Annotated in this window: 52 protein-coding genes and 1 riboswitch; of the genes, 38 read left to right on the top strand and 14 right to left on the bottom strand. The window is 34.2% G+C overall.

Going from position 1 to position 57671, the window contains the following annotated elements; genetic code table 11:
• The first annotated feature begins 191 nt into the window (after positions 1-191).
• The 12 genes from B5P40_RS05355 to B5P40_RS05300 all read left to right on the top strand — a co-directional run bounded on the left by B5P40_RS05355 (position 192) and on the right by B5P40_RS05300 (position 11981).
• A complete protein-coding gene (locus B5P40_RS05355) occupies positions 192-917 on the top strand; it encodes a P-type ATPase actuator domain-containing protein (protein WP_002189031.1) in 726 nt (241 codons plus the stop codon).
• A gap of 132 nt (positions 918-1049) precedes the next feature.
• Positions 1050-1916 (top strand): 5'-3' exonuclease, encoded by an 867-nt coding sequence (locus B5P40_RS05350; RefSeq protein ID WP_002135339.1) that lies wholly within the window; start codon positions 1050-1052, stop codon positions 1914-1916.
• A 188-nt stretch (positions 1917-2104) separates the two neighbouring features.
• Positions 2105-2245, top strand: coding sequence for an FbpB family small basic protein (locus B5P40_RS05345; RefSeq protein ID WP_001228050.1), 141 nt, complete (start codon positions 2105-2107; stop codon positions 2243-2245).
• A 332-nt stretch (positions 2246-2577) separates the two neighbouring features.
• Positions 2578-3738 carry an acyltransferase family protein gene (locus B5P40_RS05340; RefSeq protein ID WP_002189032.1) on the top strand — a complete coding sequence of 387 codons (1161 nt, stop codon included), beginning with the start codon at positions 2578-2580 and terminating at the stop codon, positions 3736-3738.
• A 33-nt stretch (positions 3739-3771) separates the two neighbouring features.
• Positions 3772-4515, top strand: coding sequence for a YveK family protein (locus tag B5P40_RS05335; RefSeq protein WP_002193180.1), 744 nt, complete (start codon positions 3772-3774; stop codon positions 4513-4515).
• A complete protein-coding gene (locus B5P40_RS05330; protein WP_113708953.1) occupies positions 4502-5122 on the top strand; it encodes a CpsD/CapB family tyrosine-protein kinase in 621 nt (206 codons plus the stop codon). Before B5P40_RS05335 ends, B5P40_RS05330 begins: the two co-directional genes overlap by 14 nt.
• A gap of 18 nt (positions 5123-5140) precedes the next feature.
• Complete coding sequence (locus tag B5P40_RS05325) at positions 5141-5779, top strand: sugar transferase (protein ID WP_002030867.1); 639 nt, start codon at positions 5141-5143, stop codon at positions 5777-5779.
• Between the two features lie 83 nt (positions 5780-5862).
• On the top strand, positions 5863-7299 hold the full coding sequence (locus B5P40_RS05320) for an oligosaccharide flippase family protein (protein ID WP_002141066.1): 1437 nt from the start codon (positions 5863-5865) through the stop codon (positions 7297-7299).
• A gap of 3 nt (positions 7300-7302) precedes the next feature.
• The gene (locus B5P40_RS05315) at positions 7303-8517 is read left to right on the top strand and encodes an O-antigen ligase family protein (RefSeq protein WP_002141067.1); all 1215 of its coding nucleotides are present in this window, start codon (positions 7303-7305) and stop codon (positions 8515-8517) included.
• Positions 8492-9292, top strand: a complete 801-nt coding sequence (locus tag B5P40_RS05310) for a glycosyltransferase family 2 protein (RefSeq protein WP_002141068.1) — start codon at positions 8492-8494, stop codon at positions 9290-9292. Before B5P40_RS05315 ends, B5P40_RS05310 begins: the two co-directional genes overlap by 26 nt.
• The gene (locus tag B5P40_RS05305) at positions 9289-10341 is read left to right on the top strand and encodes a glycosyltransferase family 4 protein (protein ID WP_078175661.1); all 1053 of its coding nucleotides are present in this window, start codon (positions 9289-9291) and stop codon (positions 10339-10341) included. Before B5P40_RS05310 ends, B5P40_RS05305 begins: the two co-directional genes overlap by 4 nt.
• Positions 10342-10433: 92 nt before the next feature.
• Positions 10434-11981, top strand: coding sequence for a glycoside hydrolase family protein (locus B5P40_RS05300; protein WP_113708952.1), 1548 nt, complete (start codon positions 10434-10436; stop codon positions 11979-11981).
• A 298-nt stretch (positions 11982-12279) separates the two neighbouring features.
• Here B5P40_RS05300 and B5P40_RS05295 read toward each other — a convergent pair whose 3' ends face one another.
• Positions 12280-27312: a DUF11 domain-containing protein gene (locus B5P40_RS05295; RefSeq protein ID WP_113708951.1), complete on the bottom strand. Its 15033-nt coding sequence runs from the start codon at positions 27310-27312 to the stop codon at positions 12280-12282.
• A gap of 122 nt (positions 27313-27434) precedes the next feature.
• Here B5P40_RS05295 and B5P40_RS05290 point away from each other — a divergent pair, with 122 nt between their 5' ends.
• Positions 27435-28295 carry a GNAT family N-acetyltransferase gene (locus tag B5P40_RS05290; RefSeq protein ID WP_113708950.1) on the top strand — a complete coding sequence of 287 codons (861 nt, stop codon included), beginning with the start codon at positions 27435-27437 and terminating at the stop codon, positions 28293-28295.
• 42 nt (positions 28296-28337) lie between these two features.
• Here the strand turns inward: B5P40_RS05290 and B5P40_RS05285 are convergent, their stop codons facing one another.
• On the bottom strand, positions 28338-28898 hold the full coding sequence (locus B5P40_RS05285; RefSeq protein ID WP_002193177.1) for a cysteine hydrolase family protein: 561 nt from the start codon (positions 28896-28898) through the stop codon (positions 28338-28340).
• Positions 28899-29080: 182 nt separating this feature from the next.
• Here B5P40_RS05285 and B5P40_RS05280 point away from each other — a divergent pair, with 182 nt between their 5' ends.
• Positions 29081-29341, top strand: coding sequence for a DUF6123 family protein (locus tag B5P40_RS05280; RefSeq protein ID WP_001195213.1), 261 nt, complete (start codon positions 29081-29083; stop codon positions 29339-29341).
• A gap of 2 nt (positions 29342-29343) precedes the next feature.
• On the opposite strand, the gene B5P40_RS05275 is transcribed toward B5P40_RS05280, so the two are convergent.
• From B5P40_RS05275 to B5P40_RS05265, 3 genes are all read right to left on the bottom strand, one after another.
• A complete protein-coding gene (locus B5P40_RS05275) occupies positions 29344-30249 on the bottom strand; it encodes a DMT family transporter (RefSeq protein ID WP_002189044.1) in 906 nt (301 codons plus the stop codon).
• A 13-nt stretch (positions 30250-30262) separates the two neighbouring features.
• A complete protein-coding gene (locus B5P40_RS05270; protein ID WP_002011911.1) occupies positions 30263-30649 on the bottom strand; it encodes a reverse transcriptase-like protein in 387 nt (128 codons plus the stop codon).
• Positions 30650-30719: 70 nt separating this feature from the next.
• On the bottom strand, positions 30720-31592 hold the full coding sequence (locus tag B5P40_RS05265) for an aldose 1-epimerase family protein (protein WP_113708949.1): 873 nt from the start codon (positions 31590-31592) through the stop codon (positions 30720-30722).
• A 131-nt stretch (positions 31593-31723) separates the two neighbouring features.
• A riboswitch (PreQ1 riboswitch) is annotated at positions 31724-31768 on the top strand.
• A gap of 6 nt (positions 31769-31774) precedes the next feature.
• On the opposite strand from B5P40_RS05265, the gene B5P40_RS05260 reads away from it, so the two are divergent.
• From B5P40_RS05260 to B5P40_RS05250, 3 genes are all read left to right on the top strand, one after another.
• On the top strand, positions 31775-32263 hold the full coding sequence (locus B5P40_RS05260; RefSeq protein ID WP_002011909.1) for a QueT transporter family protein: 489 nt from the start codon (positions 31775-31777) through the stop codon (positions 32261-32263).
• A 267-nt stretch (positions 32264-32530) separates the two neighbouring features.
• Positions 32531-33190: a ribonuclease H family protein gene (locus B5P40_RS05255; RefSeq protein WP_002189046.1), complete on the top strand. Its 660-nt coding sequence runs from the start codon at positions 32531-32533 to the stop codon at positions 33188-33190.
• A gap of 12 nt (positions 33191-33202) precedes the next feature.
• Entirely contained in the window at positions 33203-33379 is a 177-nt protein-coding gene (locus B5P40_RS05250; RefSeq protein ID WP_002011906.1) for a zinc-finger domain-containing protein, read from the top strand.
• Between the two features lie 33 nt (positions 33380-33412).
• Here B5P40_RS05250 and B5P40_RS05245 read toward each other — a convergent pair whose 3' ends face one another.
• Together B5P40_RS05245 and cspB are read right to left on the bottom strand one after the other, a co-directional pair.
• The gene (locus tag B5P40_RS05245; protein ID WP_002011905.1) at positions 33413-33661 is read right to left on the bottom strand and encodes a DUF2564 family protein; all 249 of its coding nucleotides are present in this window, start codon (positions 33659-33661) and stop codon (positions 33413-33415) included.
• Positions 33662-33780: 119 nt separating this feature from the next.
• Positions 33781-33978: a cold shock-like protein CspB gene (cspB, locus tag B5P40_RS05240; RefSeq protein ID WP_002011904.1), complete on the bottom strand. Its 198-nt coding sequence runs from the start codon at positions 33976-33978 to the stop codon at positions 33781-33783.
• Positions 33979-34238: 260 nt separating this feature from the next.
• Between cspB and B5P40_RS05235 the strand changes: the two genes are divergently transcribed.
• From B5P40_RS05235 to B5P40_RS05200, 8 genes are all read left to right on the top strand, one after another.
• Positions 34239-34967, top strand: a complete 729-nt coding sequence (locus B5P40_RS05235) for a YqcI/YcgG family protein (RefSeq protein WP_002193174.1) — start codon at positions 34239-34241, stop codon at positions 34965-34967.
• A 139-nt stretch (positions 34968-35106) separates the two neighbouring features.
• Entirely contained in the window at positions 35107-35739 is a 633-nt protein-coding gene (locus tag B5P40_RS05230; RefSeq protein WP_002189048.1) for a LysE family transporter, read from the top strand.
• A 19-nt stretch (positions 35740-35758) separates the two neighbouring features.
• Entirely contained in the window at positions 35759-36052 is a 294-nt protein-coding gene (locus B5P40_RS05225; protein WP_002011898.1) for a hypothetical protein, read from the top strand.
• Positions 36053-36134: 82 nt separating this feature from the next.
• Positions 36135-36764, top strand: a complete 630-nt coding sequence (locus B5P40_RS05220; protein ID WP_002126527.1) for a sterol desaturase family protein — start codon at positions 36135-36137, stop codon at positions 36762-36764.
• Positions 36765-37001: 237 nt separating this feature from the next.
• Positions 37002-37343 (top strand): DUF485 domain-containing protein, encoded by a 342-nt coding sequence (locus B5P40_RS05215; protein WP_000817375.1) that lies wholly within the window; start codon positions 37002-37004, stop codon positions 37341-37343.
• Positions 37344-37345: 2 nt separating this feature from the next.
• Positions 37346-38896: a solute symporter family protein gene (locus B5P40_RS05210; RefSeq protein ID WP_002189050.1), complete on the top strand. Its 1551-nt coding sequence runs from the start codon at positions 37346-37348 to the stop codon at positions 38894-38896.
• A gap of 189 nt (positions 38897-39085) precedes the next feature.
• Positions 39086-40435 carry an aspartate aminotransferase family protein gene (locus tag B5P40_RS05205; protein ID WP_016103047.1) on the top strand — a complete coding sequence of 450 codons (1350 nt, stop codon included), beginning with the start codon at positions 39086-39088 and terminating at the stop codon, positions 40433-40435.
• Positions 40436-40515: 80 nt separating this feature from the next.
• Positions 40516-40794: a DUF3986 family protein gene (locus B5P40_RS05200; RefSeq protein ID WP_002030895.1), complete on the top strand. Its 279-nt coding sequence runs from the start codon at positions 40516-40518 to the stop codon at positions 40792-40794.
• Positions 40795-40857: 63 nt separating this feature from the next.
• Here B5P40_RS05200 and B5P40_RS05195 read toward each other — a convergent pair whose 3' ends face one another.
• The gene (locus tag B5P40_RS05195) at positions 40858-42021 is read right to left on the bottom strand and encodes a cation:proton antiporter (protein ID WP_002011888.1); all 1164 of its coding nucleotides are present in this window, start codon (positions 42019-42021) and stop codon (positions 40858-40860) included.
• A 268-nt stretch (positions 42022-42289) separates the two neighbouring features.
• Here B5P40_RS05195 and B5P40_RS05190 point away from each other — a divergent pair, with 268 nt between their 5' ends.
• Positions 42290-43120, top strand: a complete 831-nt coding sequence (locus tag B5P40_RS05190; protein ID WP_002086530.1) for a MerR family transcriptional regulator — start codon at positions 42290-42292, stop codon at positions 43118-43120.
• 89 nt (positions 43121-43209) lie between these two features.
• Positions 43210-44565 (top strand): MATE family efflux transporter, encoded by a 1356-nt coding sequence (locus B5P40_RS05185; protein ID WP_003188403.1) that lies wholly within the window; start codon positions 43210-43212, stop codon positions 44563-44565.
• A gap of 38 nt (positions 44566-44603) precedes the next feature.
• On the opposite strand, the gene B5P40_RS05180 is transcribed toward B5P40_RS05185, so the two are convergent.
• Positions 44604-45269 (bottom strand): DUF421 domain-containing protein, encoded by a 666-nt coding sequence (locus B5P40_RS05180; RefSeq protein WP_002126540.1) that lies wholly within the window; start codon positions 45267-45269, stop codon positions 44604-44606.
• A 202-nt stretch (positions 45270-45471) separates the two neighbouring features.
• Here B5P40_RS05180 and B5P40_RS05175 point away from each other — a divergent pair, with 202 nt between their 5' ends.
• The 5 genes from B5P40_RS05175 (at position 45472) to B5P40_RS05155 (ending at position 48705) form a co-directional block, all read left to right on the top strand.
• Entirely contained in the window at positions 45472-46008 is a 537-nt protein-coding gene (locus B5P40_RS05175; RefSeq protein ID WP_306475273.1) for a YdcF family protein, read from the top strand.
• Between the two features lie 146 nt (positions 46009-46154).
• Positions 46155-46472, top strand: coding sequence for a magnetosome magnetite crystal formation protein family (locus B5P40_RS05170; RefSeq protein ID WP_002011879.1), 318 nt, complete (start codon positions 46155-46157; stop codon positions 46470-46472).
• A 165-nt stretch (positions 46473-46637) separates the two neighbouring features.
• Positions 46638-47372: an oxygen-insensitive NADPH nitroreductase gene (gene nfsA / locus B5P40_RS05165; RefSeq protein WP_078175717.1), complete on the top strand. Its 735-nt coding sequence runs from the start codon at positions 46638-46640 to the stop codon at positions 47370-47372.
• A 174-nt stretch (positions 47373-47546) separates the two neighbouring features.
• Complete coding sequence (locus B5P40_RS05160) at positions 47547-48092, top strand: sigma-70 family RNA polymerase sigma factor (RefSeq protein ID WP_113708948.1); 546 nt, start codon at positions 47547-47549, stop codon at positions 48090-48092.
• Position 48093: 1 nt separating this feature from the next.
• Positions 48094-48705, top strand: coding sequence for a PH domain-containing protein (locus B5P40_RS05155; protein WP_113708947.1), 612 nt, complete (start codon positions 48094-48096; stop codon positions 48703-48705).
• A gap of 201 nt (positions 48706-48906) precedes the next feature.
• Here the strand turns inward: B5P40_RS05155 and B5P40_RS05150 are convergent, their stop codons facing one another.
• The 4 genes from B5P40_RS05150 to B5P40_RS05135 form a co-directional block, all read right to left on the bottom strand.
• The gene (locus B5P40_RS05150) at positions 48907-49632 is read right to left on the bottom strand and encodes a sulfite exporter TauE/SafE family protein (RefSeq protein WP_078175669.1); all 726 of its coding nucleotides are present in this window, start codon (positions 49630-49632) and stop codon (positions 48907-48909) included.
• Positions 49633-49879: 247 nt separating this feature from the next.
• Positions 49880-51097 carry an MFS transporter gene (locus B5P40_RS05145; RefSeq protein WP_113708946.1) on the bottom strand — a complete coding sequence of 406 codons (1218 nt, stop codon included), beginning with the start codon at positions 51095-51097 and terminating at the stop codon, positions 49880-49882.
• 6 nt (positions 51098-51103) lie between these two features.
• A complete protein-coding gene (locus tag B5P40_RS05140) occupies positions 51104-51571 on the bottom strand; it encodes a VOC family protein (protein ID WP_078175671.1) in 468 nt (155 codons plus the stop codon).
• Positions 51572-51763: 192 nt separating this feature from the next.
• A complete protein-coding gene (locus B5P40_RS05135; protein WP_000007805.1) occupies positions 51764-51880 on the bottom strand; it encodes a YjcZ family sporulation protein in 117 nt (38 codons plus the stop codon).
• A 304-nt stretch (positions 51881-52184) separates the two neighbouring features.
• On the opposite strand from B5P40_RS05135, the gene B5P40_RS05130 reads away from it, so the two are divergent.
• Together B5P40_RS05130 and hfq are read left to right on the top strand one after the other, a co-directional pair.
• The gene (locus tag B5P40_RS05130; RefSeq protein ID WP_002189061.1) at positions 52185-52403 is read left to right on the top strand and encodes an aspartyl-phosphate phosphatase Spo0E family protein; all 219 of its coding nucleotides are present in this window, start codon (positions 52185-52187) and stop codon (positions 52401-52403) included.
• A gap of 55 nt (positions 52404-52458) precedes the next feature.
• Positions 52459-52647, top strand: a complete 189-nt coding sequence (hfq, locus tag B5P40_RS05125; RefSeq protein ID WP_002012071.1) for an RNA chaperone Hfq — start codon at positions 52459-52461, stop codon at positions 52645-52647.
• Between the two features lie 38 nt (positions 52648-52685).
• Here the strand turns inward: hfq and B5P40_RS05120 are convergent, their stop codons facing one another.
• Complete coding sequence (locus B5P40_RS05120; RefSeq protein WP_002086514.1) at positions 52686-53288, bottom strand: HD domain-containing protein; 603 nt, start codon at positions 53286-53288, stop codon at positions 52686-52688.
• Positions 53289-53459: 171 nt separating this feature from the next.
• Here B5P40_RS05120 and B5P40_RS05115 point away from each other — a divergent pair, with 171 nt between their 5' ends.
• The 4 genes from B5P40_RS05115 (at position 53460) to B5P40_RS05100 (ending at position 57627) form a co-directional block, all read left to right on the top strand.
• Positions 53460-54293 carry a MotA/TolQ/ExbB proton channel family protein gene (locus B5P40_RS05115; RefSeq protein ID WP_113708945.1) on the top strand — a complete coding sequence of 278 codons (834 nt, stop codon included), beginning with the start codon at positions 53460-53462 and terminating at the stop codon, positions 54291-54293.
• 19 nt (positions 54294-54312) lie between these two features.
• A complete protein-coding gene (locus tag B5P40_RS05110; protein ID WP_044441413.1) occupies positions 54313-54990 on the top strand; it encodes an OmpA family protein in 678 nt (225 codons plus the stop codon).
• 151 nt (positions 54991-55141) lie between these two features.
• Positions 55142-55510, top strand: a complete 369-nt coding sequence (locus B5P40_RS05105; protein ID WP_113708944.1) for a response regulator — start codon at positions 55142-55144, stop codon at positions 55508-55510.
• A gap of 128 nt (positions 55511-55638) precedes the next feature.
• Positions 55639-57627, top strand: a complete 1989-nt coding sequence (locus B5P40_RS05100; RefSeq protein ID WP_113708943.1) for a chemotaxis protein CheA — start codon at positions 55639-55641, stop codon at positions 57625-57627.
• Positions 57628-57671: the final 44 nt, after the last annotated feature.

The raw sequence follows: 57671 nt of genomic DNA, 5'->3' as shown, positions 1-57671 counted from the left end.
CTCGGTTCCGTTACCCATATACTTCAAATCAAAAATATATGATGTAGGCAGGAAACGACTTGTTCCTCCCTCTATATTTATCATAATGTAGCGTTTATTCGAGTATTTAAGCGCTAGACACTTTCACAGTAAAGTGGATAAATTGAGAAACAAAGCGTTTCTTCCTATGTTGTAAAGGAGGAGACGATAATATGTTATATGTAAATAAAAGTGTGGGTAACACTTCGTATAAATTAAGTAAAAAAGCAATGAAAGAACAAACAATGCTTCAAAAAAATAAAGATTTATTAATTGAAATCGCAACAAGAGATGTAAAATCTGTATTTGCGTATTTTAAAACAACAAGAGACGGACTATCTATGAAAGAGGCACAAAAGCGTATTCAAGTATACGGCCGAAATGAATTAACTTCAAAAAGAGCGCGTATTGCGGAAGTAATGATGAAGCTAAGTGGAATGATCCCAGGTCTTTCAAAACAAAATATGGGTGATGAATTACAATGTGAAACAGTTACTGTTTCTAGAGTAGCTGGCTGTAGCGTAACAGGGCTAAACAGTGAACTAAAAATGATGAAATTACCAGTACAAGAGCTTGTACCTGGAGATATGATTTTTCTTGCAGAGGGCGATACAGTGCCAGCAGATGTACGTATTATTTATGCAAATGATTTATTAGTAAATGAATCTATGCTGACAGGAAACGATGCTAGTATTGAGAAATTTGAAAGTTGCTATCATCTTGAACGTAAACGATTTATTCCATTAAAACGGATGAAAGACTATAATCCACTTGAACTTGAAAATGTATGTTTCAAAGGTACGTATATTGTTGACGGAAATGCAAAGGCTGTAGTTGTTTCGACAGGTAAAAATACGTATTCAGGAATACTTCATACTTGCTACGGTAGAATGTCTTAATGTGTTAATGATGCTAAATATACAAAAACAATGTATAATAGACAAAGTTGAACAAAAACGTAGAATGGTAATCTATATATAACCTTACGTGATAACGTGAGGTTATTATTTTTTGTTAGTAGGAGAGGAATTATGAAAAAAGTATTATTAGTTGATGGTATGGCACTATTATTTCGTGCTTTTTACGCAACAAGTGTATATGGACAATTTATGAAACGACAAGATGGTACCCCGACGAATGGGATTCATGGTTATATGAAGCATTTATTAACAGCAACACAAGCAATCGAACCAACGCACATTGTAACGTGCTGGGATATGGGAAGTACGACATTTAGAACGGAATCTTTCTCGAATTATAAAGCAAATCGTGCAGCACCGCCGGAAGAATTAATTCCGCAATTTGATTTAGTGCAAGAAATGACTGCGAAATTATCTATGCCTGTAATCGGTATGAAAGGTTATGAAGCGGATGATTGTATCGGTACGCTTGCAAAACAATATTGCAATGAAGCGGAAGTTTATATTTTGACAGGTGATACAGATTTACTTCAACTTGTTGATACGAATGTTACAGTTATGCTTCTTCGTAAAGGAATTGGAAATTACGAGTATTACACACCGGAAAAAATCATGGAAGAGAAAGGTGTAGAACCTTGGCAAATTGTTCATGCGAAAGCTTTCATGGGAGATACAAGTGATAATTATCCGGGTGTAAAAGGTATTGGTGAAAAAACAGCGTATAAGCTGATTCAAGAATACGGGACAGTATCGGCAGTGCTAGAAAATATAGCATCATTAACGAAAGCGCAGCGCACAAAAATTGAAAGTGATTTAGAGAATTTAAATATCTCTTTACAATTAGCGCAAATTCATTGTGAAGTTCCAATTTCATGCTTATTAGAAGAAGGGTTACACACAATGGACGAAGAAAAACTACGCTTTGTTTGTAACGAAATGAATTGGGGAAGACCTGAAATATTAATTAATATGCTTTAAAGAGCATGGAAAGGTTGATCAAATATATTTTTGATTAACCTTTCTTTTTTTTGTTCACAAAGTTGTCAGAAAATAAACGGAATTTTCATCTGAAGTTCAAATGGAATTCACAACAATCAATTATTATAAGAACACACAGATAATTCCTTATCTTTTATATAAACCATCCCCCAAGGAGGAAAATAAACATGCGAAAAAAAGTGAGAAAATCCTTTAAACAATTATTAATAGAAAATAAACAATCCCTACTAACTAATAAAGAGAATATGAAAGAAATTGAAGAACGGATTGAGAAACGACATGTAGCATATAATGGTGCTAATAATTAAATAAAATAAAAAAGATAGCCTATAAATAAAGGCTATCTTTTTTATTTTATATTGAAAAAACACTAGTCCTCTCTTTAATTTTGTAAGTATGCAACATATTTTTATAGTGTTTTTCTAACAATATTACCAATTTTTCGAGGTTGAAATTGGCATATACCAATTTTTAAGATTTACTATTCATAATATTACAAAAAATGTTACAATACACTCAAATTTATACTATAAAATCATTTTAATATGAAAAATTGGAATGAAAAGAAAGGAGAGGAATATGAATAAAGATGTCGCTTTGAAATGATTATTATCATTTCATTAGGAGTTGATGTAAAACGATGGAGAGGCATGAAGAACTGGATTCTATAAGAGGAATTTCTTCATTGGTAGTAATGATTGGTCATTATTTGATGATTTTCTCAGCATTTCAAAATTACAGTTATGAAGATAATAAACCATTTGTTGTATATCTATTAAAAGAAACGCCTGCACGTCTTATTTTTAGTAGTGGTAACGAATCTGTTATTATCTTTTTTGTTTTGAGTGGATTTGTTTTGTATGAATCTATTCAAAAAACAAATAGTAGCTATGGATCATACCTTTTAAAACGTATATGCAGAATATACATTCCATATATTGTGGCAATAGTCATAGCTATTATATGCCAGACTACAATAAGTAAATATGGTATTTCTTATTTAAGCGAATGGTTTAATCGCTCATGGACGATTGAAAGTTCTTTAAGTCTAATAGCACAGCATGTTTTATTGGTTGGGAAATATAATACAGATACATATAACAGTGTGATTTGGTCACTTGTACATGAAATGCGAATATCTATAATTTTCCCGTTAGTTTTGATGGTTTGTTTACGCAAAACAGTAAGGGGTTCATTACTATCATTGTTTAGTTTTAGTATATGTTCTGTCGTGATATTATTTTTATTTCGCTCGAGTTTAACATTAACAAGCTATGTATTAACGTTGCATTACACAGTGCTGTTTTTACTAGGAGCACTAGTTGCGAAGTATAAAAATAATTTAATAGCTTTTTATAGTAATTGTACTAAAAATACGAAAATTACATGGTTTTTATTTGCGATTTTACTTTATATGTATGAAGGGCTTATTGGAGAAATTAAAGTGCTCAATAATTTTATATTTCGAGACTACGTAGTAGCGATAAGCGCATGTCTATTTGTCATATTAAGCCTTTCAGTGTCAACATTTTCAACCTTGCTACGCAATAAATACTTGTTGTATTTGGGGAAAATTTCTTACAGTCTTTATTTGTATCATCTTATATCATTATTTTCCTTAATATACATGCTCAATGAAATATTACCGCTAACTATTATTTTGATTATGTCGCTCATTCTTTCTTTTATACTTGCAACGATTTCATATTTGTTTGTAGAGAAATTTTCATTCAGATTAGGAAAGTATATAACAAAACAAGAAGATATAGAAAAGAAAGGGTTATCTGTACAAAATGATTAACAGGATGCTATTCATAAAAAGGCGGTGGAATCATTGAAGCAAGAAATTAGTATGAAAGATTTTCAACAGTTACTGAAAAGAAGATTCGTAACGATCATTTTGACGATGTGTTGTTTAACCGTTTCTCTAGTTATTATTTCTATGTATGTGCTAAAGCCTTCGTATCAATATTCAGCGCAAATTCTTGTTGGAAATTTAGATGAGTTTAATAAGGAAAATACAGCGAATAAAACACAAGAAAATAAGCAACTTGTAACATCGTTTGTTGACATTTTAAAAAGTCCACTTATTATTTCGACAGTAAGAAACACTTTGAAATTAGAACAATCAAGTTATGAATTAGCACAAAAAATTTCGGTGTTGAATACGGACAACTCACAAATTGTTACTGTTACAGTAAAAGATTCGGATCCTAAAATCGTGAAAGAAATTGTAAAGTCATTGGCAGAACAATCTCAAAAAAGCTTTCAACAGTATACGAATGTACAGGGGGTAAAAATATTAACTGACCGAGAGTTACAGGAAGAAGCTGAAAAGCTGTTTCCGAAATTTCAACTTATCATTCCTATCTCTTTAATTGTTAGTTTTTTTGTTGGTGTAGGTTTAGCTGTATTTCGAGATTATTTTGATGAACGTATATACGTGGAACAGGATTTAGAGAAAATAACGACAGTCTCTGTTATTGGTCATATAAATATGAAACCGAAAAGAAAAAAGAAACCTACAGAGGTTGATAAGCAATCATCTATATATCGAGGTGAACATGTCGATGTTTAAGACAAAGAAAAAGCTGCCATTCGATCCGCATGATGCTCTGATGAAAGAGCAATTTTATACTATATATCATGAATTGAAAAAATCAGGAAAACGAGTATTCACAGTTAGCTCAACGAAGGATAGAGGTGTTGTTGCTTCACTTATAGTAAATATGGGATTAGTTTTTGCGGAAATGAAAAAAAAAGTATTACTTGTCGATATGAATTTTTCTGATCCTAAACTCCATCTACTATTACACAGCAACCATATGACAACAGTAAACGATATATTAAGCTCTTCCGCCTTAAATTGTGAATCTTTTTCTAGTTCTTTTTCTGAATATTTATATTGTATTCCCGCAAAAAAAAATGTACATACTGGGACGCCCTTAGTTGCTATGGATGAATTTGATAATGTAATAGACAAGTGGAAAGTAGACTTTGATTATATTTTCTTTTATTCATCCGAAGTATTTGAGCTTCCTGCTACGTATATTATTGCGGAGAAATGTGATGGAGTAATTTTGGCAGTCAAAAAACGAAAAGATTCGCTGCGTACAGTGAAAAAAGTAATAGCGGACATAAAGAGAAAAGAATGTGAATTGCTAGGTATAGTTTTATATTCTTGAATTTGGGGGTAACGATCCATGATTCGTGAAACAAATCAAGCTAAGTTGTATGCTATTCCGGCTCAAGAAAAGGATAAGGTTTTGAATCGAAGTGTAAAACGCTTGTTTGATATTATATTTTCACTCATATTGTTACTTTTTACGATACCAATTATGTTGTTTTTTTGTATTTTGATTGCTTTAGAAACATCAGGGGCTCCAATCTATTTTCAAGAGCGTTTAGGAATCAATGGAAAGAGATTTTATTTATTTAAATTAAGATCGATGGTTAGCGATGCTGAAAAGAACGGACCACAATGGGCAAATGAAAATGATCCGAGAATTACAAAGGTTGGATTGTTTATAAGAAAAACGAGAATGGATGAATTACCACAACTTATAAATATTTTAAAAGGTGATATGTCTTTTGTTGGTCCTAGGCCAGAGAGAGAGTATTTTTATGAAAAATTCGAAGTTAATATTCCAGAATTCAGGCACCGTTTATTAGTAAAACCAGGGTTAACAGGGTGGGCACAAATAAATGGAGGATATAATCTTGATCCGAAAGAAAAGTTGGAATTGGATATGGAATATATTGAAGTGAAGACGATTAGAATGGATATTCGTATTTTATGTAAGACAGTTTTTATTGTATTGAATGGGAATGGCGCAAGATAAAAAATATAGTAAATATAATTTTATGTAAATATTAAATTAATACACAACAAATATAAGTAGGTTACATGCAAAGGAGAACTGGTATGGGTAGATCCATTCTAAACAATATTGTACATCTATTTTATAGTACGATTTTAGCTAATCTTCTTCAAGCCATTAGCTTAATTGCTTTAGCCAACTTTTTTAATGCACAAAATTACGGGATGTTTAGTGTTGCGATAGCATTTACGTTTGTAATGTTATTTTTTACAGATTTAGGGCTTAGTAATACATTTCTTCGAGAAGGGGCAAAGGATGGAGTAGATTTAGGGACGATTGTATCTTCATACATAAAGATAAGGATACTTCTTCTTATTTTTATTTCTGTAATTGGTTATATAGCTATTCATTATGTGTACGAGGATAAGAATTTAATTTATATGATGTTAAACGTAATGTTCCTGATGTTAATAGGCCTTACATGTCAAAATATAGGGATTGCCTACTTTCAGCTTATGGAACGTATGAAATATATAGCACTAATTAAAGTTGTATCCGCAACAGTTGTCATTATAATTACATGCTTTTGCATTTTCGGAGAATTACCAGTGTATATAACAGCTCGCTTATATGGTTTTGGTTATATGATTGGCGGTTTATTTAGCATATACGTTATGAGAAAAAAGACGAACATTAATATGAAAGTAGCAATTCATAAAGGATTGTTTTGGAAATTAGGTCCTTTTATTGTTAGTGGGTTTTTAATAATGAGTACGCCACAATTAGCACCCATCTTACTCAATTATACATTACCATTAAGTATGGTGGGTGTTTTCGCGGTAGCTTATCGGATGCCAGCGGCTTTATATCAAGTGCCAGGGGTAATTGCAGGGGCATTTTTCCCAGTGCTCTTTAAACACTATAACCAGAATAATTTAGAAGAGCATACGAAATTAAATATGATTCAAATAAAATCAATGGCGGTCGTGGGAATATGTATGACGATAGGTTTATATAATTTAGCACCCTATTTTATTTCTATATTTTTTCATGCGGAATGGAGTAATGCAGTAGAGCCGCTCCAAATACTATCTTTTCTCATTGTATTACAAAGTTTAAATGTTGCTATTGCCGATGGTTTAACAACGAGTGGATTTCAAAATAAGAGAACTGCCGTACAGTGTGTTGCTTTAGTAATTGGAGGAATTATGCTATATAGCTTCAGTAGCATTGGTGGAGTTAGAGGAGCGGCTTACGCTATGGTTTTATTTGAAATAGTGGCTTTGATTGGATATACAGCAGTAAGTACAGTGAGGAAAAAAATTGTATTCCAAATTGTAATACCGTATACAATTTATTTTGGTGTAACTTTTATTGGAGTGCAATATGTATTAAAGACATATAATTTGATTGCACTTGTTCTTAATACGTTTATCGTAGTAGTTGGTATATTCCTATATGATTATGAGTTAAAAAAACTTATTCTTTCATTTATAAGAAAAATACGAGAAAAGGATTATATTACGAAGCAGGAGATATAGCCTATGGAAAATAATATGCAAATTTCAATGAAATGGACTTTTCTTCTAATCTTGTTTGTTATGTTAAGTAAATACAACATATATATAGGGTTTTCTTTGAAGATATATATGATTTTTCTAGTCATTTATTTTTGTTTAACAATTAAAGATTTTTATATTCGAAAGCTATATTTTCATGAAGTTGTATTTTTACTGTTTTATTTCATCTATTGTTTAAGTGGCATTCTTTCTATATATTTAAGTGCTAGTATTCGTATGATTTTCGGCGTATTACTTGTTTTAGGATGTTATTTTATTATGAGGAATTTACTGGGGAACACCGAAATAGTAGTGCTCGAGTCAGCCATTGTCTATGTAGGATTAGTATTTAATATTGTAAGTCTCATACTCTATATAGTTGGATTACAACATTTTGGATTATATGGCGGAGAAGAGAGAGAGATTTATGCTGGATTATTAGTAGATAGAGGATATCCGAGATTAATTGGATTATTAGATGATCCCAACATCTTTATTTTTTATAATACAATATTTTTTATGTATTATATGACAAATTTATATAATATCACCAACGTAATAGGATTGATTCTATGTGTTACAACGAGTTTATTAACTTTTTCAAGAGGTGGTATTTTAGCAATTGTGCTCGTCATTTTTGTATATGTATGCATGTCCAGTTTTGCCAAAAAAGTAAAAATAATAATGGGCTTAGTATTGTTTAGTGTTGTTATTTTTAGTTTAGCGAATGTAGTAATGGGTGGACAACTAGATGATATATTGAACGGTCGAATTTCTGATTTTTCACGCGATAATGGGAGTGGCAGATTTACACTATGGGAAGCTGCTTTCAAATATTTTTTATCTAATCCATATATCGGTATCGGTGCTTTTAATTTTTCGAATTATTATGAGTATCAGTTCAATGAAAAACTATATGTGCACAATACATTTTTAGAAATTTTATCTGAATCGGGTACAATTGGTTTTCTTTTATATAGCGCTTTTTTATGTATTTTAATGGTGAAGTTGACTAAGTATAACTTGTTTTGTGAAAAGCCATATCTTTTATTGACTATGATTGCATTTTTATTTCAGATGATGTCATTATCACTTATTATTAACGAAGCTTTCTTTCTATTTTTAGCAGTTGTTGTGAAGTACATTTCAACATATGAAGGAAGGGGAATGATAGATGGTAAAGTGTCTATCAGTACATAACGAGGTGCCTTGTATTTCTATAATAACACCTTCTTATAATAGTTTACGTTTTATTGGTGAGACAATCAGATCTGTGCAGAGTCAATCTTATAAAAATTGGGAAATGCTTATCGTTGATGATGCTTCAACGGACCACTCAGCTGTAAAAATTAAAGAGATGATAGAAGGGGATTCACGAATTCGGTTATTATCATTAGAAGAAAATATGGGGGCTGCTAAAGCTCGGAATATAGCGATTAAAGAAGCGAGAGGAAGGTATATTGCTTTTTTAGATAGTGATGATATTTGGCTACCAAATAAATTGGAGACGCAATTGTTATTTATGGAAGAAACACATGTTGCGTTTTCGTATACGTCCTATAGTTTAATAGATGAAAATAATAATGATCTGAATAGAGAGGTGAACGTACCGGAATTTGTTGATTATCATTATTTAGTGGGAAACACAATTATTGGGTGTTTAACAGTGATGCTTGATCGTGAGAAGATTCCTTGTATTGAAATGCCCAGTGTGCAGCCTGAAGATACAGCGTTATGGCTACAATTGTTATATAAAGGATATGAAGCGAAAGGGATACAGCAGGTATTGGCAAAATATAGAATTGTTACAAATTCTGTTTCAAGAAATAAAATAAGGGCGGCCTTCCGATATTGGAAGCTGTTAAGAGCACAAAAACCACTTAATTCATTGCAAATCTTTTTTTATTTTAGTAAGTATGCTTATCATGCTTACAGAAAAAATAAAATCAATGTAGTTGGGAAGACGCAAGTATGAATATATTGTTGATGACAGATAAATTGATAACTGGGGGAGCCGAGAGTTACTTTTGTAAATTGGAAAACAATTTGCAATATGAAAACATTACGGTTTATACAGCTGCAGGTGAGGGAGAATTATATCAATCTCTTACTAGAAAAGAAAATTTCATGTTACTTAGTCGATGGAATCATTTGAGAAATATTCATTACTTACGAAAAGAGATTTATAAACGAAAGATAGAACTTATTCATGCAAATAGTTTGCGAATGGTATTATATGCTTTTCTACTTCAAAAGTTTATTAAAAGAAAGATAAAAATCGTGTATACGAAACATAATGTAACGATACTAGAAAAGAAAATGCCAATTCTTTTTCGTTATGTCATGAATAAATATGTGAACAATATTATTACAGTAAGTGAATTTGAAAAGAATAACTTAATTTCAATTCATGTAGCTGAAGAGAAAGTAAAGACAATTTACAACGGTGTGGATATTGAAAAATTTTTATTCCAGCAGAAAAAGAAAGAATCTACTTATAAAGTAGGTATATTAGCTAGATTATCCAAGGAGAAAAATCATCAACTATTTGTTAAAATTGCAAATGTGTTAAAAAAGAGAAATGATTTTATGTTTTATATTGCTGGTGATGGACCAGAGAAAGAATCTATTATGAAAGAAATAGAAAAATATGACTTGCAACAAAGTGTAAAGATGTTAGGAAATATTTCAGAGCCACATAAGTTTATAGGAAATATGGATGTATTACTTTTATTATCTTTTCGTGAAGTGTTTCCAATGGTAGTAATTGAAGCAATGGCTACAGGAACACCAATGGTTTCAATAGATGTCGGCGGAATAAATGAAGCGGTAATAGATGGAGAATCAGGTGTTTTGATATCTGAATATTGCGAATATGAATTCGCAGACGTGCTGGAGGAATTACAAGGAAATGAAGAAAAGGTGAATGATATTAGAGTGAAAGCGCGAGAAAAAGCGGAAAGAAATTTCTCGTTAACTAAAATGGTAGAAGAAACGAAGGATATATATGAATTAAACAAATGACCGTGGAGGTCGTTTGTTTTTTTTATGATACAAACTTTTAAGAGAGAACTCACATATTATATGAAAAAGGCAATATGAGGAGTGAATTTATTTTGTCAGAATATATTTCTTCACAAGAGGAGTGTGCGCCAGAAAATAGTGTTCATATTGATTGCTTTGGTGCAGTTCCGAATTCAGGAAGTGATAGTTCGTTAGCGATTCAACAAGCGATTAATTATTGTGTAGCGAACCGAATTTCGACGGTAAGAATTACAGGGGTTAATACGTATAAAATATTGAAGCCGATTGTTATTAAATCCAACGTAAGATTAGAGTTAGATCCTACCGTAACGCTGCAAATTGATGGAGATTTTAATGCGTTTGAGTTACAAAGTAATGCTTCTATAACTGGCGGTACTATTCAAGTTATTAATCAAGTATTTCAGTCATCTGTTATTTATGTTTCCGGTTCACAACAAATAGAAGTGCCTAATCAATCTGTCATATCAAATATAAATATAATAAATACCACACCATCATATAAAGGAAAAGCTATACATTTTTATTGTCAAAAAGCGTGGGATTATATTAGTTTCTTTCAAGTTAACTATGTTCAAGTTAAAAACTTTCAAACTGCAATATATTTAAAAACGGAATATGTAGACAATATAAATACACCTTGCTGGATTAACGCAAATGTATTTCAATCTATATTTATTGATGGATGTCAGTATGGAATAGAAGTAGATGGGAATAGTGATTTACCAAATGAAAGTTCAGGAAATACGTTTCATGATATTCAAGTGCAATGTAGACAACAAACGAAAAAAGCAATTCGTTGTTCAGGTGCTTATAATACATTCAACTGTATGATTTGGGATACGTACAGGATGAGTAGTGAACAAATAGTAATTGAATTTTCTTCCAATTCCCATCGTAACTACCTTTTTTCAAATTTACTTTCAACAACTATTGTAGATAACGGACAATACAATGTTTGTAAGTCTACTTATGAAGAATCACTTCGGATTCAGTTACCTTTGACGCTGAATAAACCACATTTAATAGGAAATCAAGATGATATTTTAGTAAATGCTCAGCTGAAGTATAGTGTTAAGCAAGTAAGTGGGAAATTACCTTACGGAGGAAATATCGCTAATTGTTTTAATTTAATAGATGAACAAAGTGTGAATTATATTGATGTTCCAGATAGTAATCCAGTTGTTATTGAATTGGACTTTACGAAAAATCCGATCAAAATGTTGAATTGTATTGGGATGTACTTTGGATGGGGAGAGAGCCCAAAGAAAATTAAAATTGAATATGCATTAAGTACAACTGGGAGTTGGATTATCGCGGCAGATGTTCCATTAAATGTTGGAGATACAGTTATATCGAATATGAAAGCTAATCAGTTATATAAAGTAAGAATTACATTGAGTGGTTACTCTCAAGACCATAAGCGTTTTCGAATTAATCGTATTTTTGCAAGGTCTTCTATGGAAAATGGAAATGCTTGGTTAGCGACAACTGGCGGAAGAATGTTTGGAGATATTGAGCTGGAAGCGAGTCAAGGTGTAATTATGAAGACTGCTAGTGGAGCGAAATGGAAAGTTACTATTAATGAAGTTGGTCAGCTTATTACGACTAAAATAACGTGAGATGATCCTGTCTTTCTATAATTTTGGACGAGTACTAGGCGACGTGATAAAGTGAAACTTTCATCAGTGGGGTTTTGTCCATCACCCACTGATTATTAGCCCGCATAATGGGGCTTTTACGGGCAGCCCGACTCCACCTAACTTCCTCGCATTCGCCGAATTTTGAGGTGGGAGCCTTACTACCCGCAAATAGCGGGATAAATTCAATTTAAAAGAGAAATGTGTAGTCTGTGGAATGAAAAAAAGATTGTAATTTGGTCCAAATCAACCAAAATACAATCTTTTTTGTTGTACTGAATTACTGCCACCAAATCCAAGTCCAAAAGTAATTTCGTATATTTCGAGGAGTAATGCGTATGAAACGTTCACCGTCAAAGAAACAATTTAAATTTGGAAGTGTTTCATCTGGATTTTCTGGAATAAAGGTGACGATGTTTTCGTTACTTGTAATGGTTACTGTGATTGGTGGATCGGTAGGAGAGATTTGAAGTTGTAAAGAAACGTTTGCCGTGTTTTTAAATTCATTATTAATAGGTGGACTTATCACTTGTACTGTGAATAACACGATAATTGTTTCGTTCGGTTCCAAATTAGTAGCGACTAGGAAACCGATATTCGGATTCGCTAGTGGAGAGCGTTCCCCATTAATGAAGACCGTACCGTTCATAAATTGTAAACCTGCTGGAATGGTGTCTTGTAATGAAATATTTGTAATTGAAAATTCCGAAGTATTCGTAATATGCACCGTATAATCAAAATATTGGTTTAAATAAGCTGAGCTAACGGAAGCGTTTTTAAGCACAGTTGCAGTTATAAATTGAACTGGTATGCGAACAATGTTCGAATTAACGATGAAAGTAATAATCGGATCCTGTGGTGTCAATTGGAAAGCAGCTGTAACTGTTGCGGAATTGATAATTGTACTGTTTGAAGGGATAGAAGTTACGAGAACTTTAAATGTTATAGTTACTACTCCATCTGCCGATAAGGAACCAATGTTAATACCAGTGTCTGGTCGAATATTTGGAAATAGTATTCCATTAATTGTTACACTATTTTCAATAAATGTTGTACCCGCTGGAATCGTATCTAAAATGGAAGTACTTATAGTCGGAATCGGAGAATGATTAAATACGTCTAGTGTGAATGTAATGATATCTCCTGTAATAGTAATAGATTTGTTAGCGATTTTTGCAATACCAACCATTGGATCCACTATTGTTGTTGTGACGACATTTGTTTGCTTTGTAATTGTAATAGGTGGTTCATTCGGATCAATGGTAACAGTATAGGAAACAGAAGCGTCGTTATTGATAGCAGTTTGAAGAGTCGAAGAAGATATTGTTACTTGGAACGTAATGACAACAGATTCATTAGGAGCAAGGTTTCCTAATGGAATACCATTTTCAGGATTCGCATTAGGCTGATTGATCCCGTTAATCGTAACACTGCCAGTAATGAAAATTGTATCTACTGGTACGGTGTCTATGGCAAGAAGGTCTTCAATCGTTACATTACCGCTATTAGTAATTGTAATTGTATACGTTAAAGTTTGACTAGGTAATGCATTCGTGGCATTAACAGATTTTATGGCAACGACATTATCATTTTGGACAGTTGTTGTGACAGTATTTGTTGTAGTCGTATTTGTAACAGGTAAGTTATTTGGATTGACTATATAGTTAAAAGTAGTAATTGCTTTGTTGTTGAGTTCATTTGGTGTTGGAATAGAAGTTACAGTTACTTGGAATGAAGCGATGGCATCTCCACCTACAATTATAGTACCAATTGGTATGCCGCTTACTGGATTAACTCCCGGAACAGTTTCTCCGTTTACAATGACACTATTTTCTATAAACGTAGTACCTTGAGGAATAATATCTTGAATGACTACATCATCTGCTGAAACATTACCAGTTTGATTTAGTGTAATCGTATACGTTAACGTATCACCGACCGTTGCAAATGCAAGGTCAACAGTTTTATTGCTATTTAAATTCGCGTGATGAATTTCTGTTACGGCAGCTGATGAAATAATAGTTTCGGTAATAGGTGGCCTATCTGGTACCGTGTATTCATATTCAATTGTACTCGTGTTAGAGATTGGATTTGTTTGCGGAATGGAAGTAACCCGGACTTGGAATAGAATAGTTGCTGTCGTATTAGGCGGAATGTTATCAATTTGTATACCGCTAAGTGGATTGTCATTTGGCCGAGCGTTGCCATTCACAATAACACTATTCTCTATAAAGCTCGTATTTGCTGGGATGATATCAGTAACGATAATGTTTTCTACTTGTATATTCCCATTGTTTGTGATGGAAATTGTGTAAGGGATGATAGTTTGTAGGTCAGCGTATTGGATAGGCGTTGTTTTTGTTGCAATTACATTAGCAGAAATAACTTCAGTGAAGGTAATATTACTAGTCGATATTTGTTCTTCACCATTAATTGTATAACGAGAAGTGGATTGATTTTGAATACGACCGCTAGCTGGAAGAGCTAACACAGTAACGGAAAACGTGACTGGGATAGAAATGTTAGGAGCAATCGTTCCTACAAGTATACCGGCACTTGGATTGGCGTTAAGCTGAGGAATATTATTTACTAAAACGCTACCGTTTATAAAGGTTGTTCCATCAGGAATATTGTCTGTAAATACAACCGCAGTAGCATCCGTATTCCCTGTATTCGTTAAAGTTGTTGTATAAGTTAAAATGTCACCAATCGTTACAGAAGTCAAATCAACAGTTTTCAGTGAAACGATATCAGCGTCATTAATTTGAACGAAAGTAGTATTGGAAGTAGTAGATTTTTGAATTGGTGCAAAGTCAGGATTGAAAATAAAGTCGTAGACGATGTTTGCAGTATTAGGTGTTGGATTTACAGCAGGTAAATTCGTAACGGAAACTTGGAATGTTATTGTTGTCGATTGACCTGACGCGATATTAGGAATGGAAAAGCCGATATTCGGATCTGCTGCAGGAATTATAGTATTGTTAACTATTACACTTCCAGGAATAAATACAGTTCCATCCTCGATAGTATCTGTAAAAAAGATGGAGTTAGTTGTAGTCGATCCATTATTTTGAATGAATACTGTATATTCAATGGTGTCATCAATGTTAGCTAATACTTTATTAGAGGATTTTGTAGCGATAAGAATAGCATCAATAAATTGTATATTTGTAGTATTGGAAGAGGTCGTTTCTGAAATTGGTGGTAAGCTTGGGTCTGGTTGATACTCATAGTGAATGACGGCGATATTATTAATGTTATTTTGAGAAGGTATAGAGACTACATTTACTTGGAACGTAACAATAATCGTATTATTTGGAAGGATAATACCAAGATTGATACCGGTAATTGGATTTTCGTTAGGTCTTGGTATGCCATCTACAAGGATGCTATTTGGAACGAATGTGGTGCCAGCAGCAATTGCGTCAATTAGGAGAGTATTTGTAATAGGTACTGTACCAGCGTTTGTAACGGCGACTGTATATGTGATGATTTGACCGATGCGTGTAATGGATCTATTGGCGGATTTAATTGCACTAACATTTGCCGTCCGCACTTCCGTGTTTACTGCATTTGATAACGATCTACGCTGAATAATCGGAGAGCTAGGGTCAATTTGGTATTCGTACGAAGTGTCTGAAATATTAATGACTGTATTGCCGGACGGTATATTTGTAAGTTGTACTTGGAATGAAATAGTGACTGTTTCATTTGGTTGTATCGTGCTGAGAGTTACTCCGTTTTCAGGATTCGCGCCAGGCTGAATCACATTATTTATTGATAAGCTATCTTCAATGAATATAGTACCTTCTGGAATGTTATCAATAAACACGGTATTGTTAGCTGGAATGGTTCCTATATTTTGTAGTGTATTTGTGTAGGTAATAATTTGCCCAATTGATACGAAAGTTACATCCGCGCTTTTAACAGAAATAATATTTGCATTTTGAAGTGATGTTGTAACAATGTTAGAATTTGCAGAGCGATTCACCGGTGGAGCTGTAGGAATACTTACATATTGGTAATTTGCAGAAGATTGATTTACAATTTCGGTTTCAGTAGGTGGATTGTTTGTTTGCACTTGAAATAGTATCGTTTTGGAACTGTTTGTTGGAATTGTTCCAAGTGGTATTCCGTTTTCTGGATTTACACCTGGCTGCAGGACACCGTTAATTGTGACACTATCGGAAACGAATGTAGTCCCAGCTGGAATAGAATCTGTAAAAATAATATTTATTGCGTCAACATTGCCGATATTTTTCACTTCAGAAATATAAAGTATAGTTCCACCAATATCTACAGTTATTGGATTGGATGTTTTTGTAATTGTCAATTGTGCTTGCACGAAATTTGTAATGACGATATTACTTGTAGATGTTTCAGTAATAGGCGGCTGGCTTGGATCTGGTTGAATTGAATATGTTGTATTGGATTGATTTGTAATCGATTCTTGCGAGAATGAATCGTTAATAAGAATTTGGAACGAAATAAGGTGAGTAGCGTTTGCTACTAGGTTAGGCAAAGCAACCCCTACATTTGGATTTGCACCAAGTATAGCTGTTCCATTAAGTGTAAAACTATTTTCTACGAATGTAGTCCCTTCTGGAATAGTATCTGAAAATATGAGATTAGTAGCTGGAATATTTCCGGTATTTTCTAGCGTTATCGTATAAGTCAAAATATCACCTGTTGTTGCTTGTTGTGCATTAACTGCTTTTAAAGAAAGAACATTCGCATCCGAAATTTGTGTGAAAGCTGGATTAGACGTAATTGTTCGAGAGATGATAGGAGAGGTTGGATCGGCGATAAAAGTATAGTCAATACGGGCTATATTAGAAATTGGATTCACGCTTGGAATGGATTGAACGATAACTTGGAATGTGACGGTGACAATTTCTGACGGCGCAACGGAGTTTAATGGTATTCCTACGTTTGGATCGGCACCTGGAACTGAAACGCCATTAATGGTCACGCTATTCGGAATAAATGCAGTTCCTTCTGGGACCAAATCTGTTAAATTAACTGTATTTGCAGTTGTATTGCCGTTATTTTGAACGACTACTGTATAAGTGATTGTACCGTCAGTAGTTTGTACGAGAGAATCTGTATTTTTAATTGCGGATAACGATGCATCAACGACAGCTGTATTAACCGTATTAGATGAGGATGTTGCTGTAACTGGAGGTTGACTTGGATCGACAATATACGTGTAACTTGTAATTGCTTGATTTATAATCGCTCCTTGCGGTGGAATAGAACTTGCAAGAAATTGGAACGTAATAGTAGCAGAATCACCTGGTGCGATAATACCAACTGGAATACCGAGAGTTGGACTTGCATCTGGAAGTGAAATCCCGTTAAGCGTGACACTATTTGGAACAAATAATGCCCCTTCAGGAACTCCGTTAATGAGTAATACAGAATTTGCAGGGAAGTTTCCAGTATTCGTTAATGTTGCTGTATACGTAATTATATCTCCGATAGATACGATTGTACGATTTGCTTCTAAAACAGTTGTAACAGTCGCGTTATTAATTTGTGTTGAAGCGCTATTAGAATTTATCGTGCCTGTAACAGGAGGAGAGGCCGGATTAACTATAAATTCGTATTGAATAGATGCAACGTTTGTAATTGGATTCGAAGGTGGAGTAGATGTAACTATGACTTGGAAAGTAACAGTTAAGGAACTGTTCGTACTAACGGTTCCGATATTAACTCCGTTATTTGGATTTGCCCCTGGAATGATACTTCCATTTACAGAAAAGCTATTTTCAACAAAGGTCGTTCCAGCTGGAATAAGATCTGAGAAATTTACATTCGTAGCGTTTGTATTGCCGCTGTTTTGAATCAAAACTGTATAAGTGATTGTGTCTCCGATATTCGCAAAGGCTGTATTAGCAGTTTTTACAGCTGAAAGTATTGCTGAATTAATAGAAGTAACGAAGACGTTCGTCTCCACATTGCCAGGCTGAGTCTGTAATGAATTGCCTACGTTATATTGGAAGTTAACAAATCCTAAGTTTTGGAGTTCAGGTGTGAAGGTTGTTGGATTGCTTATTATTTGGACTTGGAACATAATTGTTACGATTTGATTTGGAGTTATTGTATTTATGCCAACACCGTCAATGATAGAAGCGGATGGTAATGAAGTGCCATCAACAATGACTGATCCTGCAACAAATTGTGTCCATGTCGGTATAGGGTCTGAGAAAACAACGTTGTTAGCAGAGATATTTCCTGTATTCGTAATAGTGGTTGTATACGTAATCGTATCACCGATCGTTGCAAAAGCTTTATCTCCTATTTTAATAGTGTTTAAAATAGCACTCTCAATTTTTGTTGTAACGCTATTAGAAGTAATATTTTTTGAAACAGGTGGATTAGCCGGATTAACGATATGCTGGAAGCTAACGCTAGCTTGATTGGTAATTGGATTTATAGGCGGAATTTCATCGGCACTAATATGAAATGTTACGATGACAGACTGGTTTGGCGCGATATCACCAATTGGAACGCCTGTAATTAGGTCTGCATTTGGGATGGTAGTTCCGTTAAGTGTAAAACTATTCGGTTCAAATGAAGTTCCGTCTGGAATTAGGTCGGTAAAAATAACACTCGTCGCACTAACATTTCCGCTATTTGTAATCGTAACTGAGTAGACAATATCTTGCCCAATATCTACTGTTTCCACATTTGAATTTTTTTGTGCAGTAAGGATAGCGCTATTAACTTGTGTTGTCGTTGTATTAGATTGATTAGAGGTTGAAATGAACGGCTGATCTGGATCAACAATATAACGGTAAGTGGTAAGAGCCGAATTAGAAATAGGATTGTTGATTGGGAGGGTTGAAACGATGGCTTGGAATGTGACGATTGATGTGTTTCCACCATTAATTGAACCGATATTTACACCAGTAGATAAATCAGCGTTTGGAATGGTTTGCCCATTAACTGTGAAACTGTTTGGAACGAAACTTAAATTGCTATCAAGTATATCGATAATCGTTACATCAGTTGCAGCAACATTTCCGGTATTAGGAAGGTTAAGTGTAAATGTTATTGTATTACCAACATCCGCAAAAGTAAGATTTGCTGTTTTTGTGCTAATAATATTTGCGTTGTTTATTTGAAGAAGTGTAGTGTTGGAGCTAGCTGTATTCGATACCGGCGGATTACCTGGATCAACAGTAAACTCATATGTCGTTGATGCTGTATTCGGTGCTGGATTAATAGGTGGAATGCTGTTCACTGTAACTTGAAAGACGATACTATATATTTCATTTGGTGGAAGTGCTGCAAGTAATACACCTGTATTTGGATCCGCATTAGGTTGTAAAATGCCATTGACAGTTAATGTGCTAGGAACAAATGTGAGTCCACTTGGTAATACATCTGTGAATACAATATTAGTTGCATCCGTATTGCCTACATTGGCAATAGAAGTAGTGTAAAAAGCAGTTTGCCCGACATCTGCAAAGGATAGACTTTCATTTTTCGTCATAGATAATATAGCTTCTCTAATTTGTGTTGAAACAAGATTACTAATTGAAGTTTCTGCATCAGGCGGTGAGACTAATTGATACGATGTTGATGAGAAATTTACAATTGGGTTTTCGGTTGGTAATGACGCCACGTTTACTTGGAATGAAACAGTTACTGTAGACCCAGCTGTTATAGGCCCGATATTTACACCGTTCGATGGGTCCGCACCACTTTGAGAAACCCCGTTAATAGAAAATGAGTTTGCAATAAATGTAGTTCCGCTCGGCATTGTATCTGAGAAAATAACATTTTGTGCGGATGAGTTTCCATTGTTTGTTAAAGTAACAGTATAGGTGAGTGTGTCTCCAATACGACTAAAAGATTTATCGACTTGTTTTAATGAAAGAATGGTAGCTGTGTTAATTGTAGTGAACACTGTGTTTGAAGTAACATTCCTTGAAACAATAGGGGCATTAGGGTCAGCGATAAATGTGTAAGAAGCACTAGCCGAATTGGCAATAGGATTTTGAACAGGAGTAGAAGTAGCGGTAACTTGAAATGCTATTGATATTGAGTTGTTAGGAGCGATTGCTCCAATCGTTATACCTGTATTAGGATTAAGACCAATTTGCGTGATGCCATCTATTGTAACGCTATCAGTAATAAACGTTGTACCATCTGGTATAAGGTCAGTGAAAGTAATATTAGTTGCGTTTGTATTACCACTATTCGTTAAAATTGTCGTATAGGTAATGGTATCACCTAGCGTTACAAGTGTTTGATCGACTGATTTAATTATCGTAATCATAGCATCTAATACAGGGTTTGTAACAATATTCGTTGAAGTAGAAGTAGTAGCAGGAGCTCCGTTTGGATCAACAGTATAAGAATATAAAATTGTATCGTTACCCATAATCGAGCTTGAAGGGGGAACAGAAATAACATTTACTTGGAAAGTAACGGTTACTGTCGCGCCAGGAGCGATATTTGGTATAGTTACTCCAAGTGCTGGTTGTGCACCAAGCTGTTGGATGCCATTTACTGTGACCGAATCTGGTACGAAAGTAGTGCTAGGAGGAATGGCGCTTGTAAAAGTTATATTTGTAGCAGGTGTATTTCCTGTATTCGTAATCGTAGTTGTATACGTAAGTGTATCACCGACGGAAATAATAGATTTATCAACAGTTTTTGTCGTATTTAATATGGCGCTATTAATTGTTGTCGAAACCGCATTAGATACATTCGTTTGTGATACGGCAGGTTGGCTAGGATCGACCACATGTGCAAATTGTACAGAACTAAAATTAGAAATTGGATTTATACTTGGAATGTTTGTAACAAGTACGTTGAGAGTAATAATGGCCGTTCCACCTGGATTTATATTTTCAATCTGTATCCCGCTAGCTGGATTTCCAATTTGCTGTGTACCAGAATCGCTTGTAAGAGTCCCGGAAATAAATGTCGTTCCGTCAGGTAAAATATCTGTGAAAATTATATTTTGTGAAGTGACATTTCCAGGGTTATTTAATGTAATTGTATAAGAAATTGTATCGCCGATCGTTGCGAAATTTTTATCCGCGGATTTAACCGCTACAATTTCCCCGGAATTTATTTGTGTCGAAACAGAATTGGATGTTGTACTTCGTGAAACGAGTGGTAAATTAGGTCCTGTCATAAATTGATAATTAATAGAAGCACCGTTTACAACCGGTGAGTTTGGTCCCCCAGGCCCAATTGTGAAAATTGGATTTGGAATACTAACTACTTGCACGCGGAAGGTGACGTTTATAAAATCTCCTGCAATAATATCTCCAATTGGTATCCCATTCGCTGGATTTACTCCAGGTAATAAAACCCCACCTACTCGAACGCTATCTTCTATAAATACTGTATTATTTGGAATCGGATCTGTAAAAATGATATTAGTAGCAGTCGTGTTCCCTATATTTTCTAATAAAACAGTATACGTTAAAAATGAATTTCCAGGTGCTACGTCAGAAAAGATACGATCCACACTTTTCGTTGCTTGAATGATTGCTTTATTTATTTGAACTAAGACCGGATTACTAGTAGCCGTTTCTGTAACAGGCGGCTCGGTAGGGTCAACAATGATAGAGTATGTTGTACTAGATTGGTTCATCGTAGGGTTTGAAGCTGGTATTGAACCGACAATGGCTTGGAAACTAATGGTTGTCGTTCCTCCAACTGGAATTGGGTCTAAAGGAACCCCGTTATCTGGCCTAAATCCAAGTTGTGGGATGGTATTAATTTGTACGCTATCAGGCACGAATGAAAGTTCAGGTGGTAATATATCTATAAAAACAGGTGTGTTTGCAGTTGTATTTCCACTATTGGTAAGGGTTGTTGTATACGTAATTGTATCTCCAACAGCAGCAAATGCACTACTCGCAGTTTTTGTTGCGATAACGGAAGCAGTATTTACTTGTGTAAAAGTTTTATTGGATTTAACTGTTCGTGAAACAGGTGGTTCATTAATATCTACAATAAAACTATATTGAACCGATGATTTGTTCGGAATTGGATTAGGGTTTGGAAGTGTTGTAATGTTTACTTGAAAACTGAGTGTAATCGATGCATTTGCATTCAAGTTACCAATATTGATACCGTTTTGTGGATTTGCATTCGGGACGGTTACACCATTTATTTTAAATGTATTTGGGACAAAGGCAGTACCGTTTGGAATTGTATCTGTAAAAATAATGTTGTTTGCAGTAGTATTTCCTGTGTTTGTAACAGATGAAGTGAATGTAATCGTATCTCCAATTGTAGCGAAAGTTGTACTCGCATTTTTATTTAAAACTAAAGTAGCGTCAATAATTGGGGTAGCAGTCGTGTTTGTTACAGTGCTTCCCACAGCAGGTGTTTGGTTTGGATTCACTGTATATTCATAATTTACAAGGGCGTTATTCGTTAAAGTACCGCTAGGAGGAATCTCAAGAATTTTTACTTGGAATGTAAGAAAAGTAGTTCCTCCGGGTGAAATATCATCTAAATGAATACCTAATGAAGGATCTAATCCAGGTTGGGAAACATTATTTATCGTAACGGAATTTGGTATGAAGGATGCACCTGGTCCAAGCCCATCTGTTAAAACTGTAGCACTAGCAGGGATATTACCTGTATTTGTAACTGCAATCGTATAGGTTACGATGTCTCCAATTGCAGCGGTCGGTGTATTCACTGACTTCGTAGCGATGATTGTAGCGTTATTAATTTGAGTTGTTATTACGTTACTTAACGCATTGGCGGATGCTAGAGGTAAGTTAGGATTTACGACATATTGGTACGTTGTATTACTTTGGTTCGGGATTGGATTTGGACTAGGGATGGAATTTACTATTACTTGAAATGAGATTGTTGTATTTGTATTGGGGTTTATTGGATCAATTGCTACGCCATTTGCTGGATTTATATTAGGGAGTGTAGTACCATTTACTGTTACACTATTTGGAATAAATGAAGTCCCACTTGGAATGGCATCTGTAAATACTATATTTGATGCAAGTGTATTCCCGCTATTTGTTAAAGTAGTCGTGTACGTAATAATATCATTTACGTTAGCAAACTGTTTATCTGCAGATTTTGTAGCGGCAATTGAGGCGTTATTAATAGTTGTCTGTACCGTGTTAGAAGCCACCATCTGCATTACAGCTGGCTTGGATGGATCGTACGTATATTGGAATGTTGTGCCTGATTGATTTGTAATCGGATTTACAGCAGGGATAGTTGGTACAAGAACCTGGAATGCAACGGTTCGTGATGAATTCGCTCCTATCGTACCGATAAAAATACCGTTAGCAGGATTTGCATTTGCTATAGGGACATTGTTAATCGTTACAGTATTAGGAATGAACAGGGTACCCGCTGGAATGATATCTGTAAACGTTACATTAGAAGCAGGGATATTGCCATTATTCGTTAAAATCGTTGCATACGTTATGACATCGCCAACATCAGCGAAGTTTGTGCTCGTTAGTTTTGTAGCAACAATATTAGCAGTATTAATTTGTGTAGTTACTATATTACTAGTAGCGTTTTTCACAACAACAGGTAAATTTGGATCAGCGATAAAGCTATATTGAAGTGAAGCGCTATTTTGAATTGGATTTGGTGAAGGTAGCCCATTTGCACTTATTTGAAAAACAATCGTTGTAAAACCACCTGCAGGAATGGAGCCGACTTGAAGGCCGGTACTTGGGTCTGCACCTAGCTGTAAAGCGCCACCTATAAAAATACTATTTGGTACGATAGTGGTGCCGGGAGGGATTATATCGGTAACAACAACATTGTTTGCAGTAGTATTGCCAAGGTTAGCTAAGGAAATTGTATATGTGATTGGTTGCCCGACATCGGCAATAGTTAAATCTACCTCTTTGACAATAACTACATTTGCTAAATTAATTTGTGTACTTACAGTATTACTTAAAGATGTTTCTATAATTGGTGGATCACCTGGATTTAGAACGAAACTATACTGTGTGCTCGATGAATTAGTTGTTGGATTTTGGGCTGGTAAAGCAGTGACAGTTACTTGATAAGAAACGGTAATTAATCCGCTAGCAGGAATAGAAGGTAACAGGACACCGATATTTGGATCTGCATTGTTTTGCAAAACGCCATTAATAAGAAAAGTATTTGGAATAAAGGTAGTACCATCTGGATTTATATCTATGAAAGTAGGATTATCAGCAGAAACGCTTCCTGTATTAGTTAAAATAACGGTATAAGTTAATATATCTCCAACAGTAGCGAACGCTCGATCCACTGTTTTTGCCGAAATTACATTTGCATCATTAACTTGGATAAATGTAGTGTTTGTAGTTGTGTTTGTACTTACAGGAGAAGCGTTTGGATCAACGATAAAGTTATAGGAGATGGAAGCGCTATTCAAAATAGGATTAGGATTTGGAATACTAGTTATTAATATTTGGAATGAAGCTGTAATTGTAGTATTAGCATTGATGCTACCAATATTGATGCTAGCTGGTGTTGCGCCCGGCTGAGTAACACCGTTAACTATAACACTGTTAGGTACAAAGGAAGTGCCATTCGCAATGGAATCGGATAGTAATACATTGTTCGCTGTAACATTTCCATCGTTTGTAAGAGCAAAGGTGTAAGTTAATACATCTCCAACTTCCGCAAACGTTTGACTTACAGATTTATTAGCATGAAGATTTGCTAGTCTAATTGTTGATGTAACAGAATTAGAATTTGCAGTTTTTGAAGTTGGTGGCAGGCTTGGATTTACAGTGTAAATATAAGAGGCGAAAGCGTTATTAATGATAGGGTTTTGTGCAGTAATATTGATGACTGTTACTTGGAAGGATAAGGTGAAAGTAGCTCCGCCAGGAATTGTGCCGATAGGTAAAGCAACGAGAGAATCTACATTTTGCAAAACTCCGTTGAGCGTTACAGAACCTAATGTTAATATCGTTCCATTTGGAAGTGGATCTGTTAGTTGAACGTTATTGGCGGCCGTATTTCCACTGTTTGTAATAAGGATTGTATAACTTATCGTTTCGCCAATTGTGGCAAATTGTTTATTTGTAGACTTTGTTAATGTTAAATTCGCATTGTTAATTTGAGTAGTAACGACGTTAGAAGAAATGTTTTTCATAATGGGTGATTGGCTAGGGTTAACGGTGTACTGATAAGAAGCGCTTGATCCGTTAGATACGGCATTTGACACGGGTATTGTGTTTACTACTACTTGAAATGAAACACTTTTGGTTGTGCCAGTTGGGATGGATCCTATGTTCACACCATTAGCGGGATTAGCGCCAACTTGTGTCGAGCCATCTATTGTTAAACTGTTTAGGACAAAAGTTGTTCCTGTAGGAATGACATCTGTAAAAATAACATTGTTCGCATTCGTATTACCTGTACCTGTAAAGGCAACAGTGTAAGTCAGTGTATCGCCAATATCTGCATAGTTTTTATCTACTGCTTTCGTCATTGTTACAGTAGCATTATTCACTTGCGTGGAGACAATATTCGTCGTGTCAGTCCCGCTTACTGCCGGCTGGTTTGGTACAGGAATGTATTGATATGTTGTTGTACCACTATTTAATATTGGATTTGTTTGTGGGATAGAAGGAACGAATACTTGAAAGGAAATAGTAGTAGTAGAATTTGCAGCAATAGATCCAATTGATATACCATTAGCGGGATTTGCTCCAGCTTGAGTAACTCCGTTAACAGTTACACTCCCTGGAATGAAAGTAGTCCCGCTAGGAATCGGATCTGTATATATAACGTTCGTTGCAGCGATATTTCCAATATTAGCTAAGGCAATACTGTAAGTTAATGTTTCACCAATATCGGTAAAAAGTTTGTTAACTGATTTTGTACCATTAATATCTGCGAGGTTAATTTGTGTTCCTGCAGAGTTACTTGTTGCAAGACCGTTAAAAGTCGTTCCTCCGGCAATCGGTGTATATTGAAATGTAATATTAGCAGTGTTAGAGATAGGATTTTGACTTGGAAGAGAAACGACAGTCGCTTGGAAAGCTACTGTACGAGAAGAGCCATTATTAATTGTCCCCAGAGATATACCGGCGACCGGATTTGCGTTTGTTTGTGGTACGTTATCTATCGTTACGCTTCCAGGTATAAAGGAAGTACCGTTAGGGAGAACATCTGTAAAAGTAACGTTATTTGCAGGAAGAAGCCCGGTGTTAGGAACAGTAACTGTATAGGTTAGAATATCTCCAATTGTAGCGACACTTTTATTCACGCTTTTAGTTGCTTGTATATTAGGTGAGTTTATATTGATTTGTAAACCGACTGTATTTAACATATATGCATCCCCGTTAGTAGTTAAACGAATTGAGGCAGATACTTGGGAATTTGTTAAATAAGGAGAAATATCAATGGAAGTAATGTCCCATCCTTGTCTTCCAGCGGAGATATTTGTACTTGTAGAGGCACTCTGGTTTCGCGTTCCAAATGTACCAGTTGTATCTAAGTTCCCTGCAGCATTATTAATTTGAGAACCGAAGAAATTATTAACAGCATTATTTGGCCCAGATAATGCATTTAATGAACTGAAATTTGGTCCAAATAAAGCTTGATCCCCAGTTAAATCAGCATCCCCTTCAGTAGAACTTAAAAATAATCTCCCGCTTACAGGTCCCCCGGCAGGTGTTAAAAACCCTGAGACAGATACATCTGCACTACCGGTTTCTACAGAAACGCGGTTACCAGCTACGTAAATTGTTAAATTTCTTGCGGGTAAGGAACCGTTTTGATAAGCGACAATAAGCGTCCATCCTGCAGAATTAATGGCTCCATTAGAAGCGTCTAAAGGATCTACAAGTCCAGGAACAGAACCTGTTGTATAAGATCCAGATCCAGCAGCTTGAACGAGTGACGTTACATCCGCTGATCGTGTGTAAAATCCAAATGTGACAGATCCAGAAACGAATGTTTGATTTGAAGCTGTAACAGCCGAAGGGGTAATTGAGTATGTTGACACAGGTGTTGTAAAAGAAACGGGGTTTCCTAATACACTCGTAATGTTTTGATCCCGAGATAAATAGTTTCCACCCCAAACGAGTTCTGCGTAAAGAATAGTACTACCAGCAGGGATATTCAAAATAGCGGTAGAACTATTTTGTGTATAGTTTAACGTTGTACCTGCAGGAAAAGTAGGTACTTGTAAAGCGGTATTCGTAGTTACGAATGCACCAATTGCACCGATTGTACCAGCACGGTTTAGATTGCTAATTTTACTTAAACCTAGTGTGTTTCCTGTAATAGCGAGTGCGCCGTTAGTGGTGGTAGAAAATCGATTCGTAATGGGCATGTTGTCACCTCATTTACAATATAGTCTTGGTCAAAATAGGATATGTGTGTGAGTGATAAAGGGAAACATGTACAAGTTGATTCATGCAGAATGGTTCAAACGTCTAAAGAAGGAGATGGGGAATGATTGAAGTGGAGATTAGGGTGGAGCGTCTTAGGAAAGGGAAAATAGAGGATATTGTAGCATTATCTTCTCATATTGGCTGGGATTACAACAGAGAGGAAATTGAGATGATTTTGAATACGGGTATAGTATATGGTGTAGCAAATGAGAGAGAAGAGCTTATTGCTAGCGCAGCAATTATACTATACGGGGAGACATTAGCCTCAATTGGAATGGTAATTGTACATCCAGATTATAAAGGAAGAGGGATTGGAAAGATAATAACGGATTTATGTGTTAAAAGCGTATTAACTCAAACCCCCATTATGCTTATTGCCACGGATGAGGGGGAAATTTTATATGAAAAACTAGGATTCAGGGCTGTTAGTTATGTTTCTAAATACATATGTAACTCGTACAATGCGAATTACCATTGTGTAGGAAATGAAGAGTATATTGTGAATTATGAAGAACGTGATTTAGAAGAAATAATACAAATAGATAAAGATGCATTTGGAACAAATAGAGAAGAGTTTTTAAAGTATCGAATTATTCAAAGTGAACAATGTATTGTTACAAAGGATGCACAACAAAATGTATTAGGTTACGGTTTAAGTATACAAACGCCAGAAAATAAAATAATAGGACCGGTCGTTGCTAAAAATGATGCGATGGCAATGAGAATGGTACATTATTTAGCAAGAGAGCATCATGGTAAATTAAGAATTGATGTACCAGAAGGAAAGAAAGGTTTCATGAAAGAATTAGAGATTACTGGTTTTCAAAAGGTTAATACCCCACCAATTATGATAAAAAATAGTGATCAATTTTTGAAAAGAAATGGAGAACTATACAGTATTGCAGCGCAAATTTTTGGATAAAAAAGAATCCTTTTGTGAAAAGGATTCTTTTTTATAGCCAAATTAATCGCGATATTGATCATGAATAGGTTGAAAAAGGTCTTCCTCGACATCTCTAACCATTGAAAAATGATCAACGTTATAATGTCCATGTAGAGTTTTATTATGATGACCAATAATTTGCTCTGCAGATAACACGTTAGAATCAGTTGTGGAATGACCATTTTTAATTAATGTAACGTCAAATCCTTGTACAGTTGCTGTTCTAACGGCGGTATCGATGCAATGTTCTGTTTTACATCCACCGATAACGATATGGCTAATCTTCTCTTCTTTTAAAAGTTCAAGTAAAGAAGTGCCATAGAATGCGTTTGTTGCTGCTTTATTAATAAGGATTGCAGACTGAGGTACTTTAATTTGATTATGTACTTCAAATCCTTCTCCGCTACCAGAAGCAACATCGATATCTCTTACGAAAACAGTAAGGGCATTTGCATCTATTGCTTTCTGTACGGCTGTATTTAGTGTAGATAATAGCTCGGTTTTACGAAAAACTTCATTTTCTTGTTCATTTCCATCCATTAATTCTTGCTGAGCATCGATAATTAATAGTGCTTGTTTCATTCGATATCCCCTTTAATATAAAATAAATTCCACTTTACATATTCTTTTATATTGTAAGGAACTCCTCTTTTTTCTAAGAAGTAGACGATAGATTTACAAAGTTGTCAAATAAATTTCATTCTCATAGAGTATAAAAACATGTATGATAAGAAGTGGAGAATTTTTGAGTAGGTGGGAATATCATGCAAACAGTAGAAGATTATCTTTCATTCTTACATACGAAAGGATTTAAATTATCAGAGGAAGCACAAGGATTTATTATGTTCGGACAAGGATATACTGGTGCATCTGATGGGATTGTGAACGTAGCAATAGAAGCGACGATTAAACATCAATTACAGTTTGATGGCAGTTATTTTGTTGCGTTATTAGAACGATTGAAAGAAGAAGAAATTACAGATAAAAAAAGCGCTAAGGCTTTTATGCGGAAGTTACAAGCGTAACTTCACGCAGCCTGCGCTTCTTTTTTTGTTTTGGAAGGTAATTCAACAAAAACCATACCTAGGAAAATACATAGACATCCAATAATAGCAGAAATAGAAAGCTGTTCATTTGCTACTAGAACACCTGTTAATGCTGCAAAAACAGGCTCCATTGCGAAGATTATTGCTACTCTCGTTGGAGAAGTGTGTTTTTGTGCAGAAGTTTGAATGAAAAAGGCAATTGATGTCGCAAATAGGGAAGTTAGAAATAGAGCGAATAAAAAGGATTGATTCGTCCATAGTGAAACTGAAAATAATTTTTCCCAATCTTCAAACAAAAAAGCGCAAATAGAAGAAAATATACCGACAGCTAATACTTGAGAGGTGCTTAGTAATAAAGGTGATATTTTCTTAGAAAAGAAACCGTTAACAAGAATATGGGCAGCAAAAGCAACTGCACAACCGAGAACGAGTATATCTCCAATGTTTAATTGAAAAGAATCACCAGCCGTTAATAAGTATAAACCTGCTGTTGCTACAGCAATACCAAGTACGATGAAAATTGTAGCCCGCTGTTTTAAAAAGATAAAAGATAGGATTGGAACCATAACGATGCTAAGTCCAGTTAAGAAACCAGCTTTTGAAGAAGTTGTATAAAGTAAGCCGAATGTTTGTAATAAATAGCCAACACATAAAAAGAATCCAACAATCAATCCAGCGAGACTACTCTGTTTTATATCTTGTTTTGAAGTTTTTTGTGAGAAAATCATTTGAACGAATAATAAAATAATTCCAGCGAATAAAAAGCGAATCCCATTAAAAGTAAATGGACCAACGAAAGACATAGCATTTTGGACGACAACAAACGTAGCTCCCCAAATAAAAGAGACAAATAATAAAGCAAGAGGAGCAATCCAATCTTTTTTCACACTCATACCCCCGTTAATTTTGTAAGATAGCTTTTCTAGCTAATTCATCAGCAACTTTATTTTGACTACTTGGAATCCACTTAATAAAAAAGAGATCGAAACTTTTTATGTACTGCAGTGCTTCCTCTAATAGTGGTGCAAATATTTTATTTTTTGCGTATTCTTTTTCGACAGCTCGCTCGACAAGCTGCGAATCGGTACGAAAAGAGACAATGTTATAATTATGCTCCGTGCAATATTTTAATGCCGCAAGTAAAGCGTGGTATTCTGCTTCATGATTGGACATTGTCCCAAGGGGCAATGATAACTGTACAGCTGGTTGCACCCCTTTAATAAACACTCCTGCACCAGAAGGACCAGGATTTCCTTTTGATGCACCATCAATATATACTTCAATCAAAATGAGAAACCTCCAAATTATAAGATGATCCCCTACTTATATGTTTCTTTGAAGTAGGGGATAGAGTAACTTAGTCGATTGTAATACTATAACGACATGTAAATGTTTCATTCGTTTGTAAAGATTGAATTCCTTTTTTTTCCTTGAAATCTTTTGCCGGATTTACTTCATCAGCAATCCCGTACCAAGGTTCAATACATAAGAAAGGTGCGTTCTCGCCTGGTGTCCATACACCGACAAATGGGAATCCGTCAAATTCTATTTTTACAAATTTATTATGTTTATGAGAACGAATAGAGATTTCATCCGTATTCATATTTTCAAAAATAAGTGCATCATTTTTGAATAAATCGTATGTAAGTGGCAATTCATTCGTATTTTCAGCGATTAATTGCTTTTTACTTGAAAGATAAGGTCCTTCTAATACGCTTGTTTCTAAGCGTTCAGAACCATTAAATGATAAATGATAATCTGTAAATGATTCGCCCTCTAATAAGGGGAAGTTGAAACCAGGATGTGCTCCGATTGAGAAGAACATCTCTTTTGAAGTAGGGTTATTTACTTCATATGTTACATGAACGATTTGTCCATCTAGCTCATAAGAAACGAGTAATTCGAATTCGTATGGGTATTTTTTTAATGTTTCTTCATTACTAGTAACAATATAAGTAATATTCGTTTCACTTTGTTCTTTTACAGAGAATGTAAGATCACGAGCAAAGCCGTGTTGTGTTAAAGAATATGGTTTACCATCTACGTAGTATGTATTATCTACTAATCGGCCGACAATTGGGAATAAAATTGGTGCGCGGCGCCCCCAATAAGTAGAATCGCCTTGCCATAAGTATTCAGTGTTATCTTCTTTTAAGCGAACGCTTTGTAATTCTGCACCTTTGTCAGAAATGGAAACGATCACTTTTTCATTTTGAATTGTTGCTGTCATGAAGTGAAACCTCCTAAATCTTTCATATGTTTTATTATACGTTGTCCAAAAGAAAAAAGGTAGTAAATGATAGGAATCTATTGACGAAAGAGTGCCTATTGCGTAAAATATAATCTTGTTGCTTAAAAACGAATAACGTGGTTCGAAACCATCCCACGTAAAAAAACTAAGGAGATTTTGTCATGAATATAAGAACATTAGTCGGTAATGGTATTTTAGCGGCATTATATATTGCTGTTTCTATGCTTATTCAGCCATTTGGCTTTACGAGTGTACAGTTTCGTATTTCAGAGATGTTTAATCATCTCGTTGTATTCAATAAGAAAGCAATTTACGGGATTGTATTAGGTGTATTTTTAACGAATCTCTTTTTCTCACCTATGATCGCTTATGATTTAGTATTTGGAGTAGGGCAATCAATTCTTGCATTACTTGCAACTATTATTTCTATGCGCTTCATTAAAGGTGTTTGGGCTCGTATGATTTTTAATACAGTTATTTTTACAGTCACAATGTTTATGATTGCAATTGAACTTCATCTTGCGTTTGATCTGCCATTTTTATTGACATGGCTAACTTGTGCAGTTGGTGAATTTGTTGTAATGGCAATTGGTATGCCTGTAATGTATTGGATTAATAAGCGAGTGCAATTTGAAAGATTTATGCAATAGATGAAAGAGCTGTCCTTACTTAGGATGGCTCTTTTTGTATGTGATTAAATTGTATATAATACTGTGACTTTTGATAAAATATAATAAAATAAAGTGAAACTTTAATCAGTGGGGGGACCCCACTGATTATTAGTTGAACCAATCGGGCATTTACGGACAGTTGATCTTCCGCCTAACTTCTTTGCTTTCGTTAAATTTTAAGGTGGGAGTCTTACTGACCGTTCATGCGGGATAAATATAAGAAGTCTTATAAAAGGGGAATCTAGTATGAAATATAAAATACATTGGTTGTATAAAACGAAGCGTGGTTTACAAACTGAATTAACAACAGATTATATGAACATAGAAGAAGTGCTTCAATTTGCGGAGGATTTTGAGAAAACAGGTAGGGTGAAAGAACTTTTATTTTTCGATGAAATGGACGCGGAATGGTCATTAAAAGAAATGAAAAAACTGAGTAAGCAAGTGGAGGAAAATCCGCAAGAAATTCAAGTTTATTTTGATGGTGGTTATGATGTACAGACGAAAGAAGCTGGGGTTGGTATATGTGTATACTATAAAAAAGGAAATACAAATTACCGAATTCGTCGCAATGCATACATAGAAGGCATATATGATAATAACGAAGCGGAGTATGCAGCATTATTATACGGGATGAATACACTCGAGGAATTAGGAATTAAATATGAAGCAGTTACACTTCGTGGAGATTCTCAAGTTGTACTGCAGCAATTAGCTGGTGAATGGCCTTGCTATGATGAACATTTAAATCATTACTTAGATCAAATTGAACAAAAAGCGAAGCAAATGAAATTAAAACTTATTTGTGAACCGATATCTAGAAAACAAAATAAAGAGGCACATCAATTAGCAGCGCAAGCATTAGAAGGGACGACAATTGATAGTCATAAAGAAATAACCGAATAGAGAGGTGCACACGTGAAGAAGAAGCAACTCATTACAGAGGTAAATGACTTATTAGAAACGTATTGCGGAGGGTGTTTCCTGCAGGAACATAATCGGAAAAATCATAGTAAATACTATGCCCATTCTTTTTGTATACGGCAATGTACGGTTGGAGAGAAGTTGAAAAAGTATGGGGAGCAATTGTCATAAAAAAACATCCAGAGAATTTTCTCTGGATGTTTTTTAGTGCTTCGCTTCATGTAATTGATGCTCGCATTTACTTAATTTTTTTTCTTCATTCATTAGAAATGGCTCATCTAAATCCGTTGCAACGGATTTCATGATTTCAAGCTGAGAACGAGCCGATTCTACTGCAGTAGTGGCATGCTCTAATGTGTCTGGATCCATTGAAATTGTTGCAGAACCTACCATTTTTTGTGCAGTTTCTACACGGAATTTTACTTCTTCAAAATCATTTACATGTGAACCCATTGTTATTGCCTCCTTTGTATTTTGCGCATTTCACATAGTTTTTGCTCTGGAAAACGGAAATATACAAAGGAATAACAAAGGAGGTTACCAAGTAAGGTAACCTCCTGTCATAAGTGGGATTAAAGTTTTGCTACGTTAGCAGCTTGAGGTCCACGGTTTCCTTCAGTAATGTCGAAAGATACTTCTTGACCTTCCTCTAAAGCTTTGTAGCCGTCGCTTTGAATAGCAGAGAAATGTACGAATACATCTTCAGAGCCTTCCATTTCGATAAATCCAAAACCTTTTTCATTGTTAAACCATTTTACTTTTCCTTGCATGTCACAATTCCTCCTAAAAACGATTCCTTTTTTCATTTAGTGAAATTCATTAAAAAATAATAAAAATAAAAAATGCTATATTCTCGAATATTCTGCTAAATGATTAATTTAAATATACATGAATTGGTAGAATTTAGTCAAGTAAGCGTTTTTAAAATTTTGTATTTTGAATTAATTTTTTCTTGAATTTTTAAAAAGGTATAGGACAAGCCGAGTATGTAATATTCTTAAGTGAATGCTGTACATAATGAGGTGAAAGAATGGATGAGTCTTATTTATTAGATAATGAAGGGATGAAAAATAGAGTCGACATACCGAATTGGGTTGCAAAAGAATTTCATGATTTTTCGAGTGTCGTGTTAGAACCAACCTTCCCGTGTTATTTCGGTTTAACAGCTTTGAAGAAGAATGAACTTCGTTATTCATTTCTCTCTCATAATGATTGGAGTCATTTGCCAAATACAATGTTAACTTTTTTGGAGCTAATGAAAGAGCGGCCGATTGTAAGAAGAGGATTTTTTCTTTTTGTGGAACCGGAATGTGAAGAAAAATCAATCGAATATTATCGAGATTATTTTTGGAAAGTACTACAATATTTGCATGAACAAGATAATCAATTATGGCCAAAGCAAATCCCGAAAAATCCAGACCATCATTTATGGGAATTTTCATTTGGTGGTGAACCAATATTTGCATTTGGGAATGCGCCAGCTTATAAACAGCGAAAGACTAGGCATTTAGGAAATTCTCTCGTTATTGGATTCCAGCCACGAACTATTTTCGAGGGATTAGAAGGAGATCGTCCTAAAGGGTCGTATTCAAGACAAATGGTCCGTGAACGAGTTGAAAAGTGGGATCAGTTGCCGAAGCACCCTAACATTAGTCACTACGGCGATCCTAATCATCGTGAATGGAAACAATATTTCATAGGGGATGATATTGAGCCGATTAAAGGTAAATGTCCTTTTCATCATAGGGTAGAGAAATAAGAGCCATCAACTGGATGGCTCTTTTGCATATTTTGGATAAAAAAGGGTATTGTATTAGTGAATAATTTTTATGAAAGCTAGTCTATTTTCTTTATTTGCATCATTACTTAATAGTAAAAGAAGTAGAAAGGATAGAGTGATGTTTGGAGCAATTATACAACAAATAGTATTAGGTATTTCATTAGCTGCACCTGTAGGTCCGATTAATATTGAAATGTTAAAACGAGGAATTGAACGTGGATTTTGGCATGCGTGGATTGTTGGAATCGGAGGAATGACTGCTGATATTTTGTTTATGCTGCTTATTTATTTTGGTTTATCTTCTGTGTTTATGTATACATATGTACAAGCTTTTATGTATTGCGCTGGTTTTTTCTTGTTGTTTTATTTAGGGTTTCAAAGTGTAAAACAAGGAATTTCTCACTCTAATATGGAATATAAACAAGAAGAGATAGGTGGACTTAAACAATCTTTTATGGCAGGATTTCTAATTGCGATATCCAATCCATTAAATCTCATTTTTTGGTTTGGTATATATGGAAGTACACTTAGCTCGTTGCTTACAAAGGTAACGAAACAAGAAGCTTTTTTGTACAGTCTTTGTATTATTGTTGGTATTATTTTGTGGAATTTAAATATTGCTTTTTCTGTACATTTTGGAAGAACTTTATTAAAGAAAAAAGCACTTGGCTATATTACAGCCGGAGCAGGTATTATTTTAGTAGGATATTCTATCCATTTTGCATACAAAGCTTTACAGTTGTTCATATAAGATTGAAGGGGAGATTTTTATGTATCGAACCACTATTGACGGAAAAGAAATTATCATCACTTTAGCACCAAAAATCCGAAAAGAAATTACTGATAGGAATCCACTATATGAAGCGGTATTTAAAAATGCAGCAAGGTTACTGCAAACGAAACAACCAACGTTTGCGGTAAATCATGAAGTATTTGGTCTCATTATTGGAGAAGTACAAAGAGGAGAAGTAACAGTGTTTGCAGTAGAACACATTATTCCGAAGCAAAATATATTTGGTCCGAACACTTTTTTCTCGACAATAGAACAGCAGGCAAATTTGTAAAGTGAATAGAATAAGAATGAAATAGAAAAAAATGGTCGTAACGATATGTTGCGGCTGTTTTTGTGGAAAAGGGGGAAGTAAGATGAAGAGAGTGGTGAAAGAGTTTTTTTTACAACATGATATTGTTATTATGTATAGTGTTCTATTAATTTTTATTATTATTTTAAAAATGCAATTTTTTACATGGATTGGTATGTTAGCGTGTATGTTTGGGATTGTTTTTTATACGTTTAACGAATATATGACGCACCGTTTTTTATTCCATTTAAAGCCGCCTAAAAACGCATTTTTATTAAAAATGTTAAGAAGATTACATTATGATCATCATGTATATCCAGATGATTTAAAACTTTTATTTTTGCCTGTATGGTTTAGTATACCTAGCTTTACTATATATTTACTTATAACGTATGGTATTACAAAAAGTGTTACTGTTACACTTTCATTCGGAATCGGAATGATTATCATGCTCCTCGTTTATGAATGGAAACATTATATTGCACATAAACCGATTCGTCCCTTCACTAAGTTTGGAAGATGGCTAAAAAAACAGCACATATTACACCATTATAAAAATGAAAAGTTTTGGTTCGGAGTTTCAAATCCAGTATTCGATTTTATATTTAGAACACTTAAAGATGGAAAAGACGTTGAATTAAGTGAAACAGCTCGTAATTTAGAAAAGGAGACAAAGAAAGAAGTAGTGCGATAAGCACTACTTCTTTCTTCTATTTTAATGGGAATAAAAGTTTAATCGAATCAATCAAATTTTATGTTAAAAAAGTATATTGAAAATTTAGGAGAAAATGACGAAAAATGTCTATCGAAAAATCTTTGCAGGAATGTATGGATTGTCTAAAATGGAAATAAGTTTCTGAATATTTATAAAATTTAGTCTTTAGGTATGCAAGGAGGAATTGTATTTTAAGTTAAGAGAGGGGACCAGAGAATGAAACGAGATGATACGTCAGCACGTAAGTTACAAAATGAGGTGAACTATACAGAAGTTGTTCAGTCTGAAGAGTTTCAATTGTTATTAAATACGAAAAAGAAGTTTATCGTTCCGATGAGTATTTTCTTTTTAAGTTTTTTTATAGCACTACCTATTTTAACATCGTATTCAAAGGTGCTTAATACACCGGCGTTTGGTGATGTGACATGGGCATGGGTATTTGCTTTTGCGCAATTTATTATGACATGGTCATTATGTATGATTTACAGCAAGAAAGCCGAATCCTTTGATGAAATTTCGCAAAAAATTCTGCAAGATATGCAAAAAGGGAGGGGCTGAATTTGAATACTACTGCGTTTGCACTATTTTTAATTATTGTTCTTGGTACGCTCGTCATAACCTATTTTGCATCAAAAAAAACGAAAAATGCGAGTGAATTTTATACGGCTGGAGGGGGATTAACTGGCTGGCAAAATGGTCTGGCTATTGCTGGGGATTACATGTCTGCTGCGTCATTTCTTGGTATAGCCGGAGCGATAGCGTTAACTGGGTTTGATGGGTTCTTTTATAGTATCGGCTTTTTAGTTGCTTATTTAGTTGTTCTATATCTTGTCGCAGAACCGCTTAGAAATTTAGGGAAGTACACGTTAGCGGATATGATTGCGGCACGTTTTGATGCGAAAAAAGTTCGTGGTATAGCAGCGCTTAATACGATGACGATTTCAATTTTTTATATGATTGCACAATTAGTTGGTGCGGGTGCACTTATTAAACTATTATTAGGTATTGAATATACAACATCTGTATTAATCGTAGGTACACTTATGACTGTGTATGTTATTTTTGGAGGAATGACAGCTACGAGCTGGGTTCAAATTGTAAAGGCTGTACTACTTATGGCAGGGACATTTATTATTTCTGTTATCGTTTTCTCCAAATTTAATTTCAGTGTGACTGAAATGTTCGCTCACATGAAAACAGCTACTCCATTAAAAGATTCGTTTTTAAATCCAGGAGTAAAGTATAAGGATGGTCTTGATACACTTTCTTTAAATTTAGGACTAGTCCTTGGTACAGCGGGATTACCACATATTCTTGTCCGCTTTTTTACAGTACGTGATGCAAAAACTGCACGTCAATCTGTTGTATATGCGACGTGGTTAATTGGCGCGTTTTATATTATGACAATTTTCTTAGGGTTTGGAGCAGCAGCGTTTGTAGGAAATGAGGCGATTATTAAAGCAAACCCTGCTGGTAATATGGCAGCACCTTTATTAGCAAAAGCATTAGGCGGAGATTTCTTATTTGCTTTCGTATCAGCAATTGCTTTTGCAACTATTTTAGCTGTAGTAGCAGGACTTGTGTTAACAGCAGCATCAGCATTCGCTCATGATTTTTATAATGAGATTATCCGTAAAGGAAAATCAACGGAAAAAGAGCAAGTGTCAATGGCTCGTTATGCGTCTATTGGAGTAGCGATAGTATCTATTATACTTGCTTTATTTGCTCAAACATTAAACGTAGCATTTTTAGTATCACTAGCATTTGCGGTTGCAGCGAGTGCAAATTTACCGGTTATATTATTTACAATCTATTGGAAGCGTTTTAATACAACAGGAGCAATTTCTGGTATGATTGTTGGTCTTGTATCAGCGATTGTTCTTGTAGCGTTAAGTCCAAATGTTTGGAACCCAGTAGCTGGAAAAGCTATTTTTATTGGAGAAGCGATATTCCCATATACGACACCTGGAATTATTTCGATCCCGCTCGGGTTTCTTGCAGCATATTTAGGAACTGTTTTCTCTAGTAAGAAAGAAGATGCAGCGAAATTTGATGAAATTCTTGTGAAATCTAATACTGGTCATGGTATTAGTGATGCATCTTCGCATTAAAAAAGAGGAGCTTTTCGAAATATAAGAAAAGCTCCTCTTTCTTTTGACATTTTCTTATAAATATTACTTTAATTTTGGTAGGATTTGTCTTGTGTTTGTGGAATGAAAATAGGCAGGGAGAAATTTAACTCATCATGGCACCAGCGCAGCTTTGTGAAAAATAAGTTGTTATGGAAGGTGGAAGAAATGATGAAGACAAAACAAACCGATGAATTATTAGCAAAAGATGAGCAATATGTGTGGCACGGAATGCGTCCCTTTAGTCCAAGTAGTACAATGGTAGGGGCAAAAGCAGAAGGGTGCTGGGTTGAAGATATACAAGGAAAAAGATACTTAGATGGTATGAGTGGTCTTTGGTGTGTAAATAGCGGATATGGAAGAAAAGAGCTTGCAGAGGCAGCTTATAAGCAATTGCAAACATTATCATATTTTCCGATGTCACAATCACATGAACCAGCAATTAAGCTCGCTGAAAAGTTAAACGAGTGGCTTGGTGGAGAGTATGTTATTTTCTTCTCTAATAGTGGATCAGAAGCGAATGAAACCGCTTTTAAAATAGCAAGACAATATTATGCTCAAAAAGGTGAACCGCATCGTTACAAATTTATGTCACGTTATCGTGGTTATCACGGAAACACAATGGCAACGATGGCGGCAACTGGCCAAGCACAACGTAGATACCAATATGAGCCATTTGCTTCAGGGTTTTTACATGTAACGCCTCCAGATTGTTACCGCATGCCAGAAATGGAATCACAAAATATTTATGATGTAGAATGCGTAAAAGAAGTAGATCGTGTTATGACATGGGAATTAAGTGAAACGATAGCAGCATTTATTATGGAGCCAATTATTACAGGCGGAGGTATTTTAATGCCACCACAAGACTATATGAAAGCAATTCACGAAACATGTCAAAAACACGGAGCACTACTTATAAGTGATGAAGTTATTTGTGGTTTCGGGCGTACAGGAAAAGCATTTGGGTTTATGAACTATGACGTTAAGCCTGATATCGTTACGATGGCAAAAGGTATTACGAGCGCATATTTACCATTATCAGCAACAGCTGTAAAAAAAGAAATTTATGAGGCATTTAAAGGAACAGGAGAATATGAATTCTTCCGCCATATTAATACATTTGGTGGAAATCCAGCGGCTTGTGCATTAGCGCTTAAAAACTTAGAGATTATGGAAAATGAAAATTTAATTGAGCGCTCTGCACAAATGGGTTCACTTTTATTAAATCAATTAAAAGAAGAAATTGGAGAACATCCACTTGTTGGAAATATTAGAGGGAAAGGGTTATTAGTTGGAATCGAACTAGTAAATGATAAAGCGACGAAAGAACCAATTGATAATGACAAAATTGCAAGTGTTGTAAATGCTTGTAAAGAAAAAGGGCTCATTATTGGGCGTAACGGTATGACAACAGCAGGATATAATAATGTCTTAACATTGGCACCGCCGCTCGTTATATCAAGTGAAGAAATTGCTTTCGTTGTTGGTACGTTGAAGACGGCGATGGAGCGTATTTAATTAATTGAGCGAGCTGTAATATACAGCTCGCTTTTGTTTATTACGTGAAATAGGATAGCTTTTTAAAGGAAGGGATATTAATGGAGAAATATGACCCTAGTAAACATTATCACATCGGATATTATGAAGATGGATATGATTTAGAAGTGACAGCGTATAAAAGAATAAATGAACCAATTTGGGATGCCTATATTCCACACTATGAGGTAGATGATTTTTACAAAAAAGTGGAGGAAATGAAGCTAGGTGAATATATAGATGATTATGGCATTAAGGTGTATTCATTTAGTAATGATATCGATGATGAAGAAGCGCGAACTATGTTTGAAAACTGGTTAAAAATGAATGGAATTGTTTAAAGATAAAATGAAAAAGGAGATTGCTATCTTATAAGATGGCAATCTCCTTTTATTATAGTAAACTTATTTACTTGCTTTCATTGCTTTATCTTTTGCACCAAAAGTGTATTTTAACATTGGTGGTGTAATCATTGTAGTTAAAATAACGACAATAACGATAGCTGTAAAGTAATCTTGTGCTAATAGGCCAGAAGAAAGTCCTGTTCCTGCGATGATAAGTGCAACTTCACCACGAGAAACCATACCAGCACCGATAATTGCAGAAGACTTTGCATCAAATCCAGTGATTCGTGCACCGAATCCACAACCAATTAGTTTTGTGAATACAGCGATAACTGTTAATGCTAAGATGAACCAAATTTGATCGCCAATACCGTCAAATGTAATATTCATACCGATACTAACAAAGAATACTGGAACGAACATAGCGTAAGCAATTGGTTCTACTTTCTTTTCTACTTCATGTTTGTAGTTCGTTTGAGAAATAGCGATACCAGCTGCGAAAGCACCGATAATACCAGCAATTCCTAATAGTTCGCCGAAGTATGCGAATGAGAAACAGATGATAAGCGCAGCACTAACGATAGACTCAGATACGCGAAGCGGTGATAACCAACGCATGATTGCTGGAACACCTTTCCATCCGATTAAAATGATAGAAGCAAAGAATACTACTTTCTTCAAGATAATCATTGTTAAGTTAACGTCATCTGTGCCTAAGAAGCTCATTGCAAATGCTAATAAAATAACAACAAGAATGTCATCAAATACAGCGGCTCCAAGCATCGTCGTACTTTCACGTGTTTTCATTTTACCTAAATCACGAAGTGTTTGAACGGAAATACTAACACTTGTTGCACATAGAAGTAATCCTAAAAAGACAGCATTCCCTTGTTCCATACCGACAACAAGACCGGCAACGTAACCACCTACAAATGGAAGAACGATACCTCCAAGTGCAACAGCTAAAGAAGAATTACGATTTGCGTTTAATTCTTCTAAGTCTGTTTCAAGTCCTGCCATAAACATTAAAAGAATAACTCCGACATTACTTAATTGTGTTAGAAGCTCTGAATTTTCAATCCATCCGAATATAGCTGGACCGATAACGATACCAACAATTAATTTACCGAGTACAGAAGGTTGACCTAATCTAACACTAAGGTCACCAGCGAGCTTTGTACTTAATAAAATAAGTGCAATCTGAAAGAAAAATTCGAATTCCATTTGATCCTCTCCTCATCATTTTTTATTTTTATCATACGATTTCTCGGAATTTGCCTAATGATAATATGTAAAGATCCATTAAACAAAGGGTCTGATTACAAGTTCTTTTGAACTTGTAATTTGAACCTGTAATTAATATATAATAAAATTTATTAAAAATCAATGAAAAAATAGCAGATTTTCATGAGAGGATTCGTTTTAGAAACGGGGGATATAGATATATAATAGGAAGTAATAAAGTTTACATATAATGAATGGAGAAAGAAAAATGTTATTAAATCAACGTTTTACAATTGGGGAAATGGCGAAAATGCATAATATAGCGGAATCTACATTACGTTATTATGATGAAAAAGGGATTTTTCATCCGTCAATTGTTGACCCTCAAACCAATTATCGTTATTACACAATTGATCAGTTTTCACTATTAGATACGATTAAATTTTTACGCCAATTGAACATCCCGTTAAAGGAAATAAAGAAATATATTGATGAACGAAATCCATCTTATGCGCTGAATTTACTTGAAAAACAACAAGAAATGATGCTGAAAAAACAAAGAGAAATCGAGTATGCTTTGGCAAAAATGGAACATAAAATCCATTTAATGAAGAAAGCGACGAAATCTGAAGCAAATCAAATTATTTATAAAAAGATACCGAAACGAAAAATTACAGCAATTGCAGTTGCACCAAATACAACGGATGATATGTTTGAATATTATATCCATTCGTTGCAAAAAAATATGAAGCAAATTGATAATAGTTTATTTTCAGGTGATATCGGTGTAACAGTTTCAAAAAAAGCATTAATGCAAAATGAGTTTCAAGCATATAACAGTGTGTTTATTTTATTGGATTACATGCCTTTTGAAGCGCATACTTCAGATGAAATAAAAGAAGGGATATTTGCCTGTTCTTATCACCATGGACCATATGAAGAAACAGACGCAACGTATACGGAATTATTAAAGCACATTGATAACGAAGGATATGAAGTGTGCGGAGATGCACTGGAACTTGCATTAATTGATTGGTCCGTAACAGAAAATCCGAAGGAGCAAGTAACGGAAATTCAAATACCTGTTGTTAAAAAATAGGCTTATATATTTTTCGATTCTCTATTGACCTTCAAGTAACTTGAAGGTTTAAACTGTGAACAGAGCATTGAAAAAGGAGCATTTATATGATGGAAACAACAGAAAAATTAAGAGAAAAACCAATTAAAAGTTTATTTATTACGTATTTAATACCAGCTGTTCTTGGGATGGTATTAATGTCGGTTAATATTGTGATTGATGCAGTCATGATTAGTAGAGGAGTTGGAGCGAACGGTTTAGCCGGAGTAAACGTAGCTATTCCAGCATTTTCAATTTTCTTCTCTATTTCATTATGGATTGGAATGGGCGGAGCAACGCTATATTCCATTGCACTAGGTGAAAATAAACTGGAAAGAGCAAGGTCTATCTTTACTCAATCTATGACAGTAGCAGTTGTTATCGTTGGCGTTTTAGCGGCTATTTGCTTATGGAGAATAGAAGATTTAGCATATTTATTTGGTGCGAATGAAGTGATTTTACCATACGCATTAGACTATTTACAGGTGTTATTAACATTTGGAATGATATACGTTTTAGAAAATATTTTAAGTACATTTATACGAAATGACGGAAATCCTAATTTAGCAATGGCAGGTCTTGTTGTAACGGCTGTATTAAATATAGTGTTCGACTATATTTTTATTTTCATCTTTGGCTGGGGTGTAACTGGTGCTGCTTCAGCTACTATTCTTTCGGCGGCAATTGGTTTCCTTGTATTATTAACTCACTTCTTTAGAAAAAGTAGTATTTTAAAATGGACGAAATTCCATTTTGAATGGGATACGGTTAAACAAATTATGGTGATCGGTTTCCCAAGTTTTACAGCAGAAAGTACAGTTGCAATCGTAACAATCGGTTTTAACATTGCATTCGTTCAATATGCAGGAGAAATAGGAGTCGCTTCCTATGCGATGGTGAATAGTATTCATGCAATGACATTATTATTATTCTTCGGTGTTGGTGCAGCATTACAACCAATCGCTAGTTTCCATTACGGTGCAAACTTATCAGAAAGATTGCGTGAAGGATTACAGTTTGCTGTGAAAATTGCGCTTGTACTTGGAGGCATTGCGATTGTTGTCGGTTTATTCTTTGGGAAATATATTATAGGTTTATTTAATGTTCAATCGCCAGAACTATTGGAGTTAACGTTAACAGGTATTAGTTTATTCTTTATTCAATATGTATTTTTAGGCTATAACATTGTGTATGGAGAGTATTTCCAATCAGTGCGACAAACGAAAAAATCAGTACTTATAATAATGAGCCGAGGTTTACTATTTGTTATCCCATTGTTATGGATTATGCCAAAAGTATTTGGTATAAACGGAATTTGGCTCGTTATGCCAGTAGCGGAAGTATTGACAGCAATTATCGTATTTACGATGAATCGTATGAAACATCCTGTTCCGTTAAACATGGCGAGAGAGAAAAAAGCAATATAGTGAAGAAAATCCCCTTGAACAAGTAAGGGGATTTTTTTTCATTCTTTTAAACTAATTGCAAAAGATCCATCTGTCTCCTGCACAGAAGCGAAAGCCACATTTTTAATATTTGTAACGCCTTTCTCCATTAACTCTGCATGTAACCACTTTTCATTTTTATGGATTAATTTTAAGTTATCGTATTGAATTTGTGAATCAACGATAAGAGCAATTGGTAAGCCTGCATACTTAACATTTATATTCAAATCTTTTGGAGTCAGAGGCACAAGTTCTCTTTTTGGTAAAATACTAATAGCTCCATTCGCTTCTAATATCGCATACTCAATTTCATGAACACTTGGATATCCTGCGACGCGAAGGTTAGAAAGCAATTCAGGGATCGGATATCTACTTTTTTGTAAGTTCTCAAAAATAATATCACCATGTTTAATTAAAATAATGGGGTGTCCGAGAATAAAACGATTTAGTTTGTTGAGTAGGCTTAATTTTGTAAGAAGCAAATGCAAACATGTAATAACGACCATACCGAGAAATGCTTGTAAAGCACCAGCGACTGGTATGGCTTGAAAAGCTAAATAAGATAAAAAGATAATAGCCCCAAAATCATGAGGAGTTAGTTGTGCTAATGCAGATTTACCAAGTAGCTTAAGTGATAGTAAAAATAAGATAAAAAAGAATGATACGTTACATAAAAAGAGAAGCAATAGGGACACTCCTTCGTGCGAAGTTGTACTTACTATTCCCGAAATTAATAGAAATATTACCTTTTGGAGGATAAATTAGGCTTAATTGGAATTTGTCTGTATACAAACGAATAAATGGATATTATGATGAAGGAAGTAAAGGGAATAGGGGTATATGGATATGAGAAAGAAGAAAATAATCAAGTATATTTTAGTTGTTATAATGATTTGCGCCGTATATGCGGGGTTTTTACAATATAACATTTATAAGCATGGGCATATGAATGCAATTGATGATGCGGATTATATAATTGTACTAGGATCGAAAGTAAATGGAACAAAACCTTCTTATTCATTGCAATATCGTATTGATAAAGCAGCTGAGTATTTAAAATTACATGATAAAACAATTGCTATTGTATCTGGAGGCCAAGGAAAAGGTGAAGATATTACAGAAGCATTAGCGATGAAACAAGGATTAATGAAACAAAATATTGCAGAAGACCGCATTATAATGGAAGATAAGTCGACGAGCACAGATGAAAATATTAAATTCTCAAAACCGTTAATTCCAGCCAATATGAAAAAAGGTATGATCGTAACAAACGATTTCCATATGTTTAGAGCGAAAAAAATAGCTGCAAAACAAGGTTTGCAATTAGAAGGGCTTCCGGCCAAAACACCGAAGCCAATTATCATTCCATCGAATGTACGAGAATATTTAGCGATTACACAATATTGGTTTATGAATCGAATATAGTTAAAGTAATCCCGCCCGAAATTTGAGGCGGGATTTATTTCGAGGAAAATCTTACAAAAATGTCATGTTCATGAAAGGTAAAGCGATAGTTTCTGGAAAGGTTTCCTGACATAATGAAGGTAACAAAAACTTTAGAGGTGATTCGGTTGAAAGGAAATAATATTTTATCTTCGCTATGTTACTTTAGTATCTTTTTTGCACCATTTTTACTACCAATTATCGTGTACTTCGTTGCGGAAGATGAAGTGAAATATCATGCGAAAAAAGCATTTTGGTCACATGTTTTCCCATATGCAATTTTATTTGGAGGGTTAGCTTTATCAGGAGTATACGGTTTAAGTTTCAATCAGTCTGAGAGCGTTGGAATTGGGATGGTTATAACGTATGCAGTGTTTATTCTTGTAGGGATTTACTACTTCATTTGGAATATTGTTAAAGGTATTAAAGTATTGAAAGCAGCTTAACGTTGTCGTTATGTGTGTAAAGTCGATATAATTTCATTTACCATATTAATATGTATTTAAAAAAGAGCAACTCACAAAGGAGTGCTCTTTTTTTGCTTATAAGTTGTGAATAATGAAAAAGATATGTTAATTTTTTATTATGAAGAGAAAAAAGGAGTGGTTTTTATGAATGAGATGATACATAAAATGGAGCAACACGTTTCAGTTCGTAAATATAAAGAAGAACCAATTTCAAAAGAGATAGTAGAAAGAATGGTGCAAGCTGCGCAGCATGCAGCTTCCTCACATTTTGTACAGGCGTATTCTCTTATATATGTAACAGATCAGGAACTAAAGGTTAAACTAGCTGAATTATCCGGGAATCGTCATGTGAAAGACTGCGCAGCATTCTTTGTATGCTGTGCGGATTTAAAACGTCTAGAAACTGCATGTGAGAAACATGGAACAGAAATTAAACATGAGGGAGTAGAGGACTTTATTGTAGCAACAGTAGATGCCTCATTATTTGCACAAAACTTAGCACTTGCAGCTGAATCATTAGGATACGGCATTTGTTATATTGGCGGAATTCGTAATAACCCGAAAGAAGTGAGTGAATTGCTTCATTTACCGGATAAAGTATATCCGGTATTCGGAATGACAGTGGGCGTACCAAATGAAGATCATGGAGTTAAGCCACGTTTACCGGTAGCGGCCATTCTTCATGAAAATGGATACGATGAAAAGAAATATGATGAAGTATTAAACGAATATGATGAAACGATGAGTGCGTATTACAAAGAAAGATCGTCAAATCAAAAAAACGTAACATGGACGGAATCAATGAGCTCATTTATGTCCAAAGAGAAAAGAATGCATATGAAAGAGTTTTTAAATGAAAAAGGATTAAATAAGAAATAAGTAAAAAGGCAAACCTGGAATGCGGGTTTGTCTTTTTTGGAGGAGAAATGTATTTTTTTGCTATCATATACATAGAAATAAAAATTAATAAATTTTTACAAAAGTGATAGAAAATGAGAATGAAATGCCAATAGTAAGTAAAAGCAGCTGCTAAAGGGGAACTGAGGAAGGAAGATGTTTATGATTTTTAATTCTGAAGAGGATTTAATTATAGCTATGAAAAAACGTGATCAAGATGCTTTGAAAGAAGTCATTGATCAATATGGAAAATTAGTTTTATACATTATTCATAAATCATTAAGTACCCCTATTGAGAAACAATATGTAGATGATTGTTATAACGATGTATTTACTATCATTTGGTTTCATATCGACCAATTTGATATAGCAAAGGGAAACTTAAAATCTTGGATGATTGGTATTACTAAATTAAAGGCATTGGAATATAAAAAGAAAGTATATAGAGAGAACAAAATGGATAAAGACGCAGAAATAGATAAAGGTATCCATGATAGTTATGAAATAGAACAAGAAGAAGAGATTATGGAAATAGTACAAGATTTAAATAAAAAGGATCGATATATCTTTTTAAAAAGGTATATTGATGGATATTCCATTGACGATATTGCAAAAGAATTAAAAGTAACAGCGGATTATATATATAATCGAATTTCTCGAGGGAAGAAAAAACTTCAAAAACTGTGGAAGGGGAGTGTGTAATATGGATAAAAGACTATTATCGATGTTAAACGAACTCCAATATTCAGAAGAAGAAATTACACGTTTAGAGAAAGAAGCGAATGAGTCTATAAATATAGATAAGTATTATGTGAGAAATGGAGAGTTATTAAAAAAAATAACTTTACAAATGTTGGAAGAGTCAATTCGCAACGAATTACAAGCTGGTGAAGAAATTGAGAAGGAACTGTTAGTAGACGAAGGATATATGGCAAATAATAAAGTAATACCAAATATATATTACGTAGGAGCTACTTTTTATTATTATATCGTTTTAACAAATAAAAGAGTGATTATGAAAGGATTAGATTGTTATTTTAAAAAAACAAATGAACATAGCATGCGAATAGAGGATATACAATCCATTTCGCAACATAAAAAAATGAAAAATGTCTTTGAGATTAAATATAATAACACTCATATACAATTTGGAAGTATTGAGTATGCACGTGAAGTTGCAATGATAGTTATGGAGTTAAAAAAACGCGGAGTAAAAGTAGAAAAGTATACAGATTTTGAAAAAGGGTTTTTCTTATTTTTTAATATATTCGTGATAGTAAGTGCAGGTCTTTGCTTTATAAAATATTTAATGTAAAAAGCGGCATAATAGCCGCTTTTTATCGTTTTATTTAGTACTCGATTTAAAATATTTGTCTTATGAAAGAACGATTATTGCTAATTGTAAACTGCCAATAAAGTTATTTGAGTTTTGATATAGAATGCCCCATCGCACTTGAAAATGCAGCAATAATTTCGTTTGAACCTATCTATTATTGTGCACTATCTAAAGCACCCTCTATAACAAGTTCAAACTTTCAATAAGAAGATACCCCCCCGTGCAACTTAAAAGGATATACGTAAATATTTTGAAAATCCGTTGATTAAGCCATTTGAAAGTAATTTGACCTATATACAAACCTAGAAATACGATTGGAATAGCATAAAAACTTGATTCCCAAATTGTTTTGTTTGTGCCAGTAAAGAGTATTTGAGTTAGTAGACTAATGAAATATATAAATAGATAAAAAGCTAAAGTAGTTGCTCTCAACTTCTCTTTTTTCGTATCAGTTCCTGTAAAGTAAAGTAACAGGGGTGGTCCTGGCATACCGATACTGGTCGTTAAAAGCCCTGATAATCCACCAACTATAAAATCTCTAAATGGTGTTGATTTAACCTTAAAGTTGCATATTAGCATCAATGTTAATAGTAAGAGCAGGATGCTAATTGCTAATTTAAAAGCGTTTATATTAATGGAAATGAAGAGTAAAATACCAAAAGGTACACCAACTATACTTCCAATAGTTAACCTTTTCAGTAGAATAAAGTCAATGTCCATTCTTATTTTCCAAATGAGTGATATTGAAATAACTAATGATAAAATAATATTAATTTGTATAGCTTCTTGTGGTAAGAATAACATTAGTAAGAAAGGTGTTGCCATTATGGAAAAGCCAAAACCTGTACTTGTTTGCAAAACAGAAGCCACCAATATAATACATATGAAACTTAATGTAATCTCCAAAATAGCCCTCCTATTTAATCAAATACAATAAATATTTTAATACCATGAAAATCGAATTTAGCTATTTTGAGCCTATAGCATAAGTGCAATGTTTCACAATCTTACTTTTATTTTAACATAAATACTTAGTTTCTTCTCAAATAGCATTCACGTATAGGGCCCATTAACGAATATGGTTGACATTTTCAAATAATTGTATTGTTACGCAGCGCTAATAAATGAGATCAAATAAAATTTGGTGAAGAATCTATTGATTATCAATAGATTCTTCACCAAGCTCACCGCGATAAAACAAGAAAAGCCATATAAAACTAACAAAAATACAGCATATAGCTAACAAGCTACCAATCACTTGAGGAGAAAGGATTTCTAAAAACCATCCTGTAATAAACATAGATAACTGAATAAGCGATCCGTAGATGGAATAATGAAATGAAAAAACTTTACCAATCATGTTTTCTTGCGTATACGTTTGTAGTAATGTCGTATCAAGTGGAACGATGATTCCTCCTGCTATACGCATACAGAGTAATGTAATGATACCGATAATAAGTTGATCGGATAGAATGAATCCGAGAAAGAAAATTCCTTGTAGTAAATAGGCCCAACCAAATGCTCTTTTCATTTTGTCTTCATTTTTAGACATATAAAGATTAACGAGGAGACTGCCAATCATAAGTCCAGCCCCTTGAACCGCATATAAAATACCAATGTTAGTGTGGAAGATTCTTTCGGCATAGATTGTTAGAAGTAACTGATAGGCACCTCCAATAATGCCCCATGAAATGCCGACAAGAATTAATGTTAAAATAATTTTGCTTTGTAATATGTATGTATAACCATCTTTTATATCAGTGAAAAACGCTTTTTTCTTGCTAAAAGTGTCACGAGAAGGGATCTTTATTTTATAAATAATATAGGCTGAAATAAAGTATGATAGGCTATTAATAAAAAAGGCAATCTCGATACTTAAAGATTGTGCAATGAGCCCACCTAAAGAAGCTCCCATAATAGACATAAAACCATTGATTGTACTAGAAAGAGAGTTAGCGGTTACGAAATGCTTTTGATGTACGATATTTTTTAGAGTTGATTGCTTAGCAGGCTCGAATAAGCAAGAGAGTACTGATAAGCATATATTAGAAACGAAAATAATTTCAATTTTGTAGAATGCTAATAAATAAGTGAGGACGATAATTCCTCGTAAACTATCAGTAAAAATCATAATTTTCTTTTTTGAAAAACGGTCTACAATGCCGCCTATGAATGGGCTCAGAAGAAGTTGAGGTAACCCTTTGCTCATAAAGGTGAGTGCTAACATAAATGAAGATTCTGTTATGCTATAGACGAGTGTTAATAAAGCGACAGTATGAAACCAATCCCCAAGTACACTTAATGTTTGACCATAAAATAATTTTTTAAAGTTTTTATTTGTTTTAAGAAGCCTGTAATAAGAAATTGACATGAGAAATTAAATCTTATCTATAAGTGATGCCTGTACTTGTTTTTTCCATTCACTTAAATACATTTTCTCTGCTTTAGGTAGTCCAACAGGTAATTGTGCAATGAATTCTAAACTATTTCCATCAGGATCGTTAAAATATACGGAGGCGTGTGCTAATTCTGGAAAAACGATTGGCTCAATTGGCTCCATTCCAAAGTCTTTTCGCGCTGGAATTCCTTTCTGTTTGAGCCAGTGTATTGCGTTTTCTAAATCGTGTAAGCTTACTTGGAAAGCGATATGTCGTAAGGATGGATGATAATTGACTGTGTATTCTTTTCCTTCCCAAAGACCAATCCAACTTTCATTTTCTACAATCCAAAAGAAGGCGATATCGTTGTCTCTTTTATATAATTTTAACCCCAGTGATTCATAAAAAGGTATCGAAATTTCTAAATTACAGACAGGTAAATGTGCTTCATAAAGACCCTTAATCATTATAATCCTCCTTAGTAAAAATGTTTCTTATTTCATAGTAAACGATTTCTTGTTAGTTGAAATCACAAAAAAGATGGACATAAATTCATACGAAAGTATGAAAAAACAGCTCAAATATGAGCTGTTTTCGTATAGTTTTTAGTTAACCTATTTCATTCATTTAGAGTTTAGCGAAAAGGATACGTATTATATTTAAAACCCTCCGCCGCCACCCCAACAGCTACATCCGATAATGATTAGAAGGATGAATAGCACGATGAGTAAAGCAAATCCACCGCCGAAACCAGCGCAACTACCACCAAAGCTCATGTTTTTTCCTCCTTTTTAGGAAATTAATCTATATAACTAATGGATTACTTTATAAGATATGTTTTTATTTAGAAAAGGAGCAAGTCTTACTTCTAATTAGACAAGAGCCTGTGATCGGATTTAAATGTGATATTTACTTTGTTTCATAGCGCTTTTTTTAAAATGGTAAAACAATATGGAAGTGTATACTAGGTGAATGTATTGCAAATGAAAGGGGTATGTAACTTACAATTACATTAAAATTTCTTTTCATAAATATAAAATTTGTAAAAAAAGCCATTTTTTTATTTTTTTATGAGTGAAAATGTACTATAATTTTACAAGTAATATTATGGGAAAAGGGAGTTTTAGTATAGAGATGGAGATGGGACAATTACACAATAAAATAGAACACAAAAAGAAAGAGTTAATTCAACTTGTTGCTAGGCATGGATTAGATCATGATAAAGTTTTGTTATTTAGTCGAGATTTAGATATACTAATTAATAAGTTTATGAATATAAAAGACAAAGTATGTAAGTGATTAATCTTTAATTTTTTATATTAGGATTATTTACTGATGAAGGAGAGAACAGTTATTGGAACATTTACAAGAAGAGTTGTATAAACAAATAAAAGAAGAAAAAGGTGCAGTTACTATATTTTTAAAGAGCGGAGTAAGAATAGTAGGGGAAGTAGTTGGAGTAGATAGATTTACAGTATTAATATTAGTAGATGGAAAACAACAACTTATTTATAAGCAGGCAATATCAACAATTATGAAATAAGACACTCATTTTGAGTGTCTTATTTCATAATTAAATGGTTATTGTTTACATGCTTCAACGTCAATGCCAGCAGCTAGTAATTTTTTTTCTCCGTCTTGTTCAATGATTTTTTGTAATCTAGATAAGAAAGAGTCAAAATCTGTATGTTTACCAACTTGGAAAGTCATTTTATGCTCAATTGGTAGCCAAGTATCAATATCAGCTTCGTTATGCTGAATTTTTACTTCAAGTTTATCAAGTGCATTAGCAACTTTTGCTTCATACGTTTCTTTCGCTTCGAACTCCATCCATAAATCGTATAATTCCACGCCAAGAGAACCTTCTAGTGTACGTTTAATATTTAAAATAGCCTTTTGCTCATTTTTTTGTTTTTGTAATTGTAATTCACGGCTATTCATCGTATCAAAGGCAGGAATATCACCAGCTTCTGCTTCGACAAGGTCATGAATAATAACCATTTTAAGTAATTTTTCTATATTTACTTTTTGATCCAAATAAGGCTCAACTAAGATAGCCATTAGGGACATACGCCACGTATGTTCAGCAACACTTTCTTGACGTCCGTTAGAAAGCCAACTATGTCGCATTTCATATTTTAGTTTTTCTGCTAATGCAATGACTTGTAAAATGTTATGTTCCATCGAGATCCTCCTCATATTTCCATACTATAATTCTAATGTGGAAATGAAATGTGTCAATTTTATGAGTATATTGCGATAAATAGATGATAAGCGTATAATGAATGTTATATGTGAAAACGCATTATTAAAATAAAAAAATGTTTTATAAAAATGACAAGGAAGGGAAGGAATATGGGAGACAAAAATCAAGTATTAGCTAGACCACAAAGAAAAAAAAGGAAGTTTGAAATTTCTAGCCCAATTGGCATTATAGTAGGTTTTACGATTGTAATAGCGGCAATCATGTTTGGCGGTGGTGGAATAAAAGGGTTTAAAAATTTCTTAGATGTTTCATCTATTTTAATTGTCGTAGGGGGAACAACAGCGACAATCGTTGTGGCATATAGATTTGGAGAAATAAAAAAATATATGAAAAGTATTTTTACTGTTTTACATAGAAGAGAAGAAGATTTAGAACAGTTAACGGATTTGTTCGTTGATTTTTCGAAAAAATCGAAAAAACATGGATTGCTTTCATTAGAAGTTGATGGAGAGCAAGTAGACAATCCTTTTATTCAAAAGGGGATTCGTTTAATGTTAAGTGGATATGATGAAGCAGAATTAAAAGAAGTATTAATGAGAGATGTTGAAACAGAAGTATATGAGTTAAGAAAAGGAGCAACATTATTAGATAAGATTGGTGATTTCGCTCCAGCGTGGGGCATGATAGGAACGTTAATCGGTCTTATTATTATGTTGCAAAACTTACAAGATACTTCACAAATTGGTACAGGGATGGCCGTTGCAATGTTGACGACATTATATGGATCTATTATTGCAAATATGATTGCAATACCGCTATCTGAAAAAGTGTATCGTGGTATTGAAGATTTGTATACAGAGAAGAAGTTTGTAATAGAAGCAATTTCAGAGCTGTACCGAGGACAAATTCCTTCCAAATTAAAGTTAAAACTTGATACATACGTATATGAAACGAAGATAAAAAAAGAAAAACGAGCAGCCTAGTAGTTTGAGGAGTGGTATGATGAGTAAGCGACCGGAAAAAGGATCGCCTCGTTGGATGACGACTTTTACTGATTTAATGATGTTATTGCTAACTTTCTTTGTATTACTAGTTGCGACTTCAAAGCAAGATACAGTAAAATTATCAAAGATGCTTGAAAAGTTTAGTGACGCGGAGCAAGTAAATGCAAAAGCAATGGAAAATACAATACCAGATATTTCACATGAAAAAAATGATGAAAAAGCAGTTTCAAAAAAGCGCATGGATGAATTGTATAAAAAGTTAAAAGCATATGTGGATAATAATGGTGTTAGTCAAGTGAATGTATATCGAGAAGATACAGGTGTTAGCATCGTTATAGTAGACAATTTAATATTCGATACGGGTGATGCGAATGTTAAGGTGGAAGCGAAAGAAGTAATTAGTCAATTAGTAGGGTTCTTCCAATCGGTACCAAATCCAATTGTTGTAGAAGGACATACGGATAGCAGACCGATTCATAATGAAAAATTCCCTTCCAACTGGGAATTATCTTCAGCGCGTGCAGCTAATATGATTCATCATTTAATTGAAGTGTATAATGTGGATGATAAAAGGTTAGCAGCGGTAGGATATGCAGACACAAAACCAGTAGCACCAAATGATTCACCGCAAAATTGGGAGAAGAACCGTCGCGTTGTAATATATATTAAGGAATAATATATTTCTATTTTAGTAATAAAATAATAAAAATACAGAAATTCTTTTAAAAAAATATTAAATTTTATCGTTTTATTTTGTATAATGAGTGAGAATGATAAGGTGAAATATTAAGATATTTTTATACATAGTAAGGAGAGAACCGAAAAGAATGGCACATAAAATTTTAGTTGTAGATGATGCGATGTTCATGCGAACAATGATTAAAAACTTGTTAAAAAGTAATTCTGAATTTGAAGTTATCGGTGAAGCAGAGAATGGCGTAGAAGCGATTCAAAAGTATAAAGAGCTTCAACCTGATATTGTAACACTAGATATTACGATGCCTGAAATGGACGGACTTGAAGCATTAAAAGAAATTATGAAAATTGATTCGAGTGCAAAGATTGTCATTTGTTCCGCAATGGGACAACAAGGTATGGTGTTAGATGCGATTAAGGGCGGGGCAAAAGACTTTATTGTAAAGCCATTCCAAGCGGATCGTGTTATTGAAGCTTTAACAAAAGTAGCAAACAGCTAATATAAGGGGTGCCACAAGGAATCAAAACAATGATAGTAGATAGATATGTGGCCCCCCTTTTTTCTTGTTTTAAAACACTAAATTGTTATACATAAATGAAATGTTTGTTAGACAGGTAGGGGATTAAAATGCAAACAGATCTATTAAATATATTTTTTGAAGAAGCAGAAGAACATTTACAGTCGCTAAATGAAAATGTGCTAAATTTAGAACGCAATCCTGCCGATATGGGTGTTGTAGGAGAAATATTCCGCTCAGCTCATACATTTAAAGGTATGTCTGCGAGTATGGAATTTACAGAAATGGCGGATTTAACGCATAAGATGGAAAGTGTTTTAGACGAAATCCGTCACGGAAATATGATGGTGAATGCTAATATTATTGATGTTATTTTTGAATGTATTGATAATTTAGAAAAGATGGTTGCAGATGTGCAGCAAGGCGGAATGGGTAATATAGATGTTGTATCAACGAAACTTAAATTAGAAGCATTATTGAATGGCAATGTAGAAGCTTCTATGGAAAATGTAGAGCAAAGTAGTATAAATAATGATGATACAGTTTCTCATGAAGTGTATATAACTGTTGAACAACAAGCTATTTTAAAAGCGGTACGTGCCATTATGTGTATTGAAGCGTTACAAAATTTAGGTAATATACAAAAAACGGTTCCAAGCATTGAAGAAATTGAAGCGGATGCTTTTGGATTTGAGTTTACAGTACATATGAATACTGATCATAGTGTTGAAGAATTGGAACGAGTAGTGCTTCATGTTTCTGAAATTGAGAAAGTAGAAGTGAAGCAAGGTAGTCATAAAGTACAAGAAGTCGTACAGGTGGAAGAAACGATTCCACAGGTTGAAACCAGACAGCTGAAGTCACCTTTAGAACTGCCAATTCAACCGGTGAGCAATACGTCAACTAAAAGTACTACAAAAACGAAAAATGCTAAAGTGGAGAATCGTTCTATTCGTGTTCAGTTAGAAAAAATCGAAACATTAATGAATATGTTTGAAGAAAGTGTAATTGAGCGTGGACGAATTGATGAATTAGCAGAAACGATTCAAAATAAGGAGTTAATCGAGCATTTAAATCGATTAGGGGATATTTCAAAAGATATTCAAAATGTACTATTAAATATGCGTATGGTACCAATTGAAACAGTTTTCAATCGTTTCCCGCGTATGGTGCGCATGTTAGCGAAAGATTTAGGGAAAAAAATCGATTTACAAATTAAAGGTGAAGATACTGAAGTTGATAAAATAGTTATTGATGAAATTGGTGATCCACTCGTTCATTTAATTCGCAATGCAATTGATCATGGGATCGAGACTATTGAAAAACGCCGTGATGCCGGCAAAAATGAAACAGGTACTATTAAATTAGAGGCGTTTCATAGTGGAAATCATGTCGTAATCCAAATTACTGATGATGGAAATGGTATTCATAAAGGAAAAGTATTAGAAAAAGCGATAAAAAATGGTGTTGTAACGGAATCAGAGGCAAATAAATTAACGGATCGTGAAGTGTTTGATCTTATTTTCCAACCAGGATTTAGTACAGCTGAAGTTGTGTCTGATCTTTCTGGACGTGGTGTTGGATTAGATGTTGTTAAACATACGATTCATAGTTTAGGTGGGCATTTAATTATTGATTCTGAAGAAGGAAAGGGAAGTACATTCAGAATTGAACTTCCGTTAACATTGTCTATTATTCAATCAATGCTTGTTCAAACAAATGATACGCGTTATGCGTTGCCTCTCGGTAATATAGTCGAAGCAATTCGAATTCAAAAGGAAGACATTCAATCATTACAAGGAAAAGACGTTTTAAATTATCGCAATCAAATTATTGAAGTAAAACATTTAAACAATGTATTTGGTGAGAAAACAGTAGAGGATGCGTTTGCATCATATGATAGTCAAATGGTTCCTGTATTAATTGTTCGTAATTCACGTCGTAGCTATGGACTTATTGTCAACACAATTATCGGTCAAAGAGAAATAGTCTTAAAGTCATTAGGCGACTTCTTTGCAGAGAGCTCTAACTGTTTCTCTGGTGCGACAATTCTCGGTGATGGACGAGTGGTCCTCATTTTAAACCCAGAAGGTTTATAATAGGAATGAAGGAAGCTCCCCACTTGTTGAACTGTACCCTATAA

Source organism: Bacillus sp. SRB_8, assembly GCF_003264205.1.
Lineage (GTDB): Bacteria > Bacillota > Bacilli > Bacillales > Bacillaceae_G > Bacillus_A > Bacillus_A mycoides.
Note: the sequence above shows the minus strand (reverse complement) of the source record. Positions and strands in the feature narration are given on the sequence as shown.

Coding starts and splice junctions, on each gene's coding strand:
- B5P40_RS05355 (WP_002189031.1), top strand. CDS start 192: ATGTTATATGTAAATAAAAGTGTGGGTAACACTTCGTATAAATTAAGT.
- B5P40_RS05350 (WP_002135339.1), top strand. CDS start 1,050: ATGAAAAAAGTATTATTAGTTGATGGTATGGCACTATTATTTCGTGCT.
- B5P40_RS05345 (WP_001228050.1), top strand. CDS start 2,105: ATGCGAAAAAAAGTGAGAAAATCCTTTAAACAATTATTAATAGAAAAT.
- B5P40_RS05340 (WP_002189032.1), top strand. CDS start 2,578: ATGGAGAGGCATGAAGAACTGGATTCTATAAGAGGAATTTCTTCATTG.
- B5P40_RS05330 (WP_113708953.1), top strand. CDS start 4,502: ATGTCGATGTTTAAGACAAAGAAAAAGCTGCCATTCGATCCGCATGAT.
- B5P40_RS05325 (WP_002030867.1), top strand. CDS start 5,141: ATGATTCGTGAAACAAATCAAGCTAAGTTGTATGCTATTCCGGCTCAA.
- B5P40_RS05320 (WP_002141066.1), top strand. CDS start 5,863: ATGGGTAGATCCATTCTAAACAATATTGTACATCTATTTTATAGTACG.
- B5P40_RS05315 (WP_002141067.1), top strand. CDS start 7,303: ATGGAAAATAATATGCAAATTTCAATGAAATGGACTTTTCTTCTAATC.
- B5P40_RS05310 (WP_002141068.1), top strand. CDS start 8,492: ATGGTAAAGTGTCTATCAGTACATAACGAGGTGCCTTGTATTTCTATA.
- B5P40_RS05305 (WP_078175661.1), top strand. CDS start 9,289: ATGAATATATTGTTGATGACAGATAAATTGATAACTGGGGGAGCCGAG.
- B5P40_RS05295 (WP_113708951.1), bottom strand. CDS start 27,312: ATGCCCATTACGAATCGATTTTCTACCACCACTAACGGCGCACTCGCT.
- B5P40_RS05290 (WP_113708950.1), top strand. CDS start 27,435: ATGATTGAAGTGGAGATTAGGGTGGAGCGTCTTAGGAAAGGGAAAATA.
- B5P40_RS05285 (WP_002193177.1), bottom strand. CDS start 28,898: ATGAAACAAGCACTATTAATTATCGATGCTCAGCAAGAATTAATGGAT.
- B5P40_RS05280 (WP_001195213.1), top strand. CDS start 29,081: ATGCAAACAGTAGAAGATTATCTTTCATTCTTACATACGAAAGGATTT.
- B5P40_RS05265 (WP_113708949.1), bottom strand. CDS start 31,592: ATGACAGCAACAATTCAAAATGAAAAAGTGATCGTTTCCATTTCTGAC.
- B5P40_RS05260 (WP_002011909.1), top strand. CDS start 31,775: ATGAATATAAGAACATTAGTCGGTAATGGTATTTTAGCGGCATTATAT.
- B5P40_RS05255 (WP_002189046.1), top strand. CDS start 32,531: ATGAAATATAAAATACATTGGTTGTATAAAACGAAGCGTGGTTTACAA.
- B5P40_RS05245 (WP_002011905.1), bottom strand. CDS start 33,661: ATGGGTTCACATGTAAATGATTTTGAAGAAGTAAAATTCCGTGTAGAA.
- cspB (WP_002011904.1), bottom strand. CDS start 33,978: ATGCAAGGAAAAGTAAAATGGTTTAACAATGAAAAAGGTTTTGGATTT.
- B5P40_RS05235 (WP_002193174.1), top strand. CDS start 34,239: ATGGATGAGTCTTATTTATTAGATAATGAAGGGATGAAAAATAGAGTC.
- B5P40_RS05230 (WP_002189048.1), top strand. CDS start 35,107: ATGTTTGGAGCAATTATACAACAAATAGTATTAGGTATTTCATTAGCT.
- B5P40_RS05225 (WP_002011898.1), top strand. CDS start 35,759: ATGTATCGAACCACTATTGACGGAAAAGAAATTATCATCACTTTAGCA.
- B5P40_RS05220 (WP_002126527.1), top strand. CDS start 36,135: ATGAAGAGAGTGGTGAAAGAGTTTTTTTTACAACATGATATTGTTATT.
- B5P40_RS05215 (WP_000817375.1), top strand. CDS start 37,002: ATGAAACGAGATGATACGTCAGCACGTAAGTTACAAAATGAGGTGAAC.
- B5P40_RS05205 (WP_016103047.1), top strand. CDS start 39,086: ATGAAGACAAAACAAACCGATGAATTATTAGCAAAAGATGAGCAATAT.
- B5P40_RS05200 (WP_002030895.1), top strand. CDS start 40,516: ATGGAGAAATATGACCCTAGTAAACATTATCACATCGGATATTATGAA.
- B5P40_RS05195 (WP_002011888.1), bottom strand. CDS start 42,021: ATGGAATTCGAATTTTTCTTTCAGATTGCACTTATTTTATTAAGTACA.
- B5P40_RS05190 (WP_002086530.1), top strand. CDS start 42,290: ATGTTATTAAATCAACGTTTTACAATTGGGGAAATGGCGAAAATGCAT.
- B5P40_RS05185 (WP_003188403.1), top strand. CDS start 43,210: ATGGAAACAACAGAAAAATTAAGAGAAAAACCAATTAAAAGTTTATTT.
- B5P40_RS05175 (WP_306475273.1), top strand. CDS start 45,472: ATGATTTGCGCCGTATATGCGGGGTTTTTACAATATAACATTTATAAG.
- nfsA (WP_078175717.1), top strand. CDS start 46,638: ATGAATGAGATGATACATAAAATGGAGCAACACGTTTCAGTTCGTAAA.
- B5P40_RS05160 (WP_113708948.1), top strand. CDS start 47,547: ATGTTTATGATTTTTAATTCTGAAGAGGATTTAATTATAGCTATGAAA.
- B5P40_RS05155 (WP_113708947.1), top strand. CDS start 48,094: ATGGATAAAAGACTATTATCGATGTTAAACGAACTCCAATATTCAGAA.
- B5P40_RS05145 (WP_113708946.1), bottom strand. CDS start 51,097: ATGTCAATTTCTTATTACAGGCTTCTTAAAACAAATAAAAACTTTAAA.
- B5P40_RS05140 (WP_078175671.1), bottom strand. CDS start 51,571: ATGATTAAGGGTCTTTATGAAGCACATTTACCTGTCTGTAATTTAGAA.
- B5P40_RS05135 (WP_000007805.1), bottom strand. CDS start 51,880: ATGAGCTTTGGTGGTAGTTGCGCTGGTTTCGGCGGTGGATTTGCTTTA.
- B5P40_RS05130 (WP_002189061.1), top strand. CDS start 52,185: ATGTACTATAATTTTACAAGTAATATTATGGGAAAAGGGAGTTTTAGT.
- B5P40_RS05120 (WP_002086514.1), bottom strand. CDS start 53,288: ATGGAACATAACATTTTACAAGTCATTGCATTAGCAGAAAAACTAAAA.
- B5P40_RS05115 (WP_113708945.1), top strand. CDS start 53,460: ATGGGAGACAAAAATCAAGTATTAGCTAGACCACAAAGAAAAAAAAGG.
- B5P40_RS05110 (WP_044441413.1), top strand. CDS start 54,313: ATGAGTAAGCGACCGGAAAAAGGATCGCCTCGTTGGATGACGACTTTT.
- B5P40_RS05105 (WP_113708944.1), top strand. CDS start 55,142: ATGGCACATAAAATTTTAGTTGTAGATGATGCGATGTTCATGCGAACA.
- B5P40_RS05100 (WP_113708943.1), top strand. CDS start 55,639: ATGCAAACAGATCTATTAAATATATTTTTTGAAGAAGCAGAAGAACAT.